We start from the raw sequence: 57,671 nt of genomic DNA on the forward strand, positions 1-57,671 counted from the left end.
ACACGGATCCGGCGCCGGCCACCACGTTCGCGCACCTCGACGCCACGACGAACCTGTCGCGCGACATCGCGTCGCTCGGCATCTATCCGGCCGTCGATCCGCTGGCCTCCACCTCGCGCATCCTCGATCCGCGCATCATCGGCGACGAGCACTACGACGTGGCGCGCCGCGTGAAGCAGGTGCTGCAGCGCTACAAGGACCTGCAGGACATCATCGCGATTCTCGGCCTCGACGAGCTGTCCGAAGAGGACAAGCTCACCGTCTCCCGCGCGCGCAAGATCCAGCGGTTCCTCAGCCAGCCGTTCCACGTCGCCGAACAGTTCACCGGCTTCAAGGGCAAGTACGTGTCGATCGCCGAGACGATCAAGGGCTTCAAGGAGCTCGTCGACGGCAAGCACGACGATGTGCCGGAGCAGGCGTTCTACATGGTGGGCACGATCGACGAGGCGCTGGAGAAGGCCGCGTCCCTGAAGGCGTAAGCGGAAGGCAACCGATTCGATGGCCACCCAGCTCACGCTCAGCATCGTCACGCCCGAACGCGAACTCGTGCGCGTCCAGGTCGACGAGGTGGAGCTGCCCGGCACCGAAGGCTACTTCGGCGTGCTGCCCGGACACACGCCGCTGCTCGCGACCCTCAGCGTCGGCCGCCTCACGTATCGCATCGGCCAGGACTGGCGCGTCGTCGCCGTCGAGGAAGGCCTCGCGGAGGTCCTGCCCGATCGCGTGACCGTCCTTGCCGAGCTCGCGGAGCCGGCCGAAGACATCGATCTCCCTCGCGCCGAGGCCGCGCGCAAGCGCGCCGAGGCGCGCCTCGCGGCCAAGGCCACCGACCTCGACTACCAGCGCGCGCAGCTCGCGCTCGAGAAGGCCATGCTGCGCGTCCAGGTGGCGTCTCGCACCAGAGGCCGATGATCCAGCGCGCGCGCCAGCCACTCGTGGGCGTCTGTCCGGGAGCCTGATCCGTCATGCGCGTGCGCTGGGCGGCGACCACGCACCCGGGACGTCGCCGGGCCTCCAACGAGGACGCCTTCTGCGCCCGACCCGACCTCGGCCTGTTCGTCGTCGCCGACGGCATGGGCGGGCACGTCGCCGGTGAAGTCGCCTCGAAGCTGGCCGTCGACACGATCGAGGCCGTCGTGGCCGCCGGCGACGCGAGCGCGCCCGCTTCGCGTCACCATTCATTGCCGGAGCGACGGCTGGAAGCCGCCTTCGAGCGCGCGAGCGTGGCCATCTGCCGGCGGACGGCCTGCAATCCGTCGCTGCGCGGCATGGCGACAACGGCCTCCGCGGTGCTCATCACCGATGACGGTGCCGCCATCGGACACGTCGGCGACAGCCGCATCTACCTGTGGCGTGACTCGCTCCTGCAGCAACTGACGCACGATCACTCGTGGGTGGCCGAGCAGGTGTCGGCCGGTCTGCTCACGCCCGCCGCGGCGCGGCAACACCCGTGGCGCAACGTCGTCACGCGCGCCCTGTCGGCATCCGATCCGCCGGAAGTCGAACTGTCGCCGCTCACCCTGCAACCGGGCGATCGCCTGCTCATCTCCTCCGATGGCCTCCACGGCGTGATCGCCGACGATCGCGTGTCGGCGGCGCTGGCGTCCACCGAGGGTCTCGATCACGCCTGCCAGACGCTCATCGAGGAAGCCAACGCCGCCGGCGGTCCCGACAACATCACGACGCTGATGCTGGAGATCGATGTTCCATAACCTTCGACAGCTCGTGCGATATCGCGCGCTGATCCAGAGCCTCGTCACGCGCGAGCTCAAGGCGCGCTATCGCGGCAGCGTCCTCGGCTTCTTCTGGTCCTTCATCAACCCGCTGCTGCTGCTGGTGGTGTACTCGTTCGTGTTCACGGTGGTGCTGCCCGGCACGCACCCGCCCGAGATCGAGCCGTACGCGCTGTTCCTCTTCTGTGGCCTCCTGCCGTGGACGTGGTTCTCCTCGTCGCTCACAGAGGCGTCAAACAGCCTCATGGCCGGCGGCAACCTGATCAAGAAAGTGCTCTTTCCGGCCGAAATCCTGCCGATCGTGGCGGTGCTGGCCAACATGATGCACTTCTTCTTCGGCCTGCCGATCCTCGTCGGGTTCCTCGTCTGGTTCAGGCCCACCATCACCGTCACCGAGATCCTCTGGTTCCCCATCGTCGTCGCGGTGCAGTTGCTGTTCACGCTCGGGCTCGGGCTGATCCTCGCCGCACTCACCGTGCACTTCAGGGACATCAAGGACATCCTGAGCAACATGCTCACGCTGTGGTTCTTCGCCACGCCGATCCTCTATCCGATGCACCTGGCGCCAGGCACGATCAGCAAGGCGTTCCTCAACGCGAACCCGTTCACCCACTTCGCCGTGTCGTATCAGGAGATCCTCTTCTACGAAGGTCCGTTCGGGCACTGGAAGTGGATCCTCGCCATGGCCGCGGGATCCGCGCTGCTGTTCCTCGTCGGCTATTTCCTGTTCGATCGCCTGCGCGACTCGTTCGCCGAGGAGGTGTGATCGCGATGTCGTCGCCCCCGCTCGCCATCCACGCCGATCGCGTCACGAAGATCTATCGCCGCTTCGCGCACAAGCGGCAGTTCGCCACGCTCAAGAGCGCGATCCTCTCCGGCAGTCTCGTGCGGGATCTGCGCCCTGACGAAACCTTTCTCGCGCTCGACGATGTGTCGTTCGACGTGCGGGCGGGTCGCACGTACGGCATCATCGGGCGCAACGGCAGCGGCAAGAGCACGATGCTCAAGTGCGTGGCGGGCATCTCGAAGCCGACGTACGGCACCGTCACCGTCAACGGCCGCATCTCCGCGCTCATCGAGCTCGGAGCGGGGTTCCACCCCGAGATCTCGGGCCGCGAGAACATCTTCATCAACGGCATCATGCTCGGGCTGTCGAAGGCGGAGATCGAGCGCCGCTTCGACGAGATCGTCGAGTTCGCCGAGCTCGCGCCGTTCATCGACGCGCCGGTGAAGACGTACTCCTCCGGCATGTACATGCGCCTCGGGTTCGCCGTCGCGGTCCACGTCGATCCTGACGTGCTGCTCGTCGACGAGGTGCTCGCGGTGGGCGACGAAGGCTTCGCGCACAAGTGCCTCGACAAGTTCGCGGAGTTCCGGCGTCGCGGCAAGACGATCCTGCTCGTCACGCACTCGCTCGGTCTGGTGGAGCGCTTCTGCGACGAAGCGCTGTGGCTCGACAAGGGCAAGGTGCGCGCGGTCGGCCTCCCGAAGCGCGTGATCGACGCCTACGTCACCGAAGTGGAGGAGAGCGAGGAAGCCTTTCTCGCGGCCGAAGACGCGCGCAATCGCCAGCGCGTGGATCTCGGCGCCGGCAGCTCGGTGCCCGCTCCGCACGACGGGACGCAGGAGGATGGCGTCACGGCCGGGAACGTGGAAGCACCAGCTGACATGTTCAAGGCGGAGGCGGGCCGCTGGGGATCGGGCGACGTGGAGATCACGAAGGTCGATCTCGTGGGCCCCGACGGCACGCCCGGCCACGTGTTCCACTCCGGCGATCCGATGACCATCCGCCTGCAGCTGCACGCGAAGGCGCCCGTGAAGGACTTCGTGTTCGGCATCGGGCTCTTCAACGCCGACGGCGTGTGCATCTACGGCACCAACACGAACATCGAGGAGATGGTGGCGCAGGAGCTGTCTGGCGACGGCGAAGTGGGCTTCGTGATCGAGACGCTCGCGCTCACCGAAGGCACCTACAAGCTCGATCTCGCCGTCCACAAGCTCGATGGCTTCCCGTACGACTACCACCGGCAGCTCTACACGTTCCGCGTGAAGTCGCCCATCAAGGACGTCGGCTTCTTCCGTCCCGTGCACTCGTGGACGTTCAGCCCGTCGGTGCGCGTGAAGACGCTCGAAGGCCCAGAGGGCTGGCGCGCGCACCAGGCGTAGGAACGGCGATGAGAGACGAGGCCGGGCGGGCGCGGGTCGTGACGCGCGAGGCGTGCGTGGCGCAGGCACGCGCGTGGCAGGCCGCGGGACGGACCGTCGTGTTCACCAACGGCGTGTTCGACATCCTCCACCCCGGCCACGTGCGCTACCTCGCCGCAGCGCGCGACGAAGGCGATCACCTCATCGTCGCCGTCAACACCGACGACACGGTCAGGGCCGCCAAGGGCCCCGATCGTCCCGTGCACCCCGCCGCCGAGCGAGCCGAGTTGGTCGCGGGGTTGAAGGTGGTGGACCTGGTGACCATCTTCCCCGAACCCACGCCCGCCGCGCTCATCGACGCGGTGCAGCCGGACGTCCTGGCGAAGGGCGCGGACTGGCCGCTGGATCAGATCGTCGGTCGAGAGACAGTCCAGGCCCGCGGCGGCCGCGTCGTTCGCATTCCCACCGAAGTGGGCCATTCCACGACAGGGCTCATCGCCAGGGCCAGACGCTGAGTGCGCGGGTCCTGTCGCCGGACAGCCCCACCCGTCCTCGGCGCGAACAGCCCTCGTACGGGAGACGCGCCTGCGCGCGGGCGGGGCGGCCCCGTCCGGCGCCACCCGCGCCCATGGCAGTCCTGAGCGCCCGGGTTCCTGCCTCGTACCGTTGTATTCTCGCGGCGTGTCGGATTCGCGCTCGCCGCTTGCGTTGGTGTTGACGACCCGGAGTGGGCCAGGGGTGTTGCACGCGGTGACGGGCATCATCGCGTCGCACCGGGGCGACATCACGTCAGTCAGCATCATGGAGCACGGGGCCGACGTGACGCGGTTGATGCTGGAGGTGGAGACGGCCGACGCGTCGGCGTTGCTGGCCGATCTCGATACGTCCGACGTCGTGCGGGCGATCGAGCGCGTGGCGTCGTTCCAGCACGTGTTCGGCAAGCGCGTGATCATCATGGGCGGCGGCGCGCAGGTGGGCCAGGTCGCCATCGGTGCGATCTCGGAAGCCGACCGGCACAACATCCGCGGCGAGAAGATCTCGGTCGATACGATCCCGCTGGTCGGCGAGCAACCGCTGGCCGAAGCCGTGCGCGCCGTGGTGCGCCTGCCGCGCGCGCGCGTGCTGGTGCTGGCGGGCGCCCTGATGGGCGGCGAGATCGAGCAGGCCGTGCGCGAGGTACGCGCGGGCGGCCTGATCGTGATCAGCCTGAACATGGCCGGCAGCGTGCCGGAGGCGAGCGATCTCGTGGTGACCGATCCCGTGCAGGCGGGCGTGATGGCGGTGATGGCCATCGCCGAGACGGCACGGTTCTCGATCGATCGGCTGAAGAAGCGCGAGTTCTAGACGAAGCGCGAGTTCCAGACAAGGGGAGGCGTGTGGACAGACGACGATGGTTGAAGAATGCGGGGATGCTGGCGGGGGCCGTGACGACGGGGGCGTGTGCACAGGAGGCGCCGTCAGGTGGCGATGCCGCGAAGACGCAGGCTGCTGCTTCAGCCGAGTCCGCAACGCCTGACGCGTCGTTGAAGCTGGTGGACTACCAGCCGAAGAGCATGCTGCACGTGCCAGCCACGGTGGTCGAGAAGGCCGCGTTCCCCGTGATCGACATGCACACGCACCTGGCCGTGCGCACGCCCTCGTCCACCGAGCGGCAGCTGCGGCGTGTGGCACCGCCGGAAGACATCCTGAAGGTGATGGATGCCCGCAACATCCGCACGATGGTCAACCTCACGGGCGGGCAGGGCGAGCGTCTCGCCGCGGCGATCGCGGGGCTGGACAGCGCGCACCCCGGCAGGTTCCTGACGTTCACCGAGCCGACGTGGGCCGAAGCGCAGCGCGCCGACTACGCCACGTGGCAGGCCGATCAACTGTCTGTCGCGAAGGCCGCCGGCGCGCAGGGCGTGAAGGTGCTCAAGACGCTCGGCCTCTTCCTGCGCGACAAGGACGCGTCGGGCAAGGACGGCGCGCTCGTGCGCGTGGACGACCCGCGGTTCGACCCGATGTGGGAAGCGGCGGGCGCGCTCGGCCTGCCCGTCGCGATCCACGTCGGCGATCCCGAAGCGTTCTTCCTGCCGACCGATCGCTTCAACGAGCGCTACGAGGAGCTCGCCAATCACCCGGACTGGTCGTTCCACGGCCGCGACTTCCCGTCGTTCACGGCCGTCCTCGAGGCGCGCGATCGCGTGTTCGCCCGGCATCCGAAGACCACCTTCGTGGCGTTGCACGTCGGCCACTGGGCAGAGAACCTCCCGGCCGTCGGCGCGATGCTCGACAGGTTCCCGAACGTCCACATCGAGATCGGCGCGCGCATCGGCGAGCTCGGCCGCCAGCCGCGCCAGTCGCGCCGCTTCTTCGACAAGTACCAGGACCGCATCATGTTCGGGACCGACGCGATCCCGAACGGCACCGAGACGCCGCAGCAGGTGTTCGGCCTCGACCTGTACCAGATCTATTACCGGTTCCTGCAGACCGAGGACGAGTACTTCGACTACGCACCCGCCCCCGTACCGCCGCAGGGACGCTGGCAGATCTACGGCCTCGGCCTCCCCGAGGCGATCCTGAAGAAGGTGTACCTGGACAACGCCCTCCGCGCGCTGCCGGCACACCAGGCGCCGTAACCGTCAGGCCGGCGTCCTGCGCGTCCGCGGCCGTGCCGCCGCGGCGCGTGGCGGGGCTGTCGGGCCGTGAGGCGCTGCGGCCTTGGCCGTACGCGGCGCACGCGGTGCCGCGGCCTTCTTGCGGGGGCGTGTCCCGGTCGGGCCGGGCGGGACCGCCGGCGCAACGGTGGGGGTCGGTGTCACCCGGGCCGTGTCGATCGCCTCGGGGACGTACATGTCGAATGAGTCGAGCCAGACAAGCATGTCTGCCTCTCCTTGCATGCGCCGTTCCGCCCCGATCGACGAAATACCCGGCCTGACGACGCCGGTTGGCGCGTCAGGCGCGCTCTGATGAGTAGCTCGTGCACACGGGGGAGTAGCGCCTCACAATCCTCCTGCGCCGAGGGCGGCGGCGAAGGCTCGGAGTTTCGCCTGGACGCGGGCCATGCGTTCCGGGCCCAGCCGCAGCAGGTGACGCTCGGCGAGCGTGAGCTCCTCGAGCGTTGGGTCCACGTACACGTAGCTGATCCCCTTGCCCTGACGCACGGCCGCCCCGGTCGGCGGGAGCGGCGTCCTGACGAGGCGCGTCAGCGCGCGAGTCATGGCCTCGTCCAACGTCGTGCCCGTGCCGAGCTCGGCGTGTGCCTCTTCGAGTCGCGGCTTGATCTGGCCGTAGATGCGCGCGAGGCGATCGGGATCGAGATCGGCGACGAGCGCAACAAGGCCGTCGTAGCGCGCGTAGCTCGCGGGATCGATGGCGTACGCCGTCCCGCGTTGACGGACGGCGAACGCACCTTTCGGGGCGATGGCCCGCACCTGGCTCGCCGGTGAATCGCCTCTCGCGACGGCATCGACGCTGACCACGAAGCGCCGGATCAGATCGTCGCTCGCCAGCAGCGACGCGAGCTCCGGACGCGCGGACAAGGCGGCCAGCAGCGGCCGCAGGTACGCATCGAGGCCGTCGATCGGTGGCAGGGCCGGGTCCGGGTCGCCGATGCCGAGCCCGGTTCTGAGCGTCTCCACGGTCGCCATGCCGGGCGCCGCACGACTCTCGGCCACGGGCGTCCGTTCAACCGTGGGCTGCGAATCGGGCGAGCGCAGCACGAACCGCCACACGAGAAGCCCCACGACCACGAGCAGCACCGCCAGCCCGATCCACGGCAATCGAGTCTTCGGCTCCTGGTATGCCGGCACAGGCTCCGCCTGCGACCCGCCCGCCTCATCGTCTACCGCACGCAGTCTGTCGATCTCCTCGTCCATGGGCGCTCCTCCCCCCTTCTGACTCCAGTGAGCCACACGTAGTCGCCGTACTCATCCGGCAGGTCCGGGCGCGGGTGGGGCTGTCCGGCGACAGGACCCGCGCCCCATTCGGAGGGTTGCTCCTCCGCCTCCTTCCTGCCCGCCGGATGAAATCCGGCGGCTACGCCTTCGGGAAGGCGTATTCTGAAGAGTCTGCTCGCGGCCGATGCCCGGTACATCCGCTTCCTCCCTCTCCCTCCGCCACCTCCTCAAGAGCGCGGCCGCCACGACAGGACTCGCGGCGGCGGGCACGCGCGTGGCGGGCCTCACCGACGCAGGCAAGGCGTTCGCCGTGGCCGCCGCGGCGCAGACCGGGCCCGCCGTCGTGGTGGTGCCGGGCGACAGGGACATCGACGCGTTCGTCAGTGACGTCCGCTTCTTCCTCGGCAGTCTCGACGGCCTGAGCCACGCGGCGCTGGACCGCGGCGTGCTGCCGCTCCCGTCGCCGGAAGTCGATCCCTATCGTGGGCTGTCGCCGCACTTCGACGTCGCTTCGACGCGCGCGCGCACACTCCACGCGTTGGCGGGCGGTCAGGCCCGCGTGGTCGTGGCCTCGGCCGCGGCGCTGCTGCCTCGACTCCCGGATCCCGACACGCTCATCGCCTCGTCGCTGGACCTGAAGCCGGGCGACGACATCGATCCGATGGACCTGGCGGAGATCCTCGTGCGCGCGGGCTTCTCGCGCGAGGAGCCCGTCGATCAGCACGGCGAGTTCTCGATCCGCGGCGGCGTGGCCGACATCTTCCCCGCCGGCGATCGCCTGCCAGTGCGCCTGGAGTTCATCGGCGACACGATCGAGTCGATCCGCCAGTTCGATCCCGCGACGCAGCGATCGGTGGCCGCCGTCGACCGCGTGACGATCGCGCCCGTCCGCGAGACCCCCGACACGCTCGACGCGCGCGAGGCGGATCGCCCTGCGACGTTCTTCACGTACCTCGGACGATCGTCGCGGCTGCGCCTGTTCGTGTCGGAGTTCGACAAGGTGCGAGAGGCGGGCGACAGCCGTTTCACGCGGCTGCTCGACAGCTACCAGGACGCGCTCGCCCGAGACGAGCGGCCTCTCGCGCCAGCGCGCCTGATGCTGCCGTGGCCCGACGTCATGTCGATGCTGCCGTCGGCGACGCGCCTCGAAACGTTCGCCGCAGACGACGGTATGCTCGGCGCTACCACAGAGGGGCGGGTCGGCCCTCCCAGCCCGACCGACACGCACGACCGCTACGTCTCGTGCCAGCCCGCCTCGACCTTCCACGGGCGCGTGCCCGCCTGGGTCGACGAGCTCCGCCGCGCGCGTGAGGATGGCGAGACATCGGTCTTCGTGGCCGAGACGCAGGGCCGCGCGGATCGCGTCATCGAGATCCTCCGCGACTACGGCGTCGTCGCGGTCGACATCAGCCGCGCGGAGGTCTCGGGCAGCGCGCTGCTCGTCACGACGGGACAACTCACGCAGGGCTTCCGTCTCACCGCCGCGGCCCTCCGGCTCTACGCCGAGACGGACATCTTCGACGAGGAGCGCGTCGGCCACCAGCGCCGCGCGTCTGCCGCGAAGGCCTTCCTCTCCGACTTCCGCGACCTCAAGGTCGGCGATCACGTCGTCCATGTGGACAACGGGATCGGCGTGTTCGTCGGGCTGAAGCAGATCGTCGTCGGGCACGAGACGCGCGAGTTCATGGAGCTGCGCTACGCGGGCGACGACAAGCTGTTCGTGCCCGTCGATCGCCTCGACCTGGTGCAGAAGTTCTCGGGCAGCGCCAGTCCCACGCTCGATCGTCTCGGAGGCACCACGTGGGAGAAGGCCAAGTCGCGCGTGAAGAAGGCCATGCGCGACATGGCCGACGAGCTCCTGAAGCTCTACGCCGCGCGCAAGGCCGTGCAGGGCCACGCGTTCGGGCCCGACACGCACTGGCAGGAAGAATTCGAGTTGGCGTTTCCTTACGAGTTGACGCCCGATCAGGCGACGGCCGTCGCCGACATCAAGCGCGACATGGAATCGCCCGTGCCGATGGACCGCCTGTTGTGCGGCGACGTCGGGTTCGGCAAGACGGAAGTGGCGAGGCGCGCCGCGTTCACGGCCGGGAGGGACGGCAGGCAGGTGGCCGTCCTCGCGCCGACGACGGTGCTGGCGCTGCAGCACCTGAAGACGCTGCGCACGCGATTCGCGGCGTTCCCGGTGCGCATCGACATGGTCAGCCGCTTCCGCACCAGGGCGGAACAGACCGAGTCGCTCCAGCACCTGCGCGACGGCAAGCTGGACATCCTCGTCGGCACGCATCGCCTGCTGGCAAAGGACGTCGAGTTCCGCGATCTCGGGCTGCTCGTGGTCGATGAGGAGCAGCGCTTCGGCGTGACGCACAAGGAGCGCATCAAGCAGATGCGCAAGAAGGTCGACGTGCTCACGATGAGCGCGACGCCCATCCCGCGCACGCTCAACATGTCGCTCGTCGGCATCCGCGACATGTCGGTGATCGAAACCGCGCCGCACGATCGGCAGGCCGTGCAGACGTCGGTGCTGCCGTTCGATCCGCAGATCATCGGGTCGGCGATCGGCAAGGAGCTCGAACGCGGCGGCCAGGTGTACTTCGTCCACAACCGCGTGGAGTCCATCCATTCGATCGCGGGTCTCATCCAGCGCGTGGCGCCCGACGCGAAGATCGGCATCGGCCACGGCCAGATGGGAGAGGAGGCGCTCGAGAAGGTGATGGTGGACTTCATCGAGCGCCGCTACGACGTGCTGCTCGCGACGACGATCATCGAGAACGGGCTGGACATCCCCAACGCCAACACGATGATCATCAACCGCGCGGATCGCTACGGCCTCGGTCAGCTCTATCAGTTGCGCGGCCGCGTGGGGCGATCGGACAGGCGCGCGTACGCGTACCTGCTGATTCCGCCCGTCGACGCGCTGTCGGAGGTGGCGCGCAAGCGGCTGGCGGCGATCAAGGAGTTCAGCGCGCTGGGCAGCGGATTCCGCATCGCCGCGCTCGACCTCGAGATTCGCGGCGCGGGCAACCTGCTCGGCGGCGAGCAGAGCGGTCACATCGAAGCCATCGGCTTCGAGATGTACACGAAGCTGCTCGAAGAGACGATCCGCGAACTGAAGGGCGAGGATCTCGAGGACGACCGTCGCGCCACGGTGAACCTGGGTGTGGAGTTCCGCATCGACGAGTCCTACATCGCCGACACCAACCAGCGGCTCGGCATCTACCGTCAGGTGGCGCAGGCGCGCACAGACGCGGAGATCGACCGCGTGCTGGAGGACGTGCGCGACAGGTACGGGCCGCTGCCCGAGTCGGTCCTGTGCCTGGCCGACCACGCCCGCATCCGCGCGCTGGCCGACAGGATGAAGATCGACTCGATCGAGAAGGAAGGGCAGACCGTCGTCTTCAAGTTCCGCGAGTCGGCGGCTGTCGATCCGCAGCGGTTGCTCGCCGTGGTCGACAGGCGCGTGGACCTGCGCCTGGTTCCCCCAGGCCACCTGAAGCTGGACCTGAGTCCGGATGGCGGTGTCGGCCGGGCTCGGAGAGCCGGCCCTACCGGAAATGCCGCGAATGCTGCGATGCCGAGAGTGCCCCACGGTAGGGCCGGCTCTCCTGGTAGGGCCGACTCTTCTGGTAGGGCCGGCTCTCCGAGCCCGGCCTTCACGACCCATCGCCCCGTCGCGCAGGGCGGCCAGCGCGGCCCCTCCTGGTGGACCGTCCGCGCCACGGCAGGGGAGGTCACCCCGGGCTTCACCAAGACCGAGGTCCTCAAGCCCATCCCCCTGGACCCCCGGGCTCCGGACGGCCTCTTCGCCCGCGTCACCCGCGTGATGCAGGACCTGTCGGATGAGTGACCGGCAACCGGCAACCGGCAACCGGCAACCGGCAACCCGGCAACCCGGCAACCCGGCAACCCGGCAACGGGCAACGGGCAACGGGCAACCGGGTAGTGGCCGGGTCCGACCCTACGCCCGTCCCGACTCCGTTCCCGGACGTCCAAGCAAAGATGCAGACCGGATGACCCGGCGTAAGATCATCGAAGCGATGCCCCCAATGACACTCCGCAGGCTCGGCGCGGCGGCCCTCGTGGCCGGCCTCTTCGCCACAGGACTCCAGGCGGCCGACGTGATCGAGCAGGTGCTCGTCAAGGTCAACGGCGAGATTCTCACCAAGACCGACGTCGAGCAGCTCCAGGTGACGGCGCTCCGCGCCAGCAACCCGAATCTCTCGGCGGCCGACCTCGAGAACGACGCCACCCTCCGCAAGCTCCTCGACGACGTGACCCCCCGCGTCATCGTCAACGCGATCGACGAGATGCTGCTCGTGCAGCGCGGCCGCGAGCTCGGGCTCAAGATGACAGACGAGCAGTTCAACGGCATCCTCGACAACATCCGCAAGGAGAACAAGCTCGACACCGAGGAGAAGTTCCAGACCGCGCTCTCGCAGGAGGGGCTCACGATCGCCGGCCTGCGCAAGACCTTCGAGAAGCAGATGCTCATCAGTCGCGTCCAGCAGCAGGACGTGTACTCCCGCATCAGCATCTCGGAGGAGGAATCGCGCGCCTACTACACCACGCACCGGGACGAGTTCCTCACCAACGAGTCCGTGACGCTCCGGGAGATCTTCGTGCGCGCCGCGACGACGGTGCCAGCGGAAGGTCCGTCGGCGGCGGCAGCTGCGATGGCAGGCGCCCGCGCGAAGATCGATCAGATCCGCCAGCGCGTGTTGAAGGAGGATTTCGGCACCGTGGCGGGCGAGGTCTCCGACGCGGCATCGAAGGCCAACGGCGGCCTCATCGGCCCGCTCGGCACCGAAGAACTCAACCCCGACATCCAGAAAGTGCTCACCGCGATGAAGGTGGGCCAGGTGTCCGAGCCGCTCGACGCCGGCAACGGGTACCGCCTGCTCAAGCTCGACGTCCGCGTGCCGCGCAAGCAGGCGACGTTCGAGGAAGCGCGCGATCAGATCGCCGAGAAGGTGTTCAACCAGCGTCGCGCCGGCGAGGTGCTGAAGTACCTCGAGCGCCTCCGCGCGCAGGCCATCATCGAGTGGAAGAGCCCGACCCTCAAGGCGGCGTTCGATTCGGGTATTCAGCAGGCCGCCGCCGCGCTCGACGAGGCAACGAAGGCCCTCGAAGCCGGCACCGCCCCGAAGGCCGGCGCCACGCCGTGACCCCCGGCGTCGCGTCGCCCGTTCCCGCATCGTCCGGATCCGATTCCGGTACGCGTCAGGCGCCGGCACCCTCACCGAAGATCGGGACGGTTGCGCTCGACACTCCCGTCGGCGTGGCGCCCATGGCGGGCATGACGGACACGGCGTTCCGTCGACTGGTCAAGCGACGCGGGGGCTGCGGGCTCGTGGTCACCGAGATGGTGAGCTCGGAAGGCCTCGTGCGCGGCATCGATCGCACGCTGGACTTCGCCGAGTACACCGAAGAGGAACGCCCCGTCTCCATCCAGATCTTCGGCGGCGATCCCGCGAAGATGGCCGACGCCGCGCGCATCGTCGAAGGCATGGGTGCCGACATCGTCGACATCAACATGGGCTGCCCGGTGCCGAAGATCTCGAAGCACCATGCAGGCTGCGCACTGATGCGCGATCCGCGGCACGCCGCGGCGATCGTCGAGGCGATGGCGCGCGCGGTCTCGATTCCCGTGACGGTGAAGATGCGCGCGGGGTGGAACGACGAGGAGGTCAATGCGCCCGTCCTTGCGCGCATGGTGGAGGACGCGGGCGCGGCTGCCGTCACCGTGCACGGCCGCACGGCGAAGCAGGCGTACACGGGCAGTTCCGACTGGTCGCTCATCGCGCACGTGGCCGAACAGGTGCGCATCCCGGTGTTCGGCAGCGGCGACTGCGTCGAGCCCGAACACGTCATCGAACGGTTACGCAGTGGACCTGAAGGCGTGCTCGTGGGCCGCGGCGTGCTGCGCAACCCGTGGATCCTCGCGCAGGCGGCAGACATCGCCGCCGGCCGCGCACCGCGTGCGGTGACGATGAGGGACCGCGGCGAGTTCCTGCTGGAGTACGTGGAGCTGCTGTTGAACGAACGTGTGGACGAGGCCGCCGGCTTCCGTCACACCGCGCCCACGGCGCCGGACGTCGCCGATGCCGACTCCGCCCTGCGCGCGCCCGCGCGCGGCCGGGAGCGCTGGGTGATCAACAAGCTGCGCGCGCTGAACGGGTGGTACTCGAAGGGGTACGAAGGCGGCGCCCAGTTCCGCATGGCCATCAACACCGCCGAATCCATCCCGCAGGTCCGCGACCTCATCGCACGGTTTTTCCTGCGCTGACGGTCGCCACCCACGCCCGGACGTGACCTACCTGAAGGCGTCGGTCATTTCGTAGTCGTAGATCAGCGCGGCTTCGGCGGCGGCGTTGAATTGCTCGCCAAGCGCCACGTGCAGCGGGTGCGACAGGTAGGCGCGCAACCCGGCCTCGTCCTCGAACTCCAGCAGCGCGCACCAGGGGAACGACGGGAACCCGCTCATCACGTACGCCACCGGATGCGCGATGTGCTGCGCGACGCGGAACGAGCGGACCGACGGAATCTCGCGCCCCGCCGTCTGCATGGCCGCGAAGAGCGCGTCGCGCTCCTGGTCTGTCACGTCAGGGCGGGGCCGGAACAACACGACGTGCACGATCATGGACACGTCACTCCTCCGTCTTCCGGCGCTTCCTGTCGGCCGGCGGCAGGTCCCCAGCCCGCCATGTCCGTGTCTTGCGTTCCTGAGGCGGTCCCGAGCGTTCGCGCGGCGGCCCCGTGCGACCCGATGGCGGTCCCTTGCGCTCCCGTGGTGGTCCTGTGCGTTCCGACGGAGGTCCCTTGCGCTCGCGTGAGGGCGGCGCGCTGGCGGACCGCGCCGTCGCATCTCGACGCGTCGTCGAGCGATCGCCACGCCAGTCCGGTCGCGTGCCGCCTGCGGGCCTGGGTCGGTCTCCGCCAGCCTTCGGACCCCACGCCGGCTTCGGCGGTCGCGAACCCGGCGGTCGCGAGCCTGCCGCTTGTCGCTCGTCCTTCGCCGGCCAGTTCTTGCGCCGCTCCACGCCATCAGGCCCCGTCGACGGTTTCCGCGCCCTGAGGCTGCTCGCCTCGACTGGCCGCTTGCCGTCCGGCTTGAACTCCCGTCGGGCCGGGCGCCTGTCAGCCCCGGGCCGGGGTGCTCCGTCCTGCGCGGGCCGCCCTCCATCACGCGGAGCCCATCCGCCGCCCTGGGGCCGTCCTTCCGTTCTCCGTCCCCCGTCCTTCACCCAGGGTCCCCGTCCCTCGCTGGCCTGCTTCGCCCAGCGGGCGCGCTTCACGTCGCGAGGCACCTTGTACTGCTCGCGCGGGTCCTTGTGATTCCCGCCCGGCCGCCAGCTCGATCCGCGTCGGGGCGGTTTGCTCGCGTCCATGGCATCGCCCGGCGTCTCCCAGAGACGACCGCGCTGGAACCACTTGATGGCGGCATCGGGGTGCTGACGCTGCAACTGCTTCAGCGTGGGCAGCAGATCCTCACGCAGCGGCGCGCGGAACGCCGTGGGCTGGTCGTTGACGATGATGGTCCAGAACGCGCTGCGTGCCATGGGGAACAAGGATAGGTCAATCGCCGACGATGCCGTCGGCAAGGCCGAGGCGTTCGAGTCGCTTGATCTTCTCGACCAGGGTGGTTCGCTTCACGCCGAGCAACTCCGCGGCGCGGCTGCGATTGCGCTCGGTGCGCGCGAGCGCCTGCGCGATGAACACTCGTTCGACGGCAGCCAGTTCGCGTTCGAGGTCGATGCCCTGTTCGGGCAATGGCAGCGTGGCGCTGCGATCGTCGGGTCGATCGCCGCGCACGTCGGGCGGCAGCACGCTCACGTCGATCTGCGATCGGCCCGGGCTCAGCGCCAGCGCACGCTCCACGGTGTTCTCGAGTTGCCGGATGTTGCCCGGCCAGTCGAAGGCCATCAATCGCCGCATGGCTTCCTGCGAGAACGTGACGTCGGTGCGCGGCGGCACGGCCTGCGCGCCGAGCCGGTGCAGCATGTCGCGCACCAGCAGCGGCACATCGTCTCGGCGCTCGCGCAGCGGCGGGAGTTGCACGGGGATGACGTTGAGGCGGTAGAACAGGTCTTCGCGGAACGTGCCCTGCTTCACCATCTCCTCGAGGTTCGCGTTGGTGGCCGCCAGCACGCGCACGTCGACGCGAACGGGCCGCGCATCGCCGATGCGCTCGATCTCCCGCTCCTGCAGCGCCCGCAGCAGTTTGGCCTGCAACGGCACTGGCATCGTTCCGAGCTCGTCGAGGAAGAGCGTGCCGCGATGCGCGAGCTCGAAGCGTCCGGGACGCGAGGCGACGGCGCCCGTGAAGGCGCCCTTCACGTGGCCGAACAGCTCCGCCTCGAGGAGCGACTCGGGGATGGCGCTGCAGTTGAGCGCGACGAATCGTTCCGACGCGCGCGTGCTGAGCTGATGGATCGCCCGTGCCACGAGCTCCTTGCCCGTGCCCGTCTCACCCAGAATCAGAATCGTGCTCGTCGTCGGCGCCACGGTCTCGACGATGGCGAAGACTTCCTGCATGGCGGGACTGCGACCCACGAGCTGGTCGAGGCGATACCGCTCGCGCAACTGCTCGCGCAGGTAGGTGTTCTCCGCCTGGAGCCGCCGCCGCTCATGCGCCCTGCCGAGCGCGAGATCGAGCTCGGCCAGCTGGAACGGCTTGGTGACGAAGTCGGCGGCACCCTGCCGGGTCGCCTCGACGGCCGCGCGGATCGACCCGTGTCCGGTCACCACCAGCACGAGGATGTCCGGATAGCGGGCCCGCGCCGCCTCCAGCACCGCCGTCCCCTCGCCGTCGGGCAGCCGCAGGTCCGTCAACACGACGTCGAAGGCGAACCGCTCCAGATGCTCGAGCGCCTCCGCGACCGTCGACGCTTCGGTGACCTCATATCCGGACCCGGACAGGTAATCCGCCACTCCTCGACGGAACGCCCCCTCATCGTCTACGAGCAGGAGGGGTTTGAGGGCCGGATTCATGAGAGCGCCAACATTTTGACACACCCGCCTTCGCGCTTGCACGCTACGGCGCAACAAGCCCTGACAGTCGGGCGCGGAGGGTGGTGGCGGGGGACGCGACTTGTGGAGCCATCCGTCCGAAATCAGGAGATCCGTCGCGCAGGCGAGTCACAGGCGAGGGGCTGGGGGTCCCCACGCCTTTCACGAGATCCCGCGCCGGAGTGACGGATCTCCGGATGGCGGAACCAGGAGCGTCCCCCGACACCACCCTTCGCGCCCATCCACCGCAGCTCTGTAGTGCGCGCGCGCTCACTCCGATACATCCCCAGAACACGACGTGCCAGTCATGACAAGCCTGGGCCCCCTCGCAGAACTCTTCCATCGCCTCAACAATCATCTCGGCATCGTGCTGGTGAACGCCGAGCTGATCGAGGCGCGGACCGCCGACGCGGCCGCCCGCGCCCGCGCCGCCGATGTCGTGCAGGCCGCCGTCGGTGCCCTCGACGCGGTGAAGGAAATCCGCAAGCAGCTCCCTGAGCACGTGATCAACCCTCCGTCAAAATACTGACGAATGGCCCGGTCGGCGGTGTCAATATCCCGTCGACCCGCCGCGATCCAGGCTCCAGGCTCGCCGCGACTCTGACCGTAAGTAATTCTACACATTGAACTTCTTGAATCAGGCCGTGCCGTCAAGCCTTCTGGCACCGACGTTGCTGTAGAAGAGTGCGGCCCCGGTGCAAGTCCGGAGCTGCCGACTCCCAGCCGGCGTGCGAGTGACAGGAGACTGACGTGTTGCTGCCCCTTCGTGAAGACCAGCAGAGTCGAGTGATCGCCAGCCGGGCGTTCGTCGAGGCCCTCGCGCGCCGCATGGCCGCCTCGATGCCCTCGGGCGTCGACGTCGGCGACCTCGTGCAGGATGGGATGATCGGCCTCATCGACGCGGTCCACCGCTACGACGAGGAACGCGGGATCCGCTTCGAGACGTTCGCGGAGCGCCGCGTGCGCGGAGCGATGATCGACGCCCTTCGCCGAGACGCCTGGCCGCGCGGCGTACGCCGCATGCGCCGCGAGCTCGAAGCCGCGCGCGAAGCGCTTCGGGTAGCCACCGGCGGCGAGCCGTCGCTTGCCGACCTCGCCTCGCACCTCGGAACCGACGAGGAGCGGCTCGGCCGGACCATCGTGCGCATCAACACCATCGAGGCCACGTCATCGTCGTCGGGCAGCGACAGCGAGCACGCGAACCTGCCCCCCGGATGCGTGCCCGCGGTGCCGCCCTCACCCGACGAGCGGTATGTCTCGGTGGAACGGCGCGATCGCCTGCGGACGGCGATGGGCCGGCTCCAGGAACGCGATCGCCGCCTGCTGTCGCTCTACTACTTCCAGGACGCCACGATGAAGCAGATCGGACAGGCCCTAGGAGTGAACGAGTCGCGCATCTCGCAGCTGCACGCGCGTGCGCTCACGCGATTGAAGGACGCGCTGCTCCGCGACGGTTACGCGGACGGCACACGCATGGTTGCCGCGCTCGTGGATTTGCAGCAGGCTCGCAGCCTGCGCGCCGCGACGACCGACGCCGTGCTCGACGCGGCGACGCCGAAAGGGAAGCTGCTCGCCTACCCCACGACGTCGCGCACGACGCGCAGGAGCTCCACGAGCCGGAAGGGCTTGGCGAGCCAGGGGCAGCCGCTCTCGTCGAGGAAGCTCGCGGCTTCGGTGCCCGTGACGTCACCGGTGACGAAGATCACCCGTCGCGCCTGAGGCGGCGACAGCTCCGCGATGGTCCGATAGAACGTCGGACCATCCACGCGGGGCATCCGCAGGTCGCAGATGACGGCATCGAACGTCTGCGCGCGTGCGCGCGCCAGCGCTTCCTCGCCGTCGTGCGCCAGCTCCACGTCGAATCCCGCGTCCCGCAGCGTCTCGGCGACGGCGCCCGCCAGCGCCGGCTCGTCGTCTGCGAGCAGCACGCGCAGGCCGTCGCCGAACCTGTCGCTCGTGTCGGCGATCGGCGCCGTGTGCGCGCGCGAGGCTTTCACTGTGGCCCCCGCGGCAGGCAGCACGATCGCGAACCGTGCGCCGGCACCTGGTGTCGAGTCGACGTCGATCCGGCCGCCGTGCTCGGCCACGATCGCCTGGGCAACGGCAAGTCCGAGACCCGTGCCTTCGCCCACGTCCTTGGTCGTGAAGAACGGGTCGAAGATGCGCCCCAGCACCTCCGCGCTCATGCCCGGTCCATCGTCACTGACCTCGATGCAGACGGTGTCGGGCCCGTCGGCACTCGTGCGGAGCCGCACGTGTCCGCCGTCGCCGCCGGCCACGAGCGCATGTTCGGCGTTGATCAGGAGGTTCAACACGACCTGCTGCAACTGGTGGGGATCGGCGAAGACCTCGGGCAGGTCCGGCGAGAGGAAGGTGCTGACGCGGATGCCTTCGCGCTGGAGGTCCGCTTCGCGCAGGCGCACCGTTTCGGCCACCACCTCGTTGATCGGCACCATCAGGCGCGTGGTGTGCCGCTTGCGCGCGAAGGTGAGGAGCTGCCGCGCGATGCGAGCGGCGCGTTCGGCTTCCTTGTGCAGCGTGATGAGGCCCGCGGCAAGCGGTGTGCGCGCGCCCTGGAGACGCAGGCGCTCGGCCAGCGCGAGGATCGCACCCAGCGGGTTGTTCAACTCGTGCGCCACCCCCGACATCGTCTGGCCGAGGGCGGCCATCTTCTCGGCCTGGAGCAGCTGCTGGTACAGATCGCGCGATTGCTCCTCCCGCCGTCGTCGTTCCCCCACATCCCGCACGACGATGCAGGCATGCGAGGGCCGGTCGGTGGCGTGGGTTGCGGAAATTTCCACGTACGCGACGGTCCCGTCCGCGCGACGCAGGCGGGCCGGCATGTCGTGGACGCCGCCGTCCTCATGCAAGGCGGCGATCAACCGATTCCGTTCTTCGGGATCCACCCATGTCGTGTCGGCGAGCAGATCGGGCGGTGTCCCGCTCGCGCCGCGCAACAGGACATGGAGCGCGGGATTGGTCGCGATCGTGCATCCTGTGTCCCGCGCGTCCAGCCTGGCCACGGCCAGACCGACTGGCGCGTTCGCGACGAACGCCAACCAGGGCTGTTCGTCCGGAGGGCGACTGTCCGTTTCGATCAGTGCGGCCATGAACGCGGGCTCACTCTAGCATGCAGCCCGCGATGCCCGGGGGAGGTGCCTCCCCGCCGCCGGCCCGCTCCAGACTGGCTGGAGCCGTTCCCGGGCGCAGGACCAAGAAAGGTCATGGAGACGTTGATGCGTACTTTCCTTCGTTCGCTCGTCACGGCCGGTGCTGTCGCACTCGCCTTCGTGGCGCTGCCCGGCGAGGCAGCAGCCCAGGGGCGCGCGTCGCGTCCCACGGTGGCGGTGCTCGACCTCGACTTCGGCGCCGTCCAGCAGTGGTGGTCGGGGACCTGGGACATCGGCAAGGGCGTGGCCGATCTGATCGTCGACGAGCTCGTGAACGACGGCTCGTTCAGGGTCATCGAGCGCAAGCGCCTCGACGCGATCCTCGCCGAGCAGAACTTCTCGAACAGCGATCGTGCCGACCCAAGCGCCTCTGAAGTCGCCAAGATCGGCAAGGCGCTCGGCGTGAAGTACCTGGTTGTCGGGTCGATCACCAAGTTCGGCACCGAGAACCGGAACCTCGGCGTGGGTGGCGGCGGCTTCGGCGGCGGCAAGTTCGGCCTCGGCAAGGTGGGCACGTCGAAGGGCACGGCGACAGTGGCCATCACGGTCCGCATGGTGGACACCTCCACCGGCGAGATCCTCATCAGCGCGAAGGGTCAGGCCGAGTCGTCGCGCAGCGGTCTCATGCTCGGCGGCGGGGCCGGCGGCGGTGGTGGGGGCGGTGGCGGCGGTGTGTCGATGGGGTCGTCCGACTTCCGCGAGACGGTCATCGGCGAAGCCACGGAGAAGGCCGTCACGCAGGTCGTGACCAACCTGGCGGCGAAGAAGGGCAACCTGCAGTAAGGGGTCGGGTACCCACAAGGGGTGCCCCTACAATCCGGTGCCCGGCGCCCGGTGCCCGGAAGGTGCTCCGGTTGCCGGTTTGCCGGTTGCCCGTTGCCGGAATCTACCCGTCACCCAACGCGTTGCGTGGTCCGAGGGCAAACGTCATCGTGCCCTCGGCCACCACCGCATCACCGACGCGCGCCACACCCTTCAGCACGCCCATCCGGCTCCGCAGGCGCTGCACGTGCGCCTCGATGACCACCGTGTCGCCCGGGTGGACCGGCCGCCTGTAGCGCACGCGCTCGATCCCCATGAAGTAGATCAGCTTCTCGCGGTTCTCCGGCTTGGCCAGAATGAGGATCGCCCCCACCTGGGCCACGGCCTCGGTGAGAATCGTGGGCGGCAGCACCGGCGGCTGGCCCGTCACGCGCGACAGGTAACTTTCGTCGCCCGTCACGTTCTTGACGCCCACCACGCGCGTATCCACCTCGAACTCCGTGATGCGATCCACGAGCAGGAACGGATAGCGATGTGGCAGGATCCGTTCGATGGCCTGGTAGTCGAAGGGGACGGTCAGTTCCATGCGCTCCGGCAGTATAATCCCCCACTCGCCGCAGGTGTCCGACGTCTCCGTCGCACCATGCGGCGCCCCCGGCACGTGACCCACCCCCATCCGTCCAGCGATCCGGCCCCGGCGGTCCGGGTGATCAGCGATCAGGACACGCTCCGCACGCTGTTCGACCTCGGACGACGGGTGATGTCCGTGCTGTCGCTGGAGGACCTGCTCCAGACGATCCCGCGCCTCATCGGACGCCTGATCCAGTTCGATGCGTTCGCCATCTACATGCTGCACCCCGGGGGCAGCGAACTGCGGGTGGACTACTCGCTCGGCTACCCCGCCGGCGTCGCCGACTCCATCAGGCTCCAGGTGGGCGAGGGGCTGGTCGGGATGGCCGCGCAGGACCGTCGCGCCGTGCTCGTCAACGACCTCGACCAGGACCCGCACTACAAGGGATTCGTTCCCGGCATGCGCTCGTCGATCGTCGTCCCCCTCGTGTACCGGACGCGGACGATCGGCGCGCTCAACGTCCTCTCGGCGCATCGCCACGCGTTCAGCGAGAAGGACCTGGCGATCGTCAGGCAGTTCGGCGTCCACGCGGCGACGGCGCTCGAGAACGCGCGGCTCTACTCGCAGGCGGCCAGGAACGCGCGCGTCTTCGAGACGCTGCTCGAGATCAACCGCGAGATCTCGTCGATCCTCGACATCGACGTCCTGTTCGAGCGCCTCGCCGCCGCCACGCGCAAGGTGATCGACTACAAGGCCTTCGCGATCCTGCTGATGGACGCGCTGTCGCAGCGGCTCGAGGTGAAGCATCTCGCGTCGCCGTACGGCGTCGACGAGCGCGTCACGTCGGTCCCCGTGGGTGAGGGGCTCACCGGATATGCCGCCCTGCACCGCGAGGTGGTGGTGTCGGGCGACGTGCACCAGGACGCGCGGTACATCACGCTCTTCGACTCGGTGACGTCGGAGATGGCGGTGCCCCTGCTCTATCAGGGCGACTGCATCGGCGTGCTCGACCTCAGTACGGAGGAGCGCGACGCGTTCGACGCGGGCGACGTGGAGTTCGCCACGCTGCTCGCCGGGCAGTTCGCGATCGCGATCCAGAACGCACGGTTGTACCAGGAGCTGGCGTCCAACCAGGCGCGCATCGAGCGTGAACTGCGCACCGCGCAGCGCGTGCAGACGGCCCTGCTGCCGCACGAGATCCCCGCGCGCATCCGCGGCCTCGACATCGCCGCGCGTTTCGAAGCCGCGCGTGAACTGGGCGGCGATCTGCACGACTATCTCGATCCGCTCGCCAACCAGCTCGTGGTGGTGCTGGGTGACGTCTCGGGGAAGGGCGTCCCCGCGGCACTCTACAGCGCGTTCGCGTCCGAGCTCGTGCGGTCGCGCACGTACCGGAAGCGCTACGTGCACACGGCCGTCACGCCGGCCAGCGTGCTGCAGATCACCAACACGATCCTCCACGAGCGTCAGCTCCTGGAGATGTACCTCACGCTCTGTTACGCACTGTTCGACGTCAGGCGGCGCACGGTCACGGTGGCCAACTCCGGCGTGCCGTATCCGCTGCGACTCACCGCGGCAGGTGTCGTGGAGTGGATCGACGTGACGGGCGTGCCGCTCGGCTCGTTCCCGGGGATCGAATACGACGAGTGCGTCATTCCTTACACGAAGGGCGACGTGTTCCTGTTCTACTCGGATGGCGTCTCGGAAGCGATGGACCTCGATGGCGACGAGTTCGGCCGCGACCGCATCGCCACCGTCGTCCAGTCGCAGCGTGGCAAGCCGGCGCGCGCGATCGTCGACGCCGTCTTCGACGCCGTGGTCGCCTTCCGCGGCGAGGCCCCGCAGAACGACGACATCACCGTGATGGCCGTCCGCGCCGTATGATGACGGGCACGATGCCGCGATGCCGGGAATGCAGAGCGTGACGACGATTTCCAGAACACGGGTGCGCGTGGGTGTGGTTGGCGCGCTGCTAGCGTGGGCGCTGTTCGGCGTGGGGAGTTCGGTCTGTCGTCTCGCAGCGCAAACGCAGACGGCGGCACCGGCGAGCAAGACCGCCGAACTCGCGACGACGTTCGAGCGACGGCTGGAGGCCATCGCGTCGGGCGTGGACGGCAGCGTCGGCTATGCAGTCGTCGACCTGACGTCCGGCCAGCGCTTCGTCCGTCGCGCCGACGAGCCGTTCCCGACGGCGTCGGCGATCAAGATCGGCATCCTGCACGAGCTGTTCGTGCAGGCCGATGCCGGCCGCGTGGCGCTCGACGACCCGAAGCCGCTGGCGCCATCGAGCCGCGCCGGCGGATCGGGCATCCTCCAGCGCCTCCACGCACCGGTCCTCTCGCTGCGCGATCACGCGCTGCTGATGATCCTCCTCAGCGACAACACCTCGACCAACGTCCTCATCGACACGCTCGGCCGCGAGACCATCGCCAGCCACATGCAGGCGCTCGGCGCGAAGGGCTATCAGCTGCGTCGCCGCATGATGGACGGCGAGGCCGCCACGCGTGGTGAAGAGAACGTCGCCAGCCCGAACGACCTGCTCGTCGTGATGGACGCGATCAGGACGGGCCGCGGCCTCCGGCCGGCGAGCCAGGCCGAGGCGATCCGCATCATGCGCGAGTACGGTCCCACCGCCATCCGCGCCGCCGTCCCCTCCGGCGTCCCCGTCGCCGCCAAGCCCGGCGGTCTCGACGGCGTCCGTACGGAAGTCGCCTGGGTGGATCTGAAAGGCCGCCCGTACCTCCTGTGCGTGATGACCAGCTTCCTCGCCGACTCCTCGTCCGGCGACAAGGCCATCACCGACATTTCACGGGCCGCGTACCAGTACTTCGATCGCCTGGCGCGCGCCGGCGTCGAAGGCCGACTGCTGCCGTAGGAGCCGGAACGTAACCGGCTGCCGGTTGCCCATTGCCGGTTGCCGGTGCTGAGCCCTGCGCTATAGTCGCCCCACCGAGGAGGCCAACATGGCGCAGGACGAGGGATGGGGGCTGGCGCGCATCAGCAAGCTGGCGCTGATCGTGGGCGTGCTGGCCGGCGGATACGTCACGTGCGTGACGAGCGCCCGCAAGGCGCTCATCGCCGGCAACGAGGCGTCGGCGATCGGGTCGTTGCGCAGCATCGGCACAGCGCAGACCACCTACAGCGCGACCGAGTGTACCGGGCGCTACGCGCCGACGCTGACGAGCCTCGGCGCGAAGGGATTGCTCTCCTCCGACCTGACCGTGGCCGACACGATCGAGAGGGGGGGCTACCGCATCGCGATGTCGGTGCCCGCGCAGCCCACCGCCAGCGGTCAGTCGCCGGCCTGCGCCGACTCGGTGACGGCCTTCACCGCCACGGCCGTCCCGCTGGACCCCGGCACCTCGGGTGTTCGCTACTTCATCACCGACGGTTCGAACGAGGTCAGGCAGGCCACTGACGAGTCGTTCAGCGACGCCGCCCCCGTGCGCTAGCCCTGTGCGCATGGATGGGATGGCCGGCTCTCCGCCCTTTTCGGCCCGCGAGAGGCGTCGACGTCGCTAACCTTTACGGTTGGGCTTCTGACCTCGTGAAGCACCCAGATTTTTCGCAGGAAGCACGCGAGTCGGCGTTGGCCCGATTCTTGATGTTTTACCGCGCGAATCCCTTGGCGGAGGCCGGGGGCGACCAATCGGATGGCGACGCCAGGAAGGTGATTGCCCCCAAGGAGTCTTTCAATGAAGCGGATAGCCCTTCTCGCGCTCGCGTCGCTGCTCGTGGCCTCATCGGCCCGGGCGGATTTCATCTACGCGACCGGTACAGACACAGACAACAACGGACGCGACGACCTGTTCACGGTGGATGGTGTGGCCGCGTACATCGTCACGTCGACGGCGAATGGGTGGCCGGTACTGCCAAACGCCGCCATCACCACAGGCAAGTACATCTCCTGGGCGGCCGATCAGTCGAACGCGACTCAGGGGGGCGTGCTTGGCCACACGTACGAGTACGCGTTCTCCTTCAATTGGGCGGGAGCCGCCACCACCACTACGTTCGATTTCCGGTGGTTGTCCGACGACTACCTCACCGACATCAAACTCAACGAGGCGAGCCTGGGCGTGAACAACATCGGCCAGCCCAGTCCGTGGACTACGTCGTACTCGGCCAGCAGGCAGGGGACCGTCGTGTCCGGCCTCAACACGGTGAAGTTCTTCATCGCCAACACTGGTGGGCAGGCGCCGGGCTACCAGGGCGTCAGCGGTCCGACGGGCCTGGCAGCCGACTTCACGGTCCACGGTGATGCCACGTCCGTTCCCGACGGTGGCCTGACGCTCGCACTCCTCGGCTTCGGCCTCACGAGCCTCGGTGTGCTCCGCCGCCGTATCGGCTGACACCGAACTCGTTCGGAGAACCTTGAACGGCCCGCTTGTCCCTTCCCCGGGGGCAGCGGGCCGTCCGTTTGCGCGGCCTCTTCTGCGCCCACGTCCCTTCCCTGCTCATCCCTCCTCCTTTTTCAGCCACCGCTCGAACGGTTCAGATTTTGCTTCAGATGAGCTTGCCGACGTTGAATTGATGAGCTAAATTGTTGAGTCGGAAGATCTTACCGATCTTTGCTCGCTTCTTCTCCCGCCCGACGATTGATGGCGCAAATCACACGAATCGTGTGTGGCACGCCGTTTGGATTTTACGGCAGGGCATGCGAAACACACATTTCGTCATTCGAGCAATGGTCGGGTTGGCAGTTCTCGGGGTCATGGGGGCAGGGCAGGCCCGCGCTGACAACCTCGTCATCAACGGCAGCTTCGAGGATGGTCTCAATGGCTGGACCATCGGCGGCACGGACGGACAGGGCTTCCCTCCCGTCGCCATCCTCTACGACTCCACGGCGGGGTATCCGACCGGCGCGTTCGGTGAGCCGATCCCCCACAACAACGCCTGGACGCCATCAACGGATCCGGTTGGCGATCACGCGGCGTACTTCGTGTCGGATCTGGGCGAGAACCAGAGTCTCTACCAGACGATCCACATCGCCGAGGCCGGGATCTACCAGATCGGCTTCAGCGCCTACGCGCCGCTGAACGGCTACAACAACGCGGGCGACGCCAGCTTCGTGGGGCGGATCGCAGACGATGAACTGGCCAACTACAACGTCCACGAGAGCATGCCGCAGCAGTGGGTGACGTACTCCGGCGCGCAGTACCTCGACGTCGGTCCGTACCTGGTGGAGTTCGTCTTCAACACCAGCCTGGTCCCGTCGGCCGACGTGGTGATCGATCAGGTATACGTCATCAAGGGCAACCCGCAGCAGCCCGTGCCCGACGGTGGGGCCACGCTCGTCCTGCTCGGCCTCGGCCTCACCGGCCTCGGCCTCGCCCGTCGCCGCCGCGGCTAGCCCGCACCAAGGGCGGCAGGCAATCGCGGCAGTTCGAAGGCCAGGGCTCACCCCCTGGCCTTCGTCGTTTCCCACGCCCCTTCGCCAGGCCAGCCAGCTTGCGGTCTGCGCCCGCCGACGCGGCGTCGGCCCGGTTTACGGTTTCGGCTGACATGGCCCCGATGACCGCATCGTCGCCCGGCTGTGGCGACGACACGGAACACATTCCAGTACAACACTTTACGCAGACTCAGCGGAGTATTGCGAGCCGCCCGCTCAGCCGTTGGCACGGGGCGTGCTTTTACAAGACCACGATGAATATGAACAAGTCTCTCGTGCTCGCGTTCGCCGCAACCATGCTCGTGGGTTCGCTGGCGCACGCCGATGTCATTCTGGTTGCCGGAACAAGTGGTGTCGGCGGTGCCGCGGACTTCAGCAACAAGGTCAACTTCGACGACTTGACGCTCGGAAACGCCGCGCAGTCGACCGGCGGCATCACGGTGAGCTTCACCGGCAACGCCGCGGTGGTCAACGGCTCACAGAGCGGAGTGTACGCTGCACCCTTCCTGTCTGGCGCGAACGGTATCGGGTTTGGTTCGCCTGACCAGTTGCCCGTGCCTGGCCAGGATGCGACGAACTACCTGACCACCGGTACCGGGACGGTGACGCTGTATTTCGGAGGGGCGCTCCAGCACTCGTTTGGCCTGCTCTGGGGCTCGGTTGACAACTACAACACGCTCGAATTCAAGAAGGGCGGCGCTGTCGTCACCTCATTCATTGGTAGCCAGGTGCTGGCCGCTGCCAATGGCAGCCAGCAGGCAGACGGCACCGTGTATGCCAACTTCACGTCTGTGAACGGCTTCGACACCGTGGTTGCCAGGAGCACGTCGAACGCGTTCGAGTTCGACAACGTGTCGTACAGCACGCAGCAGATCTCCGTTCCCGATGGTGGCCTGACGCTCGCGCTGCTCGGCCTCGGCCTCTCCGGCCTCGGCCTGATCCGCCGCCGCTTCTGAGAACACCCTTTCCCTGACGGAAGGCCCGGACACCCGGGCCCATCCCGCTTCGAGGCCCGTTGCCTGTGTTCAGGCAGCGGGCCTCTTTTCGTTTATCCCATTTGTCCGCGTCACTCAGCCGTCACCGGACGAGCTTTTGCGGTGTGGTAAGGTCTTCGACTGCGGAAGATCGCTGCCGTGCCGATTGGATGGCCAGCGTCTTTGCAGGTGTTCGACTCGTGTGCGTGCGCCGGCCTGGTTCCGGTGGGCGCGGATCGCTTCAAGACGCGGCGGTCGCGAGATGGGGGATCAACGCCCCATTTCCAGATGTCCCGGCTTCAGAAATGGGACTGACGGGGCGGTAGCACGGACGAAACTCTCAGAATTGACCCATGCCAGACCTCGCCTGGTTCGCCCTTCGTGTCAAGCCCCGCGCCGAGCGCGTGGTGGCGGACGTGCTCGATGGAAAGGGGTATGAGTACTTCCTTCCCATGCACCGCGAGCGGCGCCGCTGGTCGGACCGCGTCAAGACGGTGGACACGCCGTTGTTCGCCGGGTACCTGTTCTGCCGTTTCGATGTGCAGTTCCGCCTGCCAATCCTGACCTCGCCGGGTGTCCTGCACGTGGTGAGCATCGGAAAGGTCCCGGAGCCGATCCCCGACGAGGAGATCGAGTCGCTGCAGGTGCTGACGCGGTCGGGCCTGACGCTCGAGCCGTGGCCGTTCCTCCAGATCGGGGAACAAGTCCGCATCGTGGCCGGCCCGCTCGCCGGCGCGGCGGGTGTCGTGCAATCGGTGAAGGACCGCGATCGCCTGGTGGTCTCGGTCACATTGCTCCAGCGTTCAGTCGCCGTCGTCGTACCCGAATCGTGTCTATGGCCCGCCAGCGCGTGATCTGAGCAGGCAGCAGGAAGGCCGACGCCGAGGCGCTCGAGCCGACCTTCCAGCACCCTTAACCGAGCAAGACCCAACTGGTCCGTGTGACCAGAAGGGCGAAGCTACCCCTGTCCGGCAGCCTTATTTCTTCTTTGCGAGTGTCATTTTGCTCTCCAAGCTGAACCTTTATCGCCGTCATTTCGGCGTCCGGTTGGTACTTCTGGCGGTGCTCGCCGGAGCGGTGTTCGTCAACGTCTCGGCAGCCGCCCCGGCGCTCGCACAAGCCCCGTCGGCACAACCGGATGCGCCCGCACCGGCAGGGGCCGCAGACCAGGGCAGCTTCGTCATCGGGCCCGAGGACGTGCTCGGGATCCTGGTGTGGCGCGAGGCAGACGTGAGCGGCGACGTCGTGGTACGCGCCGACGGCATGATCACGCTGCCGCTCATCCGCGACGTCCAGGCCGCGGGCCTCACGCCCGCCGCTCTCGCAGACAACATCCAGACCGCGCTGCGCGACTTCATCACCGACGCATCCGTCACCGTCGTCGTACGCACGATGAACAGCCGCAAGGTGTTCATCACCGGCGAAGTCGCACGGCCGGGCGCGTATCCGCTCGGGTCCACCACCACGGTGATGCAACTCATCGCACTGGCCGGCGGCGTGGGCGAGTTCGCCAACGCCAACGCGATCTCCGTCCTGCGCGTCGAGAACGGCAGGACGCGGACGTTCCCGTTCGCCTACAAGGACATCACCAGGGGTCGCAAGATGGAGCAGAACATCACGCTGCTGCCCGGCGACACGGTCGTGGTGCCCGCGAAGTAGCCCTCGCACGCACGCAACAGTCGTAAGCAACCCCTGACCCGTCAGTGACAGCTCATCTCGTTCGCGCCGCGTGCCTGGTACTGGCCATCGCCGTCCCGGTTGCGGACGCACGGCAGGCACCCGCCACGCCGCAGCCCGAACAGCCCGCACCGGCGCCACAGCCGCCCGCCACGGGCACGCAGCCCGCGCAGGCCGAACCGGCACCGCCACCGCGCGAAGGCCGGCAGCCGCGCACGTCGCGCCGGTCGCGTCGCGACAAGCCCGCGCCGCCGCGCCGCGAGATCAGCGACACGAACGCGCCGCGCAGCGGCGGGCCCGTTCGCGAAACGGTCACGTTCACGGGAAACATCCAGGCGGGGTACGACGACAACCTCACCGCCGGTCTGGGCAGCGGCGTCGGGATCTCGCCGCGCGCGATGGCCAGCGGCAACACGGGCAGCGCCGACGCATCGCTGGCGTACGTGCGCGGCAACACCTATCACCAGTTGAACCTCGGCACGTCGGGCAGCGTGATGGTCTATCCCGGCTATCTCGACGGCCCGGCGGCCGGCGCCTCGGCCAACATCGGCGGCCGCACCGCGCCGAGCCGCCGCGTCACGCTCAGCGGCGACGCCCGTCTCGGCTACGAGCCCTTCTTCAACGCGTTCAACCCCGGCTCGGCGGGCACGCCACTTCCGCCTGACGTCACGCCGGCCACGCCGGCGACAGGCATCTTCGAGCGTCGCACGCTGACGTCGCGGGCCGGCGCGACCATGGAGACACACCTCGGCCGCCGCGATTCGCTGTCGTTCTCTTACACGTTCGGCAGGCAGTCGTTCCTGGACGATGACACGGGCACCGACGAAGAGACACCGCGCGTGGCCTGGTTCGGCGACAGCACCACCCATACCGCGGGAGCCTCGTTCGCCCACACGGTGAGCGCGGGACTGCGGACGCGCGTCGACTACAGCCGCGCGCAGACGTCGTACGACGGCACGGCGCGCGACGGCTCCCGCCGTGAATCGCGATCGATGCGAACCCAGCGCCTGGAAGGCGGGCTCGACGTGGAGCACGGCGTCGATCGCGGCAGGCGTCTCGTGCGCTGGAACGTGACGGGCGGTGCGGCGTACGTCCAAGCGCAGACGTTTGCCGAGCGCGCGCCGTACGCCGCATGGCTGCCTGTCGGCAGTGCGAGCCTCACGGTGCCGCTCTCGGACAACACCGCCTTCGAGGCCACGTATCGCCGTGAGACGAACCTCCTCCAGGGCGTCACCGATGATGTCTACGCCACGGACACGGTGTCCGCCAACGTGACGATGGCGCTCGGCGCGCGTACCAGCCTCGCGCTCCACACCACGTACGCGAACTGGCAGACGCCGACAGCGGCGGGCGAATCGATGGGACTCGACGTCTACGGCGCCGGCGCGCAACTGCGCGTGCTCCTCTCGCAGTCGGTGGGGATCACGGCCAGCTACGGGTATTACAAACACACGTTCTCGAATCCCGCGGCGTTGCCGGCGGGCTTCCCCTCGGAATACGGCAGAAACTCCGTTCGAGTGGGACTCACATTCATGCTGCCGCTCAAGCGACCGCCGGCTCCACGCGCGGCGCGCGCGGCAATGCCGTAGTCCATCCTCATGCTTCCAGGACGACAACTCTCGCCTCACGCGGTCCTGTTCCTGCTGCGCCGCTGGCGGTGGCTCCTCATCGCCCCGACGCTGCTCGGCATGATCGGCGGGCTCCTCTACTCGCGCTGGGCGCCGAGCCTCTATCGCTCCGACGCGCTCATCCAGATCGTCCCGCAGCGCGTGCCGGAAAGCTACGTCAACGCCACTGTCACCGAGCGCGTGGAAGACAGGCTGCGTGCCATCGGGCAGCAGGTGCTGAGCCGCACGCAACTCGAGAAGCTGATCACCGACTTCTCGCTGTTCCCCGAGGAGCGCGCGAGCAAGCCGCTCGAAGACGTGGTCGAGTTGATGCGCACGCGCATCTCCATCGCACCGGTCGTGGAGCGCAACGCGTCGGCGCGGCGCAACGAGTCGGAGGCCTTCCGCGTGTCGTTCGACTACGAGGACGCCGGCACCACGCAGAAGGTGGTGGAGAAGCTCGCCAGCTTCTTCATCGACACGAACGCGCGTGAGCGCGGCACGCAGGCCGACCAGACGAGCGCGTTCCTCGAAGCGCAGATGAACGATGCGCGCACGCGCCTCGAGCAGCAGGAGCAGCGCCTCAAGACCTTCCGCGAACGCAACGCCGGCAGCCTGCCCACGCAGACGCAGGCCAACATGCAGGCGATCCAGAACGCGCAGATGTCGCTCCAGGCCATGGTGGAGTCGCTCGCGCGCGACACCGACAGGAAGCTGATCCTCGAACGGCTCTACAACGAGTCGACCGCCGAGGCGCAGGCCCCGCAGGACGGTGCCGTGGCACCGGACCCCGCGTCCGGCGCGCTGCCCGTCGATGCCACTCCCGCGCGTCGTCTCGAAGCGGCACGACAGACGCTCGCGCAGATGGAGCTCCGGTTGAGCGACAAACATCCCGACATCACGCGCATGCGGCGCGCGATCGAGGAGCTCGAGAAGCAGGTGGAGACCGCCTCGCTCCAGCGTCCCGTGTCGCCCGACGGCGCCATCGCGGATCGCCCCGTGTCTCCCGAGGAGGCTCGCCGGCGCGACAAGCTGCGCGAGCAGCGCGCCGAGATCGAGAGCCTCAACAGGCAGATTGCCTTCAAGACCACCGAGGAGCAGCGGATGCGCGCGCTCGTCGCGAGCTACCAGTCCCGTCTCGAAGCCGTGCCCGGCGTGGAGTCGGAATGGGTGGCCCTCACGCGCGACTACGACACGCTGCAGGCCACGTATCGCGATCTGCTCGCCAAGAGCGAGAGCTCGAAGATGGCGGCCAGCCTCGAACAGCGACAGATCGGCGAACAGTTCCGCATCCTCGACTCGCCGCGCGTCCCGGAGCGTCCGTTCAGCCCGAACCGCGGCCGCATCAACGCGATGGCCACCGCCGGCGGCCTGGCGGTGGGGCTCGGCCTGGTGGCCCTCATGTTCCTTCGCGACTCGACGATGCGCTCCGAGTCGGACGTCATCGGCGCCATCGACATCCCCGTGCTGGTGACAGTGCCGTACGTGACGAGCGCCGAAGACATCGCCAGCCGGAGACGAGGTCGCTTGGTCGAAGTCTTCGCCGGCGCGACGACCCTGGCGGCGATTGCCGGGCTCGCCTGGGTGTTGCAGTTGTGGAGATACGTACTGTGAATGCGCCAACGAGGACCGTGCCCGTGCGATTCGACGCCGGTACCGCCGAGCGTCTCGTCGCCTCGACGCACGCCACCCCAGCCCTGCTCGAACAGTTCCGCAACCTGGCGGCGCTGCTCGACCGCACGCAGCGCGAGCGCGTGCTGCGCAGCCTGGTGATCACGTCGCCCGCACCGGGCGACGGCAAGAGCCACGTGGCCACGAACCTCGCGCTCACGTTGAGCGATTCATACAGGCGCAAGGTCCTGCTCGTCGACGCCGACCTGCGCCGGCCGACGCTGCACACGCTGTTCCGCATCCCGCCGAGCGCGCAGGGTCTCGCCGAGGCCCTCGCCGCCGAAGAGGAGCAGTTGCCAGACGGCGTGCGTGTGACAGAGCAGCTCACGGTCATCCCCGGCGGCCGCCCCAATCCGAATCCCGTCGGCGATCTGGCGTCGGGCCGGCTGTCGCGCCTGATCGCGAAGGCCGTGTCGCGCTACGACTGGGTGCTGATCGACACGCCGCCCGCCGCCGGCCTGGCCGACGCGCGCATCGTGAGTGAAGCGGCGGACGCCACGCTCGTCGTGGTGCGCGCCGGCGTCACGCGGTTCCCCGACCTGTCGGACGCCGTGCAGGCGCTCGGCGCGGAACGCGTGCTGGGCGTGGTGCTCAACGCCGCGGACCCGTCCGAGATTCGCGGCGACGACTACTACGGTGCCTACTACAACGCCGGCGCGCGGTGACGGGCCGTCGCCGAATGGACCGACCCACGCGGGACTGACAGTCATGGCCGTGCAACCCAGACCGAGACCCATCCGCGTCCTCGATGCCGCCACCGGCAGCGGCGAGTACGACGAGGAGACGTTCCGCTACTTCCTCGCCATCGAGCAGGCGCGGTCGGCGCGCGCGTGTCAGCCGATCCGGTTGCTGCTGGCCACCGTGGAGTCGGACTCCGGCGAATCGGACGCCTTCCCATCGTCAACGGCCGAGCGGCTGTTCGACGCCATGCGTGGCGTGTTGCGAGATACGGACGTGGTCGGCTGGTACCAGCAGGATCGCATCGCCGCGGCGGTACTGACGGCGTTGCCCGCGATCGACGAGAGCAAGATCGCGCAACTCGAGAAACGCGTGACCGAAGAACTCCTGCGCCGGCTGCCCTCGTCGGTGGCGGCCAGCTTGAGGTTGCGTGTGGTTCACCGCGACATCGCGGAGCGGGGTACGGCATGAACGCAACGGTACTCACCTTCACCGGAGTGCCTGCCGCGACGATCGCGGCGCGGCGGCGCCGGACGCGCGACGTTTACGTGCTGGGCGAGACGCTCTTTGTCGACGCGGTGCAGCGAGAGCGGCGGCGCGCCGACCGCACGGCCACGCCGTTCGCGGTGCTCGTGCTCGACATGACGCACACGCGCGGCTCCGCCCCGTGGCCGTCGGTGCTTCGTGCGGCGGCGGCCGTGCGTCGCGACGTGGACGCGGTGGGCTGGCTCGAAGCCGATGCCGTCCTGGGCATCCTGCTGCCGGACGTCACCTTGACGTGCGCCATGCGCGTCATGCGCCACCTGCGTCGTCACCTGTCGCAGCACCTGGGTGAGGCGGCGTCCGGCGTCGTCTCGATGCGCCTGTACATCCACGGACTCGAGCTCGACGCGGAAGGTCCGGCGCTGCCTCCCGTCGATCTGTTGCTCGACGCGTTCGCGCCCGAACGGGCGCATGTGGCGAGCGCCGCCGCCAAGCGCGCACTGGACGTGGTGGGCAGTGCCGCCCTGCTGCTCCTGTTCTCGCCCGTGATGCTGGTGGCGTGGGCGCTCGTGAAGTGGACGTCGAAGGGCCCCGCGCTCTTCCGCCAGTCGCGCATCGGCAGGCGTGGCGAGCCGTTCACGATGCTGAAGTTCCGCAGCATGCGCGTGGATGCCGGTCATGCCGTCCACGACGACTACGTCACCTGGTTCATCACCGCCAGCGGCAAGGAGCCGCGCAAGGATGGCGTCGTCTACAAGCTCACCAACGATCCGCGGATCACGCCGGTGGGCAACGTGCTGCGCAAGACGAGCCTCGACGAACTGCCGCAGTTCTTCAACGTGCTGCGGGGAGAGATGTCGCTCGTGGGCCCGCGCCCGCCGCTGCCGTCGGAGGTGGACATGTACCAGCCCTGGCACCGCCGCCGCGTGCTCGAAGCCAAGCCCGGGATCACGGGGCTCTGGCAGGTCAACGGCCGCAGCCGCACCACGTTCGACGAGATGGTACGCATGGACCTGCAGTACGCGCGCACGCGCACGCTGTGGGGCGACCTGAAGATCCTCGCCGCCACGCCGTTCGCGATGGTGAAGGGGGCCGCCTGATGGAGCAGTCGCCGTATCTCGCGATTGCACCTGACGTGAAGCTGGGCAAGGACGTCAGGCTCTCGAAGTTCATCAACCTGTACGGCTGCGCGATCGGCGACGAGACGAAGATCGGGGCCTGCGTCGAGATCCAGAAGGGCGTCACCGTCGGCAGGCGCTGCAAGATCTCGAGCCACACGTTCATCTGCGAAGGCGTGACCATCGAGGACAACGTCTTCATCGGGCACGGCGTGACGTTCACCAACGACGTCTTCCCTCGCGCCACGACAGCCGACGGCGAGCTCCAGACGGAAGCCGACTGGACGGTGGAGCCGACGCTGGTGAAGCGCGGGGCTTCCATCGGCTCCGGCGTCACCGTCCTGCCGCGCCTCACCATCGGCGAGGACGCCATCGTCGGCGCCGGCAGCGTGGTCACGAGAGACGTCCCCCCCCGCACGATCGTGGCCGGCAACCCCGCCCGCATCCTGCGCCCCATCGACCCGTAAGGTGTAGCCGTCGGACTTGTCCGACGGTCAGTGATCTCCGCCCGCCGGATGAAATCCGGCGGCTGCATCGATACCGCAAAGAACACAATGATTCGCATAGGCGTGATTGGCTACGGCTACTGGGGCCCCAACATCGTGCGCAACCTCGTGGGCCTCGACGGCTGCGAGGTGGTGTCGGTCTGCGACAGCAACCCGAAGGCTCTCGCCCGGGTGCAGAAGCTGTATCCGGCCATCCGCGTCACCACCGATTCGGCCGACGTGATCGCCGACGCGACCATCGACGCCGTGGCGATCATCACCCCCGTGTGGACGCACTACGAGCTCGCGAAGGCCGCGCTCCTCCAGGGCAAGCACGTGTTCGTGGAGAAGCCCTTCACGACGACGTCCGAGCAGGCCGAAGAGCTCATCGCGATCGCGGATCGGAGAAACCTCCGCATCATGGTGGACCACACGTTCCTCTTCACGGGCGCCGTGCGGAAGATCAAGGAACTGGTGGACGCCGGTGCGCTCGGCCCGCTGCTCTACTTCGACTCGTCGCGCATTAACCTCGGACTCTTCCAGCACGACGTCAGCGTGATCTGGGACCTCGCCCCGCACGACCTCTCGATCATGGATCACCTGATCGGGAAGGACCCCGAAGCCGTGGTCGCCACGGGCAGCACGCACTTCGGCCAGCACGCGGACATCGCATTCGTCACCGTGTACTTTCCCGACAACGTCATCGCGCACGTCAACGTCAACTGGCTCTCGCCGGTGAAGGTGCGCACGACCATGATCGGGGGGCGCGACAAGATGCTGGTGTGGGACGACGTCGAAGTGGACGAGAAGCTGAAGATCTACGACAAGGGCGTCACGGTGACCGGCGCCGAAGGAATCCACAACCTGCTCGTGAGTTACCGCTCCGGCGACGTGTGGTCGCCGAAGGTGCCGCAGACCGAGGCGCTCACGGCGGAACTCGGCTACTTCCTCGAATGCATCGGCAACGGTGCCACGCCGTTCAACGACGGCGTCGCCGGCCTGCGCGTGGTACGCCTGCTCGAAGCGGCGGACCGCTCACTCGACGCGCAAGGCAGGGTCGTGGCCCTGGCCTGATCGTGCATCCGCTGGTCGAATACTTCCGCTGTCCCGAGACGCATGCCGCCTTCCGCGCGGCAGGCGATCTTCCCTCCGCCGCCGGGTATTTCAGGTTCGGCGATGCCATCGCGTATGGCAGGCAGAAGGCGGGATCGGCGTCGGCCACGCCGACGGGCGCGTTGACGGACGTGGGCGCGGCGATCGGGCAGGCGTCCGATCTGGCGGCGGCACCGTTGGACATCGCGGAAGTGGTGGCGAACCTGCGGCACGAGCTGTATCCGGAAGCGCAGCGTGCGATCCGCGACGTGTCGTCGCCGAGCGCGATCCGCGCGTTGTACTACCTGTTCCGGCCGCTGATGCCGGTGGCCTTCCGCAAGCACCTCCAGCGGCTGCACTGGCAGGGTTGGCGCAACACGCCCTTCCCGCGGTGGCCCGTGGAGACCGCGGTGGACGCGGTGATGCGCGAGGCGGTGCGCCTCTCGCTCGCGCACGGTGCGGTGAACGACTTCCCGTTCATCTGGTTCTGGCCCGACGGCGCACCGGGCTGCGCGATGATGACGCACGACGTCGAGGGCATCGCGGGAACGGCGTTCTGCGATCGGCTCATGGACGTTGATGCGCGATACGGCATCCCGTCTTCGTTCCAGGTGGTGCCGGACCCGCCGCCCAATCGTGGATCGCGCGAGGCGACGCGCGCGCTGGTCGAGCGTCTCCGGTCGCGCGGCTTCGAGGTCAACGTCCACGACCTCACGCACGATGGCGGTCTCTTCAAGGAGCGTGAGCGCTTCCTGAAGCACGCGGCCACCATCAACGCGCGGGGCCGCGAGTTCGGGAGCCGCGGGTTCAGGTCTGGCGCGATGTATCGCCGGCAGGACTGGTTGGCGAAGCTGGACATCGCCTACGACATGTCTGTGCCGAACGTGGCGCATCTCGAACCCCAGCGTGGCGGCTGCTGCACGGTGATGCCCTACTTCAACGGGCACGTGCTCGAACTGCCGCTGACGATGGCGCAGGACTACACGGTGTTCCACGTGCTCGACGACTATTCGACGCGGTTGTGGGACGAGCAGCTCGATCTCGTGCTCGCCCAGCATGGGCTCGCGTCGTTCATCGCGCACCCCGACTACCTGACGGCGCCGCGCGCGCTCGCCGTGTACGAGCAGTTGCTGGCGCGGCTCACGCAGTTGCGCGAGGAGCAGGGTCTGTGGATCGCCCCGCCCGCCGGCGTCGACCAATGGTGGCGACAGCGGCAGGGGATGACGCTCGTCTCCGACGGCAACGGGTGGCGCGTACGCGGCCCCGGCAGCGACAGGGCCCGCGTGGCGCACGCCCGGCTCGAGGAGCACGGCCGCGTGGTGTACGACGTGGAGCGCGCCCGCCGCGCCGCATGACGCAGGCCGCATGACGAGCGTCCACGTGATGGATCCACTGGACGACCCGCGCTGGGCGGCGTTCATCGAGCATCATCCGCGTGCAACGGTCTTCCATTCACCCGCGTGGCTTCGTGCGCTGCGCGACACATACGGATACGAACCGTTCGTGCTGACGACAACCGGAGATGGTGCACTCGACGATGGCCTCGTGGCGTGCCGCGTGCGCACCTGGTGGGCGAAACGCCTCGTGGCCCTGCCGTTCTCCGATCACTGCGATCCGCTCGTGCGGAAGGACGGGGATGCCGAGGCGCTGTACGCGGGACTGCGTCGGCGGATGGAAGACGGCCAGTGGCGCAGCGCCGAGGCGAGGCCGTTGACAGTGGCGTGCGGCTGGCCCGCCGCCTCGTCGTACGCGATCCACGCGCTCGACCTGTCGCGCCCGCTGGACCGGGTCTTCGCGGGCTTCCACGCGTCGAGCACGCGCCGCGCGATTCGTCGTGCGGAACGGGAAGCGCTGTCTTACGAGAGCGGCAGGTCCGACGCGCTCATCGCCACGTTCTTCGGCCTCCTCCGCCTCACCCGTCGTCGTCACGGCGTGCCGCCGCAGCCGATCGCGTGGTTCCGCGCGCTCGCGCACAGGTGCGCCGACGCGTTCACCGTCCACGTGGCGCGCAAGGCGGGCAGGGCGATCGCCGCGATCGTCACGCTGCGCTTCGCACGCACGCTGGTCTACAAGTACGGCGGATCCGACGCCCGCGATCACGCGCTGGGCGGCATGCCGTTCCTCTTCTGGCGCGTGATCCAGCAGGCCCACGCCGACGGCATCGAGACTCTGGACCTCGGTCGATCGAACTTCGATCAGCCAGGCCTCATCGCCTTCAAGAACCACCTCGGCGCAGAGCAGAAAGTGCTGACGTACCACCGGATTCCGGGCACGGGGCACCGGGCACCGGGCACCGTCACGAAAGACGCGAGCCTTCTGGCGAGAGCCGCTCGTGCAACTCTGGTTCGCCTGCCGGACCCACTGTTCGACATGTCTGGCCGAGTACTGTACCGCCACCTCGGCTGATCTTTCTCCTTTTCCGTAGGTCGTAGCCACGCGCTTCTGCCCCTGAGCCGTAAGCCCTCATGTCCACACCCGTTCCGTTCCTCGATCTGATCACCCCCCACCGCGAACTGGAAGACGAGCTCGTCGACTCGTTCCGCCAGGCCCTCCGCTCCGCCGCCTTCATCGGCGGCGCGCAGGTGGAGGCGTTCGAACGCGAGTTCGCCGAGTTCTGCGGCAGCAGATACTGTGTGGGCGTGGCCAACGGCACCGACGCCGTGCGCTTCGCGCTGATGGGCGCGGGCGTGGGGAAGGGCGACGCGGTGGTCACCGTGTCGCACACATTCATCGCGACGACGGAAGCGATCAGCCAGGCGGGCGCCGAGACCGAGTTCGTGGACATCGACGCGCGCACGTACGGCATGAGTCCCGACGCACTCGAGGCGTACCTCGCCGCGTGCGCCACGGACGCGGCCACCGGCCGTCCGGTCGGCCAGCGCACAGGGAAGCCGATTCGCGCCGTGGTGCCTGTCCATCTCTACGGCCAGGTGGTGGACATCGAGGCGATCCAGGCGATCGCCGAGCGCTACGGTCTCATCGTTGTGGAAGACGCCGCGCAGGCGCAGGGCGCCGCGCGTCGCATGAGCGACGGCACGTGGCGCCGCGCCGGCTCGTTCGGCAGGGCCGCCGCGTTCAGCTTCTACCCGGGCAAGAACCTCGGCGCGTGCGGCGAAGCGGGCGCGGTGACCACAGACGATGCCGACGTGGCCGCAACGATCCGCATGCTGCGCGAGCACGGCCAGGCGCAGAAGTACTACCACGACCTCGAAGGCTGGAACGGCCGCCTCGACGCGATCCAGGCCGGCTTCCTCCGCATCAAGCTGCGGCGCCTTGCGGCCTGGAACGACCAGCGCCGCGAATCCGCCGCGCGCTACGCCGAGCTCCTCGCCGGCGTCCCGGACATCACGCTGCCGTACGAACCCGACGACAGCCGCGGCATCTATCACCTCTACGTGATCCGCCACCCCCACCGCGACGCGCTCGCCGAGCACCTCAAGGCACAGGGCGTACACACGGGCCTCCACTACCCGCTGCCTGTCCACCTGCAGAAGTGCTATCGCGAGTGGGGTTACGCGGAAGGCGCGCTGCCCGTGACGGAAAAGGCCGCGAAGGAGATCCTGTCGCTGCCGATGTTCCCGGGGCTGACGAGCGCGCAGCAGGAAAGAGTGGCAGGCGCTCTGGCAGCCACCGGAGTTGCAGCGACCCTTTGACCTACCGATGATAGGAGTCGCAGCCGAGTCGCACGAAATGCCTGCTGTGCGCGAGTTCTTCGAGCTGTTCAAGACACCATGGGAGCCGGCGGTGCCCGGTCGTGCCTACCCCGTGGTTCTCGCAACGGGGGAAGCCGCACCGACCGGCGCGCGCCTTGTTCTGCAGTTCGGCGGCCGTGTGCTGCCCATGGACACACGTCTGGGCGTGCCAGCGATCGTGTGCGACGGGCCGCGTGACATCGAACTCGCGGCCTCGCGCGCCGTCCTGTATGGACGTTCCTGCCGTTTCGATCCCTCGCGAGAGAGTGCCGCCGCAACGTCGGAGCATGGACTTTCCTACATCACGCGACTGGATGGCACTGTCTGCGAGCGCATTGGCTACGACCTCTTCGGCGAGGTCAGCCATCTGCTTGCCCGCGGCCAGCCGGTAGAGCGCGCCGGATTGCCTGCTCTCGATCTGCACATTGATCATCTGCGCACGAGGCTTCGCGCACACGGCCTGTCTTTTGTCGAAGTACCGCCGCATCCGGCGGGGTATCCGTTCATCTGCTGTCTCACGCACGACATCGATTTTGCGGGCATTCGACGCCACGGTTTCGATCGCACCGTTGGAGGGTTCATCGCACGCGGAACTGTCGGGAGCGTGCGCGACGTGTTCACGGGTCGTCGGACGATGGCGGAAGCGGGAAGGAACATGAGGTCGGTCGCCTCGCTGCCGTTCGTCCATTGCGGAGCCTCGCAGGATCCATGGCGGCCGTTCGAGGCCTATCGTCACCGGGATGCGCCACGGCGCGCGACCTACTTTGTCGTGCCTCGTCGCGATCATGCGGGTCAATCACCGGATGGCAAGCCACGGCCCACGCGCGCAGTGCGATACGAAGCCGCCGACGTCTCGCGCGAACTCGTGACGTGTACCGAGGCCGGACACGAAGTGGCGCTGCACGGCCTCGACGCGTGGCAGGGCCACGCGCAGGCGATGACCGAGCGTCAGCGGGTGGAGTCAGCGTCGCAGTCACCTGTGTCTGGCGTACGCATGCACTGGTTGTACTTCGACGCGGAGTCGCCGGCGCATCTCGATGTCGCGGGTTTCTCCTACGACTCGACGTGCGGGTACAACGAGACCGTCGGATATCGGGCGGGCACCGCGCAAGCGTTCACGCCGCCTGGATGTGCGTCGCTCCTCGAGCTGCCCCTTCACGTGATGGATACGGCGCTCTTCTACCCGGATCGCCTGGGTCTCGCGCAGGACGAGGGGGTTGCCAGGTGCCTTCCGATGGTGTCGCGCGCAGCACAAGAGGGCGGAACGGTCGTTGTCAATTGGCACGATCGCAGTCTGGTTCCCGAACGGTTGTGGACGCGCGCGTATGACGCGCTGCTGTCGGAACTGGATGGCCACCAACCGTGGTACGCGACAGCTCGCGACGCCGCGGCGTGGTTCCGCAAACGCCGCGGCGTCTCATTCGCAAGGCGCGCGGACGATTCAATCAGCGTTGACCCCGGTGCGGGAGAAGACCCGGTGCCAGGGCTGTTGGTCGCCGTCGATACGCCATCGGGCCGCGCGAGCAGTGATTTGACGTCGGCACATGGCATCGGGATATCGCTGTCGTGACAGGTCCGACGCCGACCGTTGCGATGGTGGTGTACACGCTGTATGTGACGGACGCTCGCGTCCGCCGAGAAGCGGAGACGCTGGCAGCCGCTGGATTCAGGGTGGTGTGCTTCTGCAATCGCGCCGGGGCGGAACCCCGTCGCTACGAACTGGCAGGCGTGGAGGTGTGCGAACTCGACGTGCCGAAGTACCGCGGCAAGAGCGGACTTGCCTACGCCGCGTCGTACGGCCGCTTTCTGGCCGCGGCGTCCGTCGCGTGCGCACGTCTTGGACGACGCGAACGACTGGACGTCGTCCATTGTCACAACCTTCCCGATCTGCTCACGTTTGCTGGTCTCGTCCCGCGCTGGCGCGGATCGAAGGTCATCCTCGATATCCACGACTCCATTCCCGAGACGTTTTCCAGCAAGTTCTCCGGCAGTGCCTGGCGCTGGTGGCTGCTGTGCCTCGAAGAACGGCTGGGGATGTTCCCGGCGCATCGCGTCATCTGCGTGAACCATCCGCAGAGGGATGCGCTGGTGTCTCGCGGCCTTCGGGAAGACAAGGCGTTCGTGTCGATGAACGTGCCCGATCCTCGGATCTTCACGAGGGTCGAGGGCACACACTCGAGCGAGCGTGACACATTCAACCTCGTCTATCACGGCACGATGGCCGAGCGCCTTGGCGTGGACCTGGTGATTCGTGCCGTGCACACGCTGCGCACCCGAGTACCCGGCCTGAAGCTCCACCTGTGGGGAGGCGGTGACGATCTCGAGGCGTTCTCGCGTCTGGCCTCCCACCTGGGTGTAGACGACCGAGTGGAGTTCAAGCCACAGGGCTATCGACTCGAGGAGTTGCCAGGCAGGCTTGCCGCCATGGATGTGGGTGTCGTCGGGAACCGGCGTTCCCCTGCCGGTGAACTCATGCTGCCGGTCAAGCTGCTCGAGTACACGGCACTCGGCATTCCCGCCGTCGTGCCGCGGTTGCGCACCATCGAGCACTACTTCTCGCCGGACATGGTGTCGTACTTCGAACCCGAGGACGTCGGGTCCATGGCTGATGCGATCGAGCGGCTGCACGCGGATGTCACTCGTCGTACGACGCAGGCCGCCGCCGCGAGGACGATACTCGATCGATACGGTTGGGACCGGCAGGGCCCGGCTCTTGTGTCCTTCTATGAAGACCTCGTCGGTGGTGCTTCACCGGCTGCTACTCGCGTGGTGCAATCGTGACGACGAGCAAGGTCATGGCGAACGTCGACCTGGGTCTCGGATGCGAGATCGAAGAGTTCTGCCTCATCGGCGTGCCGCCTCGAGGGCACGCCGAAGGCGAATTGGTCACGCGAATCGGTGATCGCGCCGTGATTCGCTCGCACGCCGTCATCTATGCGGGGAACGTGATCGGGGCGAACTTCCAGACCGGCAACAAGGTCAACATCCGGGAGTCCAACACGATTGGTGCGGACGTCAGCATCGGCACGCTGTCTGTCGTCGAGCATCACGTCAGCATCGGCGATCGCGTGCGCATCCATACGCAGGCCTTCGTACCCGAGTACTCGGTTCTCGAAGACGACTGCTGGATCGGGCCCAACGTCGTGCTGACCAACGCGCGGTATCCGCAGGCCCCTGGCGTCAAGGACTCACTGAAGGGGCCTGTCGTCAGACGCGGCGCGAAGATCGGCGCCAACGCGACGCTGCTGCCGGGCGTCGAGATCGGCGAGGGCGCGGTCGTCGGTGCCGGCGCCGTCGTTGTCCACGATGTCCCGGCGGGCGCCGTTGTCGTCGGCAACCCCGCGCGCATCGTCAATCGCGTGGCCAATCTTCCGTACGCGATGCCGGACCAGGCGTGACCAGGAGTCAATCAATGCCTACCAGCCAGGTGCAACTGCACGTTCCGTTCGTGGACCTCAAAGCCCAGTACGCGTCGATCAAGCCGGAGATCGACGCGGTGATGGCCGAGGTCCTCGCCACCACGGCCTTCATCGGTGGTCCGTTCGTCAAGGCATTCGAGAACGCGTTCGCGCGCTATTGCGGTGTCGATCATTGTGTCGGTGTCGGCAACGGGACGGACTCTCTCGCTCTGGCCCTCCGCGCTGTTGGCGTCGGCCCCGGGGACGAGGTGATTGCTCCCGCGAACAGCTTCATCGCCACGTCCGAAGCCATCACGATGGCAGGCGCGAGCGTGGTGTTCGTGGACATCGATCCGCGTACGTACAACATCGATGTGTCCAGGCTTGAGGAGCGCATCACGCCGCGCACGCGAGCGCTCGTCCCCGTTCATTTGTACGGCCAGCCCGCCGATCTCGAGCCGATCCGCACGATCGCACGCAAGCACGGCTTGTTCGTGATTGCCGACGCGGCCCAGGCCCACGGAGCCTTGTACAAGGGGCAGCCGATCGCCACGTTGGCCGATCTCACGTCCTACAGCTTTTACCCCGGGAAGAATCTCGGAGCTTACGGAGACGCTGGGGCCGTCGTGACCAACGATGAGGAGTGGGCCATTCGAGTGCGGCGCCTGGCCAACCACGGGAGGACGGCGAAGTACGACCACGACGTGGAGGGTGTCAACAGTCGCCTCGACGGACTGCAGGCGGCGGTGCTCGGCGTGAAGCTCCCGCACATGCCGGCCTGGACCGCCGCGCGACGCGCCAATGCGGCGCACTACGACAGGGCTCTTGCCGGCAGTGGTATCGTCACGCCGCGAACGCTCGACGACGTACAGGCCGTCTATCACCTCTACGTGGTGCGCGTTCCTGCGGAGCGTCGCTCCGCGATCCAGGAGACGCTCAAGGGTGCCGGCGTGGAGACGGGCATTCACTACCCGATCGCGTTGCCGCGGCTCGGCGCCTACAGGCACCTCAATCACGAGGCTGATGACTTCCCCGAGTCCGTCAGGGCGTCGAGCGAGATCCTGTCGCTTCCGATGTTCGGTGAATTGACGTCCGGCCAGATTGACCATGTGGTCGCAGCGCTCCGGAATGCGCTCTGAGTCGTGCTTCGCTACGCCGTCGTCACACCTGCCAGAAACGAAAGCGGATACATCGATCACACGCTCGCGTCGATGGCCGGCCAGACGGTTCCGCCGGAGCGCTGGGTTGTCGTGGACGACGGCTCGACCGACGACACCGCGGAACTCGTGCAAGCGTACGCAGACAAGTACTCGTGGATCGAACTGATCCGCCTGCCCGCTGGTCGCCAGCGCACGTTCGCCGCGAAGGTCGGTGCCTTCGATGCGGGTTACGCCAGGCTCGAAGGTCTCGACCTCGACGTTGTTGCGAACCTCGATGCGGATATTTCGTTCGACTCTGACTATTTTGCGTTTCTCCTCGACAAGTTCGCCGAGGATCCCCGTCTCGGAGTCGCCGGCACGCCGTTCGTGGAAGAGGGCGTGCAGTACGACTACCGCTACACCAACGTTGCGCACGTGTCCGGCGCGTGCCAGTTGTTCCGGCGGGAATGCTGGAACGAGATCGGTGGCTACGTTCCCATCGAAGGCGGCGGCATCGACTGGGTGGCCGTGACCACGGCACGGATGCGCGGGTGGACGACGCGGACGTTCACCGAGCGCACGTGCCAGCATCACCGCGCCATGGGCACGGGGGCGAGGCGCGGGCAACTGCGTGCCCTCTATCGCCACGGCCGAAAGGACCATGCGCTTGGCGGACACCCGCTCTGGCAGATGTTCCGGGCCGCGTATCAGATGACAAGGCGACCTTTCCTCACGGGTGGCGGCGCACTCCTTCTCGGGTACGCGTCGGCGTGGCTGACACGCGCTCCCCGTTCCGTGTCGGATGAGCTGATGCGATTCAATCAACAAGAGCAGCTGACCCGCTTGCGAGCGGCACTGCGATTGCCAGGCGGCAAGTGACGAACTCAACTGTGCAGAAGACCGACGGCCCCTCTCTGGCGGAGGGCCCGCGCGGCGATGGTGCCGCAGACCCCGTGTACACGAGCCTCAAGGCCGTCGAGCACTGGGTCGAGGCGCACGACTACATGGCGTACGAGCCGTTCGACGGCTTGTCCTCGCCGTTGCGACGTCTGACCGGCGGCAGCCTGTTTCTGGACCGCCTGCTGATGCAGGCGGTTCGCCAGAGCCCGATCAACCTCCGTCCCTGGATCGGCATCAAGCCGCTGCCGTCAACCAAGGGCCGCGGCTACATGGCTGCCGGCTACATCACCATGTATCAGGTGACTGGTGATGCGTCGTACGCAGAGCGTGCCCGGCAGTGTCTCGACTGGCTCATCGCTCACAAGTCCCCTCGATTCGAGCAGTTCTCGTGGGCGAACCACTTCGACTTCGCGAGTCGCGGCGGCCGCTACTCGAAGGACGAGTCCATCATCGTGTGGACGGCGCTCATCGGCCAGGCCTTCCTTGACGGCTACGAGACTCTAAGGGACGAACGATACCTGGAGATTGCCCGGAGCGCATGCCAGTGGGTTCTCGCCCTGCCCCGTGAGAAAACGGCGACGGGCACCTGTCTCAGCTACCACATGATCGAGCAGGAGTCGATCCACAACGCCAACATGCTGGGCGCTGCCCTGCTCGCGAGAACCGGGGCAATCCTCGGCAGCGCCGAGCACCTGGATGTGGCACGGAGCGCCATGCTCTACAGCTGCAGTCGCCAGCGCGAGGACGGAGCATGGTGGTACGCCGAAGAGGAGAAGTACCACTGGATCGACAATTTCCACACCGGATACAACCTGGACGCACTCGACTGTTACGCTGCCAGTACGGGGAGTGCAGAGTTCGGGCAGGCAGTGCAGCGCGGCCTCCGGTTCTACAAAGACCACTTTTTTGAGGCGAACGGTTGTCCGCGGTACTACCACAACCGAACGCAACCCATCGATTCGCAGTGCGCCGCCCAGTCGATCGAGACACTTTCCAGGTTCGCGCACCGCGACCCTGCGTGCCGCGAGCTGAGCGCGCGAGTCGCCAGGTGGACGATCGACAACATGCAGGACCGAGATGGCCACTTCTACTATCGAGCGTATCCGCTCATCAAGGCAAGGGCTCCGATGCTGCACTGGGCGCAGGCGACAACGTATCGAGCCCTCACGCTGCTGCTGGGAACGCTGCGGCCAGGTAATCTTATCTACTGATGGCAGGTCTCGCTGGAATCATTGGCGATGTGGCTGCGACGAGTCAAGGGACTACAGTCGCAGCGATGCTGCAGTTGATGATCAAGGCGCCGTTTCACGCTGGCGACCAGCTGCGCATGGACGGTGTCCCGGTTGATATCTGCTGGTCAGGCCATGGTGACGCCTTTCCGAATGGACACCCTCTCGTCGTTCGCCGCGACGACGTCGTGGTGGTTGTGGCGGGCCAAGTCTTCGTCGACGAGCCGTTCCACGGGGCTCTGCACTGCGTCCCGTGGGTTGAGCGCCTGTGTCACGCCTGGTGTACAGATGACCGTGCCCGCCTCGAGGCAACGCTGCAGACGTTGAACGGCACGTTCGCGGGAGTCCTTGTCGACCCGAAGACAGGTCGGAGTGCGCTGTTCACGGACAGGTTCGGGATCCAGCGCGTCTTTCTGCAGGACACACGAGCTGGAATTCGTTTCGCGTCGACGGCGAGCGTCCTACTTCAGACGAGCCAGCGCCGAGGTGATTTCGACGAGCAGGGGATTGCGGAGATGCTCCTGTGCGGGTGCACGCTCGGCGTGCAGTCGCTATTCGCAGGTATCACCATCCTTCCTGGTGCAACATTGCTAATCGTCGAGCCTGACGGACGTCAGACTCGGAGGTCCTATTTCGACAGGTCCGCGTGGGAAGCGTCGCAGCCGCTCGACGGTGTGGCTTTCACACGTGAGTACACCGCTGCATTCGAACGCGCCGTCTCCCGTCAGATTGGGGATGCACGTGCGGCACTGTCACTGACGGGCGGCTTGGACTCCCGTATGGTTCTCGCCTCGGCCACCGCCGCGGGGCATGGGCTGCCGTGCTACACGTTCAGCGGACCTTTCAGAGAGCCGTCCGATGTACGCATCGCGCGGACCGTGGCAGCAGTCTGTGGTCAGCCCTTCAGCGTCCTGACCGTCGGGTATGAGTTCGTCACACACGTGGAGGACTGGTTCGAGCGCGCCATCCTGGTGTCCGACGGATACATTGGCCTCTCCGGCGCCGCCGAACTATATGCCAACGACCTGGCGAGGCATGTAGCCCCGGTCAGAATCACGGGCAACTACGGCAGCGAGATCTTGCGTGGCGCGAGAGCGGTTTCGGCCGATGGTGCGCGCGCAGAGGCGTTGTGTCCTGATCTGGTTCCTCGGATACGCGAGGCCGCACAGAGATTCACCGAGCTTGGTTCTGGCCACCCTGTGTCGTTTGCCGCGTTCGAACAAGCTCCGCATCACGGCTATGGTCGGTTTGCCGTGGAGGCCTCAAGAGTCACCCCCCGGTCTCCGTTTCTCGACAACGATCTTCTCGCACTCTCGTATCGCGCACCGATTGGGCTGAACGGAACCACTCTGTCCATTGACACCGTGCGTGCCACTCGGCCCGCGTTGCTCGCTCTGTCGACGGACAGGGGATTGCTGGGCTCAGGGTCGTTACCCAGGCGATGGGCGAGACGCGCATGGGGTGAGGCGTCGTTCAAGGCCGAATACTTGGCGAGTCACGGGATGCCGAACATCGTTACGCGGTTTCCGTGGCTCCGTGATGTGCTGGGCATGGAGAGACGACTGCTGGGACACCACAAGTTCTATCACCTGAGAGCATTGCTCCGTCACGAGATGCAGGACTATGTGCGAGAGACTCTCACTTCGACCGACCTGCCGACATGCGTGAGCCGTGATCGCGTCAGGTCGATGATCAAGGACTTCTACTCCGACCGTAGTAACCACACTTCTATGATTGACAGTCTTCTCACTCTCGTCGTGGCGAGACGGATGCTCCTCCAATGAGGGCGACAACGGCACCAGCCTCGAGGGCCGACCAGGTCGTCGAAGTCAACGATCGCGGCGCACGCGTGTCCCGGCGCGCCATCGGCGTTGGCGAGGGCGTGCACGTGGTGGCGCGTGGGAGACTCGTGCACATCGGCGAGATTGTGGACGAGTTCTGGCAGCCCTCGACCATCATGCCGCCCCACGAGGAAATCCTGACGCTGCTGAGAGCGTCGCCGTGGTGCCCCGACGTGTTCACGTTCGCCGAGCGCCTGCCTCAGCCTCAACGGCGCTACGAGTACCCAGTAGAGTGGGAGTCGCTCGCGGTCGCCGAGTTCGACACGTACCACGCATGGCTTGAGGGGGTGAACCGCAGTGTCCGCAAGCATATCCGCAGGGCCGAGCGCGAGGGCGTCATCGTGAGAGAGACTCCCTTCTCGGAGACGGTCGTCGCGGGAATCCACGCCGTCTACAACGAGGTGCCCGTGCGGCAAGGCCGTCCGTTCTGGCACTACGGAAAAGATCTCGCTACCGTTCGGGCAGACAACGCGACATATCAGGAGCGGAGCACGTTCCTGTCAGCCATGGTTGGTGACGAATTCGTAGGTTTCATTAAGATGGTCGACATAGAACCAGGTGTTTGTGCGCTCATGCAGATCCTGTCCCGCGTATCACACCAGGACATGCGGCCAACCAACGCGCTGTTGGCGAAGGCCGTTGAAGTGAGCGTCGACCGTGGCGTGCGTCAGCTTGTATACGGACACTACGCCTACGGTTCGAAGCAAGAGAGTACTCTCGCAGACTTCAAAGAGAACAATGGCTTCAAGCGCGTGGCCGTGCCGCGCTACTACGTGCCCTTGACGATGCGAGGCACGATCGGCCTACGTCTCGGCTTGCACAAACCCGTCGTCGATCGCCTGCCGTCCGGGCTACGCTCTTCTCTCAGCGCGATTCGGTCCAGATGGCATGCGTCTCGACAGGGCAGCTACTAACTATAACTAACGTCAAGGCACGAAGCGCAGGTTCGAGGGCGCGGTCAGCGTTGTCAGCGGATGAGGATATGTGTACGGCGTGTAGTCTGGCTTCGCACCGACGTTCACGTAGTAGTCTCGGTTCGGTTTGATGTGGACCGCCGACCCGCTGATCACGGTCACACCGAGAGGACTGCCGTTGATCGTGTTACTCCAAATGTACGCTGGTTCGAGAGACTGGGTGGGGTAGGGCGCACTCTCCCAGATGGCAACGTCAGCACCTCTTCCAATTTGGTCGCGACACGGGTACCCGTTCGATTCCGCATTGCCGTCCCAGATCGAGTTGCCATTGCACTGCCCCACTTCTCCCCCCGCGTTGGTGAAGGTCCGAACGTTGTCGAAGTGAATGGTCGGTGCCCCGAAAGTCCCGGTCACGACGTTACCGAAGATCACACCAGTGCCACCGCGGAAGAAGATCGGCCGGTAAATGGACTGCGACACTTGGCGGATGGTATTGTTGTAGACCTCCCATTTGCGGCACGCGCGCGCAAACCCTTGAACGGAATGCGCTTCGAGGTAGGAATCCGTGATCGTGTTGTACCTGAACACGATGCGACCGGCGTACTCGCAGTCGAACGCGTTGTAGAAGGTTGTGAAATTGAACGTGTTGGTTTCCACGAACACGGCTTCGCCGGACCCTAGCCCAAGCGCCTCGAACCAGTGGGTGGTGTTGCGCAAATCAGACGCCCCGACGCCTGCATAGCCATGCACGAGTACGCGCCCGTTCTGGAACTCACAATGATCGATGACACCCCGCGGATGCAGCGTGGGGTTGGTACCCCGTATGTACACGGCAGTGAAGGCCGCGCTGCCACTGAATCGCAAGGCGTGGAGTCGCCAGTCACGGAACGAGCCCACGTTGATACTGCCGCCACCACCGAGCGTCATGCCACTGATTCTGGCGCCATCGGCATCGATCACGAAAAGCGCCTGGCCAAGCGAAACGGCGGTGATGGTGGTGCTCGACTGGCCGGCGCCCGCAATGGAGATCCTCTTGCCGCCAGTGGTTACGGATGCCGACCACGCGCACGCGCCCGCAGGGATACGGACCTCGTCTCCGGTCCGAGCTGTCGAAACCGCGGACTGCACGTCGCTCCTGTTGCAACTGCTAGCCAGATGAGTGGCGGCCTGGCCAGATGCCGGCAGAAGGAACAGTACGGCGGAGATCGGAAGAGAAATCCAAGAAGTCGTGTTCATCGTGTCGCCAGGGGCATCCCGAAATCCCCCCCGAGAACTGCATATGCAAAACACGGGCCGTTCTCGACGTCTACGGGAAGGCTCTACACCTGCGGAGCGAACTGGGCCGCAGTCAGCGGGTCGACAGAATTGTGAGCGAAACGCCCCAACCTCGCCGGACCTCCGAGCACGCCACATCGTCGTCTGCAGAGATCGCAGTCTGCGTCTGTACCTACCGCCGGCCAGACATGTTGGCTGATCTGCTGGATGCCGTCCATGCGCAAGCTCTCGCGGGCGGTCACAGCCTGGAGATCGTGGTCGTCGACAATGACGGGAGCGGATCCGCCGGCGCCCCCGTCAAGGCGTTCCGGACGCGGGCCACATGCCGGGTTCGGTACGTTGTCGAACCGGCCCGCAACATCTCGGTGGCACGCAACACCGCGCTCGCACATACCTCGGCACCGTTGTTGGCGCTCATCGACGACGATGAGCGCCCCTCGGACCTGTGGCTGTCTGCTCTGCTCGGTACGCTCAAGGCCTCGGGTGCTGACGGTGTGCTGGGGCCTGTCGTCCCTGCCTATCCGCAAGGCGCTCCCGCTTGGCTCCGGTCGATCGACAGCACGCAACGACGACGCCTGCGTACGGGGCAGGTTGTCGAGGCTCGCGACGCGCGCACCGGGAACGTGCTCCTGAGACGCGCCACACTCGGAGAACCGCCTTGGTTCCGTCATGAGTTCGGACGCACCGGCGGCGAAGACAGTGACTTCTTCTGCAGACAATTCGCACGCGGCGGCCGTTACGTCTGGTGCGATGAGGCTGTTGTCACAGAGGTCGTCCCACCGGAGCGGTGGACTGTCTCCTATCACGTGCGGCGCGCTTGGCGAACAGGGGCAATCACGGGAAGTGCGCACAGGCGAGGCCTGACGCGGACTCTCGGGCCGAGGCGTCTCGTTCGTGAGTTTGGTTACGCTTGCCTCGGACTGGCGGCGTCGGCGCCGGTCGGGCTCCTCCCACGCACAGTGAGCGTGCGTATCTGGCAAAAAACGGCGTACTCACTCGCGCTGCTGTCGGCCGCTGCCGGTCTGACTTCGGCACCACACCGCGACTGAGCTACCATGCCGACGGTCTTCGACAGAGCGCTTCACGCCTATCGCAGAGGCATCGCGTCGCATGTCTGCCTTCGTATGGCCACGCTTACGCTCGACAGGCCGCTCATCTCGTTCACATTCGACGACTTTCCGACGAACGCCTTCGATGAAGGCGGGAAAATCCTTGCCGCTCACGGGATCGCGGGAACTTACTACGTGAGCCTCGGTCTGCTTGGTACAGTCGCACCGACCGGCCGCATTGTTACGGCCGACAGGCTTCCGGAGCTTCTCGCCGCCGGCCACGAACTCGGGTGCCACACGTACAGTCACCTGCACTCGTGGAGCACCGCACCGGCGGTGTTCGAACGAGACGTGCTTCGCAATCGCTTGGCGTTGAAAGCCCTGGTACCAAGCGCTGTGTTCGAGTCGTTCTCGTATCCCATCTCCGAACCCAGACCAGGGACCAAGATGCGCACGGCACCGCACTTTCGCTGCAGTCGACTCGGGGGGCAGCGCGCCAATGTTGGCAGGCTGGACCTGAACCAGATGTCCGCGTTCTTCTTGGAGAAGACTCGGGGAGACATCGCCCCAATTCGCCGCCTGCTCGATGAGACCGTCGGTGCGCGCGGATGGCTGGTCTTCGCGACCCACGACGTGGCTGAATCGCCAACGCCATTTGGGTGCACGCCGTCGTTCTTCGAGCAGGTCGTCAGATTGTCGCGTGCCTCAGGCGCGAGCATCCTTCCGGTTGCGCGAGCGCTCGACATCGTCTTGCGCGGATAGCCATGCCGCGTCAACTCGCGACCCTGCTCTGTATCGCCCTCATCGCCTTCCTGGTCCGCCGCGCGAGAGATCCGTTCGCTCAAGTGTCGGCAGCGCGCTGGATTGTGTTTGCCTGGGTGTTCCTCGCGGGCTCTCGGTTCCTGTCACACTGGTTGTCGATTGTCGGGCTTCGCTGGTCGGGCGGTGCAACGGCCGCCGACGGCAGTCCGATCGACATGGCGGCGTTCGCTCTGTTGATCATGGCAGCCACGGCCGCTCTGGTCGGTCGCGACATCCGATGGCGCCACCTGCTCGGGAACAACAAGGTTCTACTGGCACTCTACGTGTTCGGGTTGTTCAGCGTCTTCTGGAGTCCGGATCCCATCGTTGCGCTCAAGCGTTGGATCAAGAGTGTGGGAACTCTCTGGATCGCGTGCTTGGTCCTGACGGATCGCCGACCGTGGCAGGCACTGCGATCCGTGGTGGTGCCGCTTGGGCTGGTGTTGCTGCCGTTGTCGATCCTTTTCATCAAGTACTACCCGGAACTGGGGCGGCAGTACCACTCTACCGGTGCGCAGATGATGACCGGTGTTACGATGCAGAAGAACTCGCTCGGTGAGTTATGTATGCTGGTTGGCCTGTATGCGTCGTGGAATCTCCTGCACCTCAGGACCGGCGAGGACGGTCTCGGGCGCAGGCTCCGCTGGCCAGTATGGATGGCGCTGGCCGGCATGATCGGTTGGCTCATGATCATGGCCGACAGCGCGACAGCACTCGTGTGCCTTCTGGCAGGAATCGGCATTCACCTGCTGGCCTGCGTGCCTGCGATCAGACGGCGCCCGGCCAGTCTTGCGGCGGTCCTCTTCGTCGGCACATCAGGCTATCTGATTCTTCAGGCGAGCGTTGACGTGAACACGCTCTTGCTCGAACTCCTGAATCGCCGTCCCGACCTCACCACACGTGTGCCGATGTGGCAGGATATTCTCGCCGTGGCCAGCAACACGCTGACCGGTTTCGGCTGGCAGAGTTTCACGCTGACCCCGCAGCATCACCAGATCTACGACAAGTGGCAGGTTGTGTCCGTACACAATACCTATTTGGATCTCTATCTCAACCTTGGGCTCATCGGGCTTGGTCTCTACTTAGCCGTCTGGCTCACCGGGATGTGGACGAGCGTTCGGATGCTGTCCCTCGAGTATGCCCCAGCCGTACTCCGTATCAGCTTCCTTGTGGTCGTGCTTCTCTACGGGTGGACGGAGACAGTTGATTTGGGGGTGAGCAACATGTATCTCTTACTGCTGCTGGCGACAGTGACTCATGGTTCGATCGAGAAAGCGAAGGAGCAGGGAGGAGTCAGACGCGTGTCTCTGAAGGGACGACATGACTCCGGGACCGCCTTGGTCGGAAGACTGGGTCGGCGCCGCCAGCCCCGCAGACCGTATATGCTACAAGTCCCTGTCGTGCGAGGCGGGTCCGAGCCTGCAAAGGACTGATTCTAGTACGAGCTCGAGCTCGGCCCGAAGGCGCGCGCGACCACGTGACAATCGCGTTGTCATGCCGATGCTGTCGACCAGCATGGCGATTACAGAGTGGTCAGGTGCCACCAAGCGGCCTCCCAGCCGTTCCGCCAGCGATTGCGACGACTCCATGAGCGCAACGTGCGCCGAGTGGAACAATGGATACCAGCGCTGCAGATAGACAAGACTCGCGGCACGTGTGCGAGCACTTGCTTCCATCGCAAGGACGCGTTCGATCTGGCGAGACGAGGATTGGAACTGAGACCTCAAGGCGCGGTCAGAATAGGTGCGCTGGCTCAAGCTGCCGGACGGTCGTCGCCTAATGAACGACCGGGCACCCGGCACGAAATCGACGCGTGTGCTGGCCGCCAGGACTCGTGAAAAGTAGTCGCCATCGTCGTCCATAGACAAGGCCTCGTCCCAAGGACCTGCCAGTTCTGTGAGTTCGCGGCTCACGAGCCACGACTCGACCGCCATCCACGCATTGTCCTCAAATTTGCGAATGTTCCATTCCACCGGCGTGAGCGGCGCCCATAATGAGGTGGCTTCGAACCTGGCTCGGGCGGGGCAGGCGCGGAAGCGACCCCAAGCCGACGACAGGAGCACCCGGGAGCCAGACGCCGCGGCCAACTGCTTGCTCACTTTGTCGCGTGAGAGGATGTCGTCGGCGTCAAGCCACTGGATGAAGTCACCCTGCGCGTGTCGCAAGGCCTCGTTTCGTGCGGCACTGGCGCCGCGGTTGGGCTGCTCGATCACCTTCACGCGACCCGACTCGAATCGGCGCATCACGGCCAGCGTGGAGTCGCTCGAACCGTCGTCGACGGCGATGACTTCAATCCTGGCGTCGCGTTGCGCCAATGCTGACTCCAGAGCGTCGGCAACCCACCGCTCGGCGTTGAACGCCGGTATCAGAATGGAGACTAGCGAGGTCATGTGTGTGGTCAGCTGTGGCGCGACCGACATGGTACGTCATTGGCGTTCCTCGACCTACACGCTTGCCGGCCTCGTGCCGAGCGTTTTCACTGTGGACCTTCGTCGCTCGTGACGAGATCGGATCCAATAACGAGCGTTGGCGAGCCCGGGTCGACGAACGACGGGAGGCGGAGCCTTTCGCAGCTAACGGTATCGGGGGGGGTGGTCACGGCTCTGTCGCAGGGCACGCGTCTGGTTACCACGCTGCTCTCGACCGTCGTCCTGGCGCGTCTGCTATCCGCCGACGATTTTGGCTTGGTCGGTCTTGTTTTCAGTGTGATCAGTTTCCTGCGCGTGTTCAAGGACGCAGGCCTGTCGTCCGCCACCATCCAACGCCAGGGTATTTCGCACGCGCAGGTCTCGAATCTGTTCTGGATCAACACCGGCGTGAGTGCCGCTCTAGGTCTCGTCCTGGTGGTCCTCGGGCCCGTCTTGGCGCGGTTCTACGGTGACAACCGCTTGGTCGGTGTATCCGTAGCCCTGTCCCTCCTGTTCATCCTCGGAGGTACGACCGTGCAGCACCAGGCACTGCTCCGGCGTGACATGCGCTTCGGTACACTGGCTTGGATCGAGACCGCGAGCGCCGTCGTGTCCCTTGTCGTTGGTGTCGCCGCCGCGATGGCGGGGTGGGCGTACTGGGCCCTTGTCGCTTCCACGCTCGCCAACGAGGGTGCCCTGCTCCTGCTCACGTGGGTGGCGTCGGGCTGGCGACCCCAGCGGCCCATGCGGCTGGTAGGCACGAAGCCCCTGCTGTCCTTCGGGGCGAGCATGACGGCTGGTTCGATTCTCTTTGTCGCTTCGCGCACTGTCGACACGCTGCTCATCGGGCGTTTCTATGGCCCTCACGGAGTGGGTATCTACACGAGGGCTCTGCTCCTCTTGATGAGACCGATCGAGCAGCTCTTTACACCAGTGGCTGCCGTTTTCGTGCCGGCACTGTCCAGGCTCCAGTCGGAGCCCGAGCGATACCGCCGTGCCTTCCTACAGTTCTTCGAGACGGTCACGTTGTTGACCCTGCCGGCGGCAGGCATCGGTTTCGCTCTCGCACAGCCCCTGACGCACGTGGTGCTCGGACCGGGATGGGACGAGACTGCGAGGATTCTGGCTGGCTTCACACCGGCGGCAGTTTACCTCCCGCTGGCCTCTCCGTCTGGGTGGCTCCTCGTGAGCCAAGGGCGTGGCCGAGACTACGTGGTGGCCAACGCGGCCATCGCATCCCTCACGATCGCCGCGTTCGTCGCGGGCTTGCCGTTCGGCCCGCTCGGCGTGGCCATGGCATATTCAGCCGCTTCGATACTCGTGATCATGCCGATTCTCTTCTACCTGTGCGGACGGCAAGGTCCGGTGACGACGGCGGATCTCTGGCGCGCGGTCCTGAGACACGCGCCGTTGTGGGCGGTCTCGTACGTCGCCACAGCTGGCGTGAGTGTCACTCTGAACGATCCGGCGTCGATAGGAACGGTCTTCGCGGCCACGCTGTCTGGTTTTGTGGTCACCGGCTTGACGGTGGCGACCGTCCGTCACGATCGCCAGTTGATGAGCAGACTTGCCTGCATGCTCTTCGATTTCGGAAAGAACGCTGCGCGCGCGTTCAGTGGCAGGCACGGCAAGGGCGAGGCCTCTGCTTAGCCGAATGCGATCAGTACCCTACGCCGAGAGGCACACCCTCGGGTACGTATCGGAGCCGCACTTCGTGCTTGGTGGCGGAGGCCTGATAGATGGCGATGACGAGTTCGAGCGACTTTCTTCCTTCTAGACCATCCAACATTGCCCGTCGCTTCTCGCGAATGCATTCCAGGACGTCGCTGTAGAACGCCATGTGACCGAAGCCGTACACTGTCGGTGGATTCTGCGACCACTCGTCAGGCCGCTCGTCGTCGGGACTGGCTTCTGAGAAGTTCCATGTGTCGACCCGGTTGACGGCGAAACCACCAATGACCACCGACCCGTGCTCACCAAGCACCGACACGCTGCCCTCCAGATCCCGTGGCCTCGCGGTCGTCGTCGCTTCGGCGACGCCAAGCGCACCGCTCCGGAACCGCAGGATCGCAAGCCCAACGTCCTCGACCTCTATGTTGGCGAGTCGGGTCGCCGTGTAGGCCTGAACGCTCTCGACGGGTCCCATGAGCCACTGCAACAGGTCCACATGATGGCTCGCCTGGTTCGCGAACACGCCCCCGTCGTCCTTCCACGTGCCGCGCCACGCGTCCTGGTCGTAGTACTCCTGCGTCCGACACCAACGAACACGAACCGTTCCGAGCGTGAGCTTCCCGAAGCGGCCGCGTTCGAGCGCATGCTTCACCTTCACCACCGGACGGTTGTAGCGGTTCTGCTGCACGACGAACAGCCCAACGCCGGCTCTGTCGCACGTGTCGATCATTCGATCGGCATCGTCGAGAGTCAGCGCCATCGGCTTCTCGACGACGACGTTGCCCGCATAAGGCACGACATCGCACGCCACCCGCGCATGGGCGCCCGAGTGCGTCAGCACAGACACGACGTCGGGCCGGAGCGCCTTAACCATCTCCATGTGATCGAAAAAAGCCGTCGCTCCGCTTGCAG

51 protein-coding genes and 1 pseudogene (1 of these 52 running past the window's edge) are annotated in these 57,671 nt (G+C 66.8%); 43 read left to right on the forward strand and 9 right to left on the reverse strand.

From position 1 onward, the window contains the following. From IT182_14360 to IT182_14395, 8 genes are all read left to right on the forward strand, one after another. Positions 1-479, forward strand: a 479-nt coding sequence (locus IT182_14360) for a F0F1 ATP synthase subunit beta (protein MCC6164530.1), incomplete at its 5' end; no start/stop codon positions are given. A gap of 19 nt (positions 480-498) precedes the next feature. Then, on the forward strand, positions 499-912 hold the full coding sequence (locus IT182_14365) for a F0F1 ATP synthase subunit epsilon (GenBank protein MCC6164531.1): 414 nt from the start codon (positions 499-501) through the stop codon (positions 910-912). A 53-nt stretch (positions 913-965) separates the two neighbouring features. Then, positions 966-1,712, forward strand: a complete 747-nt coding sequence (locus IT182_14370) for a serine/threonine-protein phosphatase (protein MCC6164532.1) — start codon at positions 966-968, stop codon at positions 1,710-1,712. After that, positions 1,702-2,499: an ABC transporter permease gene (locus IT182_14375; protein MCC6164533.1), complete on the forward strand. Its 798-nt coding sequence runs from the start codon at positions 1,702-1,704 to the stop codon at positions 2,497-2,499. Before IT182_14370 ends, IT182_14375 begins: the two co-directional genes overlap by 11 nt. A gap of 5 nt (positions 2,500-2,504) precedes the next feature. Then, positions 2,505-3,899, forward strand: coding sequence for an ABC transporter ATP-binding protein (locus tag IT182_14380; GenBank protein MCC6164534.1), 1,395 nt, complete (start codon positions 2,505-2,507; stop codon positions 3,897-3,899). An 8-nt stretch (positions 3,900-3,907) separates the two neighbouring features. Then, entirely contained in the window at positions 3,908-4,393 is a 486-nt protein-coding gene (locus IT182_14385; GenBank protein MCC6164535.1) for an adenylyltransferase/cytidyltransferase family protein, read from the forward strand. 286 nt (positions 4,394-4,679) lie between these two features. After that, complete coding sequence (locus tag IT182_14390) at positions 4,680-5,222, forward strand: DUF5612 domain-containing protein (protein MCC6164536.1); 543 nt, start codon at positions 4,680-4,682, stop codon at positions 5,220-5,222. Positions 5,223-5,287: 65 nt separating this feature from the next. Then, on the forward strand, positions 5,288-6,496 hold the full coding sequence (locus IT182_14395) for an amidohydrolase family protein (protein MCC6164537.1): 1,209 nt from the start codon (positions 5,288-5,290) through the stop codon (positions 6,494-6,496). A 363-nt stretch (positions 6,497-6,859) separates the two neighbouring features. Here IT182_14395 and IT182_14400 read toward each other — a convergent pair whose 3' ends face one another. Next, a complete protein-coding gene (locus IT182_14400; GenBank protein MCC6164538.1) occupies positions 6,860-7,735 on the reverse strand; it encodes a DUF3014 domain-containing protein in 876 nt (291 codons plus the stop codon). A gap of 205 nt (positions 7,736-7,940) precedes the next feature. On the opposite strand from IT182_14400, the gene mfd reads away from it, so the two are divergent. From mfd to dusB, 3 genes are all read left to right on the forward strand, one after another. Further along, on the forward strand, positions 7,941-11,603 hold the full coding sequence (gene mfd, locus IT182_14405; protein ID MCC6164539.1) for a transcription-repair coupling factor: 3,663 nt from the start codon (positions 7,941-7,943) through the stop codon (positions 11,601-11,603). A gap of 199 nt (positions 11,604-11,802) precedes the next feature. Continuing rightward, positions 11,803-12,921 carry a peptidyl-prolyl cis-trans isomerase gene (locus tag IT182_14410; protein ID MCC6164540.1) on the forward strand — a complete coding sequence of 373 codons (1,119 nt, stop codon included), beginning with the start codon at positions 11,803-11,805 and terminating at the stop codon, positions 12,919-12,921. Further along, complete coding sequence (gene dusB, locus IT182_14415; protein ID MCC6164541.1) at positions 12,918-14,042, forward strand: tRNA dihydrouridine synthase DusB; 1,125 nt, start codon at positions 12,918-12,920, stop codon at positions 14,040-14,042. Before IT182_14410 ends, dusB begins: the two co-directional genes overlap by 4 nt. Positions 14,043-14,069: 27 nt before the next feature. On the opposite strand, the gene IT182_14420 is transcribed toward dusB, so the two are convergent. The 3 genes from IT182_14420 to IT182_14430 are packed head-to-tail and all read right to left on the reverse strand — an operon-like array spanning position 14,070 to position 16,747. Beyond that, the gene (locus IT182_14420; protein MCC6164542.1) at positions 14,070-14,402 is read right to left on the reverse strand and encodes a Dabb family protein; all 333 of its coding nucleotides are present in this window, start codon (positions 14,400-14,402) and stop codon (positions 14,070-14,072) included. Between the two features lies 1 nt (position 14,403). Next, complete coding sequence (locus IT182_14425) at positions 14,404-15,315, reverse strand: hypothetical protein (GenBank protein MCC6164543.1); 912 nt, start codon at positions 15,313-15,315, stop codon at positions 14,404-14,406. Positions 15,316-15,331: 16 nt separating this feature from the next. Continuing rightward, complete coding sequence (locus tag IT182_14430; protein MCC6164544.1) at positions 15,332-16,747, reverse strand: sigma-54-dependent Fis family transcriptional regulator; 1,416 nt, start codon at positions 16,745-16,747, stop codon at positions 15,332-15,334. A 325-nt stretch (positions 16,748-17,072) separates the two neighbouring features. On the opposite strand from IT182_14430, the gene IT182_14435 reads away from it, so the two are divergent. Next, positions 17,073-17,294 (forward strand): hypothetical protein, encoded by a 222-nt coding sequence (locus tag IT182_14435; GenBank protein ID MCC6164545.1) that lies wholly within the window; start codon positions 17,073-17,075, stop codon positions 17,292-17,294. Positions 17,295-18,339: 1,045 nt separating this feature from the next. Here the strand turns inward: IT182_14435 and IT182_14440 are convergent. After that, positions 18,340-19,875 (reverse strand): response regulator, encoded by a 1,536-nt coding sequence (locus IT182_14440; GenBank protein ID MCC6164546.1) that lies wholly within the window; start codon positions 19,873-19,875, stop codon positions 18,340-18,342. A gap of 126 nt (positions 19,876-20,001) precedes the next feature. On the opposite strand from IT182_14440, the gene IT182_14445 reads away from it, so the two are divergent. Continuing rightward, positions 20,002-20,718: a hypothetical protein gene (locus IT182_14445; protein ID MCC6164547.1), complete on the forward strand. Its 717-nt coding sequence runs from the start codon at positions 20,002-20,004 to the stop codon at positions 20,716-20,718. A 103-nt stretch (positions 20,719-20,821) separates the two neighbouring features. On the opposite strand, the gene fabZ is transcribed toward IT182_14445, so the two are convergent. Further along, positions 20,822-21,283 (reverse strand): 3-hydroxyacyl-ACP dehydratase FabZ, encoded by a 462-nt coding sequence (fabZ, locus tag IT182_14450; GenBank protein MCC6164548.1) that lies wholly within the window; start codon positions 21,281-21,283, stop codon positions 20,822-20,824. Between the two features lie 57 nt (positions 21,284-21,340). Here fabZ and IT182_14455 point away from each other — a divergent pair, with 57 nt between their 5' ends. From IT182_14455 to IT182_14580, 26 genes and pseudogenes are all read left to right on the forward strand, one after another. Further along, positions 21,341-23,152: a GAF domain-containing protein gene (locus IT182_14455; GenBank protein MCC6164549.1), complete on the forward strand. Its 1,812-nt coding sequence runs from the start codon at positions 21,341-21,343 to the stop codon at positions 23,150-23,152. Positions 23,153-23,171: 19 nt separating this feature from the next. Continuing rightward, positions 23,172-24,143, forward strand: coding sequence for a serine hydrolase (locus tag IT182_14460; GenBank protein ID MCC6164550.1), 972 nt, complete (start codon positions 23,172-23,174; stop codon positions 24,141-24,143). 88 nt (positions 24,144-24,231) lie between these two features. Beyond that, on the forward strand, positions 24,232-24,720 hold the full coding sequence (locus IT182_14465) for a hypothetical protein (GenBank protein MCC6164551.1): 489 nt from the start codon (positions 24,232-24,234) through the stop codon (positions 24,718-24,720). A 243-nt stretch (positions 24,721-24,963) separates the two neighbouring features. Then, complete coding sequence (locus tag IT182_14470) at positions 24,964-25,617, forward strand: hypothetical protein (protein ID MCC6164552.1); 654 nt, start codon at positions 24,964-24,966, stop codon at positions 25,615-25,617. A gap of 920 nt (positions 25,618-26,537) precedes the next feature. Continuing rightward, positions 26,538-26,618, forward strand: a pseudogene (locus tag IT182_14475) (VPDSG-CTERM sorting domain-containing protein). 152 nt (positions 26,619-26,770) lie between these two features. Next, complete coding sequence (locus IT182_14480) at positions 26,771-27,613, forward strand: hypothetical protein (GenBank protein MCC6164553.1); 843 nt, start codon at positions 26,771-26,773, stop codon at positions 27,611-27,613. Positions 27,614-27,984: 371 nt separating this feature from the next. Next, on the forward strand, positions 27,985-28,485 hold the full coding sequence (locus tag IT182_14485) for a UpxY family transcription antiterminator (protein MCC6164554.1): 501 nt from the start codon (positions 27,985-27,987) through the stop codon (positions 28,483-28,485). A gap of 208 nt (positions 28,486-28,693) precedes the next feature. Next, a complete protein-coding gene (locus IT182_14490) occupies positions 28,694-29,290 on the forward strand; it encodes a polysaccharide biosynthesis/export family protein (GenBank protein MCC6164555.1) in 597 nt (198 codons plus the stop codon). A 44-nt stretch (positions 29,291-29,334) separates the two neighbouring features. Beyond that, positions 29,335-30,897, forward strand: coding sequence for a hypothetical protein (locus IT182_14495; protein ID MCC6164556.1), 1,563 nt, complete (start codon positions 29,335-29,337; stop codon positions 30,895-30,897). Positions 30,898-30,906: 9 nt separating this feature from the next. Then, complete coding sequence (locus IT182_14500; protein ID MCC6164557.1) at positions 30,907-32,529, forward strand: hypothetical protein; 1,623 nt, start codon at positions 30,907-30,909, stop codon at positions 32,527-32,529. A 23-nt stretch (positions 32,530-32,552) separates the two neighbouring features. After that, positions 32,553-33,251 carry a CpsD/CapB family tyrosine-protein kinase gene (locus IT182_14505; GenBank protein ID MCC6164558.1) on the forward strand — a complete coding sequence of 233 codons (699 nt, stop codon included), beginning with the start codon at positions 32,553-32,555 and terminating at the stop codon, positions 33,249-33,251. A 43-nt stretch (positions 33,252-33,294) separates the two neighbouring features. Beyond that, positions 33,295-33,735: a hypothetical protein gene (locus tag IT182_14510; GenBank protein ID MCC6164559.1), complete on the forward strand. Its 441-nt coding sequence runs from the start codon at positions 33,295-33,297 to the stop codon at positions 33,733-33,735. Beyond that, positions 33,732-34,847 carry a sugar transferase gene (locus tag IT182_14515; GenBank protein ID MCC6164560.1) on the forward strand — a complete coding sequence of 372 codons (1,116 nt, stop codon included), beginning with the start codon at positions 33,732-33,734 and terminating at the stop codon, positions 34,845-34,847. Before IT182_14510 ends, IT182_14515 begins: the two co-directional genes overlap by 4 nt. After that, a complete protein-coding gene (locus IT182_14520) occupies positions 34,847-35,332 on the forward strand; it encodes an N-acetyltransferase (GenBank protein MCC6164561.1) in 486 nt (161 codons plus the stop codon). Before IT182_14515 ends, IT182_14520 begins: the two co-directional genes overlap by 1 nt. Before the next feature lie 87 nt (positions 35,333-35,419). Next, positions 35,420-36,424 (forward strand): Gfo/Idh/MocA family oxidoreductase, encoded by a 1,005-nt coding sequence (locus IT182_14525; protein MCC6164562.1) that lies wholly within the window; start codon positions 35,420-35,422, stop codon positions 36,422-36,424. A 2-nt stretch (positions 36,425-36,426) separates the two neighbouring features. After that, positions 36,427-37,797 (forward strand): hypothetical protein, encoded by a 1,371-nt coding sequence (locus tag IT182_14530; GenBank protein ID MCC6164563.1) that lies wholly within the window; start codon positions 36,427-36,429, stop codon positions 37,795-37,797. A gap of 10 nt (positions 37,798-37,807) precedes the next feature. Continuing rightward, positions 37,808-38,848 carry a GNAT family N-acetyltransferase gene (locus IT182_14535; GenBank protein MCC6164564.1) on the forward strand — a complete coding sequence of 347 codons (1,041 nt, stop codon included), beginning with the start codon at positions 37,808-37,810 and terminating at the stop codon, positions 38,846-38,848. A 59-nt stretch (positions 38,849-38,907) separates the two neighbouring features. Further along, positions 38,908-40,095, forward strand: coding sequence for a DegT/DnrJ/EryC1/StrS family aminotransferase (locus IT182_14540; protein ID MCC6164565.1), 1,188 nt, complete (start codon positions 38,908-38,910; stop codon positions 40,093-40,095). Positions 40,096-40,132: 37 nt separating this feature from the next. Beyond that, positions 40,133-41,704, forward strand: coding sequence for a hypothetical protein (locus IT182_14545; protein MCC6164566.1), 1,572 nt, complete (start codon positions 40,133-40,135; stop codon positions 41,702-41,704). Further along, positions 41,701-42,915 (forward strand): glycosyltransferase family 4 protein, encoded by a 1,215-nt coding sequence (locus IT182_14550; GenBank protein MCC6164567.1) that lies wholly within the window; start codon positions 41,701-41,703, stop codon positions 42,913-42,915. Before IT182_14545 ends, IT182_14550 begins: the two co-directional genes overlap by 4 nt. Positions 42,916-42,929: 14 nt before the next feature. Continuing rightward, complete coding sequence (locus IT182_14555) at positions 42,930-43,532, forward strand: transferase (protein MCC6164568.1); 603 nt, start codon at positions 42,930-42,932, stop codon at positions 43,530-43,532. Between the two features lie 35 nt (positions 43,533-43,567). Continuing rightward, the gene (locus IT182_14560; GenBank protein ID MCC6164569.1) at positions 43,568-44,671 is read left to right on the forward strand and encodes a DegT/DnrJ/EryC1/StrS family aminotransferase; all 1,104 of its coding nucleotides are present in this window, start codon (positions 43,568-43,570) and stop codon (positions 44,669-44,671) included. A 3-nt stretch (positions 44,672-44,674) separates the two neighbouring features. Continuing rightward, on the forward strand, positions 44,675-45,550 hold the full coding sequence (locus tag IT182_14565) for a glycosyltransferase family 2 protein (GenBank protein MCC6164570.1): 876 nt from the start codon (positions 44,675-44,677) through the stop codon (positions 45,548-45,550). Continuing rightward, a complete protein-coding gene (locus IT182_14570) occupies positions 45,547-46,782 on the forward strand; it encodes a hypothetical protein (protein MCC6164571.1) in 1,236 nt (411 codons plus the stop codon). Before IT182_14565 ends, IT182_14570 begins: the two co-directional genes overlap by 4 nt. A 65-nt stretch (positions 46,783-46,847) precedes the next feature. After that, positions 46,848-48,584: a hypothetical protein gene (locus IT182_14575; protein MCC6164572.1), complete on the forward strand. Its 1,737-nt coding sequence runs from the start codon at positions 46,848-46,850 to the stop codon at positions 48,582-48,584. Continuing rightward, positions 48,581-49,555: a hypothetical protein gene (locus tag IT182_14580; protein ID MCC6164573.1), complete on the forward strand. Its 975-nt coding sequence runs from the start codon at positions 48,581-48,583 to the stop codon at positions 49,553-49,555. The genes IT182_14575 and IT182_14580 overlap by 4 nt, the downstream gene beginning before the upstream one ends. Positions 49,556-49,567: 12 nt before the next feature. Here IT182_14580 and IT182_14585 read toward each other — a convergent pair whose 3' ends face one another. Then, positions 49,568-50,791 carry a hypothetical protein gene (locus IT182_14585; protein MCC6164574.1) on the reverse strand — a complete coding sequence of 408 codons (1,224 nt, stop codon included), beginning with the start codon at positions 50,789-50,791 and terminating at the stop codon, positions 49,568-49,570. A 227-nt stretch (positions 50,792-51,018) separates the two neighbouring features. Between IT182_14585 and IT182_14590 the strand changes: the two genes are divergently transcribed. The 3 genes from IT182_14590 to IT182_14600 are packed head-to-tail and all read left to right on the forward strand — an operon-like array spanning position 51,019 to position 54,113. After that, positions 51,019-51,879, forward strand: a complete 861-nt coding sequence (locus IT182_14590; protein ID MCC6164575.1) for a glycosyltransferase — start codon at positions 51,019-51,021, stop codon at positions 51,877-51,879. A gap of 6 nt (positions 51,880-51,885) precedes the next feature. Further along, on the forward strand, positions 51,886-52,641 hold the full coding sequence (locus IT182_14595; GenBank protein ID MCC6164576.1) for a polysaccharide deacetylase family protein: 756 nt from the start codon (positions 51,886-51,888) through the stop codon (positions 52,639-52,641). Between the two features lie 2 nt (positions 52,642-52,643). Next, entirely contained in the window at positions 52,644-54,113 is a 1,470-nt protein-coding gene (locus IT182_14600) for an O-antigen ligase family protein (GenBank protein MCC6164577.1), read from the forward strand. On the opposite strand, the gene IT182_14605 is transcribed toward IT182_14600, so the two are convergent. Continuing rightward, a complete protein-coding gene (locus IT182_14605; protein MCC6164578.1) occupies positions 54,066-55,100 on the reverse strand; it encodes a glycosyltransferase family 2 protein in 1,035 nt (344 codons plus the stop codon). The two genes, IT182_14600 and IT182_14605, sit on opposite strands and share 48 nt — an antisense overlap. Positions 55,101-55,109: 9 nt before the next feature. Between IT182_14605 and IT182_14610 the strand changes: the two genes are divergently transcribed. Continuing rightward, positions 55,110-56,738, forward strand: coding sequence for a lipopolysaccharide biosynthesis protein (locus IT182_14610; GenBank protein ID MCC6164579.1), 1,629 nt, complete (start codon positions 55,110-55,112; stop codon positions 56,736-56,738). Positions 56,739-56,748: 10 nt separating this feature from the next. On the opposite strand, the gene IT182_14615 is transcribed toward IT182_14610, so the two are convergent. Then, positions 56,749-57,671 carry the 3' portion of a Gfo/Idh/MocA family oxidoreductase gene (locus tag IT182_14615; protein MCC6164580.1) on the reverse strand. Its footprint extends 139 nt past the window's final position, so the window shows 923 of its 1,062 coding nt (coding positions 140-1,062); its start codon lies off the right edge, out of view — the gene reads right to left on this strand; it ends in the stop codon at positions 56,749-56,751.

This window comes from Acidobacteriota bacterium (assembly GCA_020845575.1).
Classification (GTDB): Bacteria; Acidobacteriota; Vicinamibacteria; order Vicinamibacterales; family Vicinamibacteraceae; genus Luteitalea.

Coding starts and splice junctions, on each gene's coding strand:
- IT182_14365 (MCC6164531.1), top strand. CDS start 499: ATGGCCACCCAGCTCACGCTCAGCATCGTCACGCCCGAACGCGAACTC.
- IT182_14370 (MCC6164532.1), top strand. CDS start 966: ATGCGCGTGCGCTGGGCGGCGACCACGCACCCGGGACGTCGCCGGGCC.
- IT182_14375 (MCC6164533.1), top strand. CDS start 1,702: ATGTTCCATAACCTTCGACAGCTCGTGCGATATCGCGCGCTGATCCAG.
- IT182_14380 (MCC6164534.1), top strand. CDS start 2,505: ATGTCGTCGCCCCCGCTCGCCATCCACGCCGATCGCGTCACGAAGATC.
- IT182_14385 (MCC6164535.1), top strand. CDS start 3,908: ATGAGAGACGAGGCCGGGCGGGCGCGGGTCGTGACGCGCGAGGCGTGC.
- IT182_14390 (MCC6164536.1), top strand. CDS start 4,680: ATGGAGCACGGGGCCGACGTGACGCGGTTGATGCTGGAGGTGGAGACG.
- IT182_14395 (MCC6164537.1), top strand. CDS start 5,288: ATGCTGGCGGGGGCCGTGACGACGGGGGCGTGTGCACAGGAGGCGCCG.
- IT182_14400 (MCC6164538.1), bottom strand. CDS start 7,735: ATGGACGAGGAGATCGACAGACTGCGTGCGGTAGACGATGAGGCGGGC.
- mfd (MCC6164539.1), top strand. CDS start 7,941: ATGCCCGGTACATCCGCTTCCTCCCTCTCCCTCCGCCACCTCCTCAAG.
- IT182_14410 (MCC6164540.1), top strand. CDS start 11,803: ATGACACTCCGCAGGCTCGGCGCGGCGGCCCTCGTGGCCGGCCTCTTC.
- IT182_14425 (MCC6164543.1), bottom strand. CDS start 15,315: ATGGCACGCAGCGCGTTCTGGACCATCATCGTCAACGACCAGCCCACG.
- IT182_14430 (MCC6164544.1), bottom strand. CDS start 16,747: ATGAATCCGGCCCTCAAACCCCTCCTGCTCGTAGACGATGAGGGGGCG.
- IT182_14435 (MCC6164545.1), top strand. CDS start 17,073: ATGACAAGCCTGGGCCCCCTCGCAGAACTCTTCCATCGCCTCAACAAT.
- IT182_14440 (MCC6164546.1), bottom strand. CDS start 19,875: ATGGCCGCACTGATCGAAACGGACAGTCGCCCTCCGGACGAACAGCCC.
- IT182_14445 (MCC6164547.1), top strand. CDS start 20,002: ATGCGTACTTTCCTTCGTTCGCTCGTCACGGCCGGTGCTGTCGCACTC.
- fabZ (MCC6164548.1), bottom strand. CDS start 21,283: ATGGAACTGACCGTCCCCTTCGACTACCAGGCCATCGAACGGATCCTG.
- IT182_14455 (MCC6164549.1), top strand. CDS start 21,341: ATGCGGCGCCCCCGGCACGTGACCCACCCCCATCCGTCCAGCGATCCG.
- IT182_14460 (MCC6164550.1), top strand. CDS start 23,172: ATGCCGGGAATGCAGAGCGTGACGACGATTTCCAGAACACGGGTGCGC.
- IT182_14465 (MCC6164551.1), top strand. CDS start 24,232: ATGGCGCAGGACGAGGGATGGGGGCTGGCGCGCATCAGCAAGCTGGCG.
- IT182_14470 (MCC6164552.1), top strand. CDS start 24,964: ATGAAGCGGATAGCCCTTCTCGCGCTCGCGTCGCTGCTCGTGGCCTCA.
- IT182_14480 (MCC6164553.1), top strand. CDS start 26,771: ATGGCCCCGATGACCGCATCGTCGCCCGGCTGTGGCGACGACACGGAA.
- IT182_14485 (MCC6164554.1), top strand. CDS start 27,985: ATGCCAGACCTCGCCTGGTTCGCCCTTCGTGTCAAGCCCCGCGCCGAG.
- IT182_14500 (MCC6164557.1), top strand. CDS start 30,907: ATGCTTCCAGGACGACAACTCTCGCCTCACGCGGTCCTGTTCCTGCTG.
- IT182_14510 (MCC6164559.1), top strand. CDS start 33,295: ATGGCCGTGCAACCCAGACCGAGACCCATCCGCGTCCTCGATGCCGCC.
- IT182_14515 (MCC6164560.1), top strand. CDS start 33,732: ATGAACGCAACGGTACTCACCTTCACCGGAGTGCCTGCCGCGACGATC.
- IT182_14520 (MCC6164561.1), top strand. CDS start 34,847: ATGGAGCAGTCGCCGTATCTCGCGATTGCACCTGACGTGAAGCTGGGC.
- IT182_14525 (MCC6164562.1), top strand. CDS start 35,420: ATGATTCGCATAGGCGTGATTGGCTACGGCTACTGGGGCCCCAACATC.
- IT182_14535 (MCC6164564.1), top strand. CDS start 37,808: ATGACGAGCGTCCACGTGATGGATCCACTGGACGACCCGCGCTGGGCG.
- IT182_14540 (MCC6164565.1), top strand. CDS start 38,908: ATGTCCACACCCGTTCCGTTCCTCGATCTGATCACCCCCCACCGCGAA.
- IT182_14545 (MCC6164566.1), top strand. CDS start 40,133: ATGCCTGCTGTGCGCGAGTTCTTCGAGCTGTTCAAGACACCATGGGAG.
- IT182_14555 (MCC6164568.1), top strand. CDS start 42,930: ATGGCGAACGTCGACCTGGGTCTCGGATGCGAGATCGAAGAGTTCTGC.
- IT182_14575 (MCC6164572.1), top strand. CDS start 46,848: ATGCTGCAGTTGATGATCAAGGCGCCGTTTCACGCTGGCGACCAGCTG.
- IT182_14580 (MCC6164573.1), top strand. CDS start 48,581: ATGAGGGCGACAACGGCACCAGCCTCGAGGGCCGACCAGGTCGTCGAA.
- IT182_14585 (MCC6164574.1), bottom strand. CDS start 50,791: ATGAACACGACTTCTTGGATTTCTCTTCCGATCTCCGCCGTACTGTTC.
- IT182_14590 (MCC6164575.1), top strand. CDS start 51,019: ATGTTGGCTGATCTGCTGGATGCCGTCCATGCGCAAGCTCTCGCGGGC.
- IT182_14595 (MCC6164576.1), top strand. CDS start 51,886: ATGCCGACGGTCTTCGACAGAGCGCTTCACGCCTATCGCAGAGGCATC.
- IT182_14600 (MCC6164577.1), top strand. CDS start 52,644: ATGCCGCGTCAACTCGCGACCCTGCTCTGTATCGCCCTCATCGCCTTC.
- IT182_14605 (MCC6164578.1), bottom strand. CDS start 55,100: ATGTCGGTCGCGCCACAGCTGACCACACACATGACCTCGCTAGTCTCC.